The 57,671-nt window shown below is 42.8% G+C and carries 60 protein-coding genes and 1 tRNA gene (2 of these 61 only partly in view); 59 read left to right on the top strand and 2 right to left on the bottom strand.

Features of this window, described 5'->3' with window-relative positions; translation table 11 throughout:
- The 21 genes from E0485_RS03395 to E0485_RS03495 all read left to right on the top strand — a co-directional run.
- Positions 1-131, top strand: the 3' portion of a protein-coding gene (locus E0485_RS03395) for an acyl carrier protein (protein WP_132416570.1). 103 nt of this gene lie to the left of the window's left edge; 131 of the gene's 234 nt are visible here — the last part of the coding sequence; its start codon lies beyond the left edge, outside the window; the stop codon is at positions 129-131.
- 176 nt (positions 132-307) lie between these two features.
- The gene (gene fabF, locus E0485_RS03400) at positions 308-1,546 is read left to right on the top strand and encodes a beta-ketoacyl-ACP synthase II (RefSeq protein WP_132416869.1); all 1,239 of its coding nucleotides are present in this window, start codon (positions 308-310) and stop codon (positions 1,544-1,546) included.
- Between the two features lie 139 nt (positions 1,547-1,685).
- Positions 1,686-2,399: a ribonuclease III gene (rnc, locus tag E0485_RS03405; protein ID WP_132416571.1), complete on the top strand. Its 714-nt coding sequence runs from the start codon at positions 1,686-1,688 to the stop codon at positions 2,397-2,399.
- A gap of 375 nt (positions 2,400-2,774) precedes the next feature.
- Complete coding sequence (gene smc / locus E0485_RS03410) at positions 2,775-6,350, top strand: chromosome segregation protein SMC (RefSeq protein WP_132416572.1); 3,576 nt, start codon at positions 2,775-2,777, stop codon at positions 6,348-6,350.
- A gap of 69 nt (positions 6,351-6,419) precedes the next feature.
- Positions 6,420-7,406: a signal recognition particle-docking protein FtsY gene (gene ftsY, locus E0485_RS03415; RefSeq protein ID WP_132416573.1), complete on the top strand. Its 987-nt coding sequence runs from the start codon at positions 6,420-6,422 to the stop codon at positions 7,404-7,406.
- Between the two features lie 120 nt (positions 7,407-7,526).
- Entirely contained in the window at positions 7,527-7,886 is a 360-nt protein-coding gene (locus tag E0485_RS03420) for a putative DNA-binding protein (protein ID WP_407944827.1), read from the top strand.
- 17 nt (positions 7,887-7,903) lie between these two features.
- On the top strand, positions 7,904-9,271 hold the full coding sequence (gene ffh, locus E0485_RS03425; RefSeq protein WP_132416575.1) for a signal recognition particle protein: 1,368 nt from the start codon (positions 7,904-7,906) through the stop codon (positions 9,269-9,271).
- Positions 9,272-9,346: 75 nt separating this feature from the next.
- Positions 9,347-9,619 carry a 30S ribosomal protein S16 gene (gene rpsP / locus E0485_RS03430; RefSeq protein ID WP_132416576.1) on the top strand — a complete coding sequence of 91 codons (273 nt, stop codon included), beginning with the start codon at positions 9,347-9,349 and terminating at the stop codon, positions 9,617-9,619.
- A gap of 36 nt (positions 9,620-9,655) precedes the next feature.
- Complete coding sequence (locus tag E0485_RS03435; RefSeq protein ID WP_132416577.1) at positions 9,656-9,886, top strand: KH domain-containing protein; 231 nt, start codon at positions 9,656-9,658, stop codon at positions 9,884-9,886.
- Positions 9,887-10,068: 182 nt separating this feature from the next.
- Positions 10,069-10,590, top strand: a complete 522-nt coding sequence (gene rimM, locus E0485_RS03440) for a ribosome maturation factor RimM (RefSeq protein ID WP_132416578.1) — start codon at positions 10,069-10,071, stop codon at positions 10,588-10,590.
- Positions 10,587-11,345 carry a tRNA (guanosine(37)-N1)-methyltransferase TrmD gene (gene trmD / locus E0485_RS03445; protein WP_132416579.1) on the top strand — a complete coding sequence of 253 codons (759 nt, stop codon included), beginning with the start codon at positions 10,587-10,589 and terminating at the stop codon, positions 11,343-11,345. Before rimM ends, trmD begins: the two co-directional genes overlap by 4 nt.
- A gap of 175 nt (positions 11,346-11,520) precedes the next feature.
- The gene (locus E0485_RS03450) at positions 11,521-12,879 is read left to right on the top strand and encodes an ABC transporter substrate-binding protein (protein ID WP_235857390.1); all 1,359 of its coding nucleotides are present in this window, start codon (positions 11,521-11,523) and stop codon (positions 12,877-12,879) included.
- 95 nt (positions 12,880-12,974) lie between these two features.
- Positions 12,975-13,919, top strand: a complete 945-nt coding sequence (locus tag E0485_RS03455) for a carbohydrate ABC transporter permease (RefSeq protein ID WP_132416580.1) — start codon at positions 12,975-12,977, stop codon at positions 13,917-13,919.
- Complete coding sequence (locus E0485_RS03460; protein ID WP_235857391.1) at positions 13,916-14,767, top strand: carbohydrate ABC transporter permease; 852 nt, start codon at positions 13,916-13,918, stop codon at positions 14,765-14,767. The genes E0485_RS03455 and E0485_RS03460 overlap by 4 nt, the downstream gene beginning before the upstream one ends.
- 96 nt (positions 14,768-14,863) lie before the next feature.
- Positions 14,864-16,681, top strand: coding sequence for a cache domain-containing sensor histidine kinase (locus E0485_RS03465; protein WP_132416581.1), 1,818 nt, complete (start codon positions 14,864-14,866; stop codon positions 16,679-16,681).
- Complete coding sequence (locus E0485_RS03470) at positions 16,599-18,014, top strand: ABC transporter substrate-binding protein (RefSeq protein WP_235857392.1); 1,416 nt, start codon at positions 16,599-16,601, stop codon at positions 18,012-18,014. Before E0485_RS03465 ends, E0485_RS03470 begins: the two co-directional genes overlap by 83 nt.
- A gap of 5 nt (positions 18,015-18,019) precedes the next feature.
- Positions 18,020-19,627: a response regulator gene (locus E0485_RS03475; protein ID WP_132416582.1), complete on the top strand. Its 1,608-nt coding sequence runs from the start codon at positions 18,020-18,022 to the stop codon at positions 19,625-19,627.
- Positions 19,628-19,794: 167 nt separating this feature from the next.
- The gene (gene rplS / locus E0485_RS03480) at positions 19,795-20,136 is read left to right on the top strand and encodes a 50S ribosomal protein L19 (RefSeq protein ID WP_132416583.1); all 342 of its coding nucleotides are present in this window, start codon (positions 19,795-19,797) and stop codon (positions 20,134-20,136) included.
- An 88-nt stretch (positions 20,137-20,224) separates the two neighbouring features.
- The gene (lepB, locus tag E0485_RS03485) at positions 20,225-20,842 is read left to right on the top strand and encodes a signal peptidase I (protein ID WP_132416584.1); all 618 of its coding nucleotides are present in this window, start codon (positions 20,225-20,227) and stop codon (positions 20,840-20,842) included.
- Positions 20,843-20,851: 9 nt separating this feature from the next.
- Positions 20,852-21,727 carry a ribosome biogenesis GTPase YlqF gene (gene ylqF / locus E0485_RS03490; protein ID WP_132416585.1) on the top strand — a complete coding sequence of 292 codons (876 nt, stop codon included), beginning with the start codon at positions 20,852-20,854 and terminating at the stop codon, positions 21,725-21,727.
- 110 nt (positions 21,728-21,837) lie between these two features.
- Positions 21,838-21,908 (top strand) — tRNA-Gly (locus tag E0485_RS03495).
- 62 nt (positions 21,909-21,970) lie between these two features.
- Here the strand turns inward: E0485_RS03495 and E0485_RS03500 are convergent.
- Positions 21,971-22,309 (bottom strand): L,D-transpeptidase, encoded by a 339-nt coding sequence (locus E0485_RS03500; protein WP_132416586.1) that lies wholly within the window; start codon positions 22,307-22,309, stop codon positions 21,971-21,973.
- Positions 22,310-22,757: 448 nt separating this feature from the next.
- Between E0485_RS03500 and E0485_RS03505 the strand changes: the two genes are divergently transcribed.
- The 8 genes from E0485_RS03505 to E0485_RS03540 all read left to right on the top strand — a co-directional run bounded on the left by E0485_RS03505 (position 22,758) and on the right by E0485_RS03540 (position 29,155).
- On the top strand, positions 22,758-23,645 hold the full coding sequence (locus E0485_RS03505) for a ComEC/Rec2 family competence protein (RefSeq protein ID WP_132416587.1): 888 nt from the start codon (positions 22,758-22,760) through the stop codon (positions 23,643-23,645).
- Between the two features lie 8 nt (positions 23,646-23,653).
- Positions 23,654-23,866 carry a DUF3006 domain-containing protein gene (locus E0485_RS03510; protein WP_132416588.1) on the top strand — a complete coding sequence of 71 codons (213 nt, stop codon included), beginning with the start codon at positions 23,654-23,656 and terminating at the stop codon, positions 23,864-23,866.
- Between the two features lie 129 nt (positions 23,867-23,995).
- Entirely contained in the window at positions 23,996-24,571 is a 576-nt protein-coding gene (locus E0485_RS03515) for an RNA polymerase sigma factor (protein ID WP_132416589.1), read from the top strand.
- 3 nt (positions 24,572-24,574) lie between these two features.
- Complete coding sequence (locus tag E0485_RS03520; RefSeq protein ID WP_132416590.1) at positions 24,575-25,522, top strand: DUF4871 domain-containing protein; 948 nt, start codon at positions 24,575-24,577, stop codon at positions 25,520-25,522.
- A gap of 142 nt (positions 25,523-25,664) precedes the next feature.
- Positions 25,665-26,273, top strand: coding sequence for a ribonuclease HII (locus E0485_RS03525; protein WP_132416591.1), 609 nt, complete (start codon positions 25,665-25,667; stop codon positions 26,271-26,273).
- 109 nt (positions 26,274-26,382) lie between these two features.
- Complete coding sequence (locus E0485_RS03530) at positions 26,383-28,485, top strand: hypothetical protein (protein ID WP_132416592.1); 2,103 nt, start codon at positions 26,383-26,385, stop codon at positions 28,483-28,485.
- On the top strand, positions 28,482-28,775 hold the full coding sequence (locus E0485_RS03535) for an EscU/YscU/HrcU family type III secretion system export apparatus switch protein (protein WP_132416593.1): 294 nt from the start codon (positions 28,482-28,484) through the stop codon (positions 28,773-28,775). The genes E0485_RS03530 and E0485_RS03535 overlap by 4 nt, the downstream gene beginning before the upstream one ends.
- Positions 28,775-29,155 carry a YraN family protein gene (locus E0485_RS03540; protein WP_132416594.1) on the top strand — a complete coding sequence of 127 codons (381 nt, stop codon included), beginning with the start codon at positions 28,775-28,777 and terminating at the stop codon, positions 29,153-29,155. The genes E0485_RS03535 and E0485_RS03540 overlap by 1 nt, the downstream gene beginning before the upstream one ends.
- Positions 29,156-29,228: 73 nt before the next feature.
- Here E0485_RS03540 and E0485_RS03545 read toward each other — a convergent pair whose 3' ends face one another.
- Positions 29,229-30,761 carry a YifB family Mg chelatase-like AAA ATPase gene (locus E0485_RS03545; protein WP_132416595.1) on the bottom strand — a complete coding sequence of 511 codons (1,533 nt, stop codon included), beginning with the start codon at positions 30,759-30,761 and terminating at the stop codon, positions 29,229-29,231.
- 402 nt (positions 30,762-31,163) lie between these two features.
- Here E0485_RS03545 and sucC point away from each other — a divergent pair, with 402 nt between their 5' ends.
- The 30 genes from sucC to fliR form a co-directional block, all read left to right on the top strand.
- Positions 31,164-32,324: an ADP-forming succinate--CoA ligase subunit beta gene (gene sucC / locus E0485_RS03550; protein ID WP_132416596.1), complete on the top strand. Its 1,161-nt coding sequence runs from the start codon at positions 31,164-31,166 to the stop codon at positions 32,322-32,324.
- A gap of 28 nt (positions 32,325-32,352) precedes the next feature.
- Positions 32,353-33,288, top strand: a complete 936-nt coding sequence (gene sucD / locus E0485_RS03555; protein ID WP_132416597.1) for a succinate--CoA ligase subunit alpha — start codon at positions 32,353-32,355, stop codon at positions 33,286-33,288.
- Positions 33,289-33,466: 178 nt separating this feature from the next.
- Complete coding sequence (gene dprA / locus E0485_RS03560) at positions 33,467-34,576, top strand: DNA-processing protein DprA (RefSeq protein ID WP_328591247.1); 1,110 nt, start codon at positions 33,467-33,469, stop codon at positions 34,574-34,576.
- A 35-nt stretch (positions 34,577-34,611) separates the two neighbouring features.
- Positions 34,612-36,714 (top strand): type I DNA topoisomerase, encoded by a 2,103-nt coding sequence (topA, locus tag E0485_RS03565; RefSeq protein WP_132416598.1) that lies wholly within the window; start codon positions 34,612-34,614, stop codon positions 36,712-36,714.
- Between the two features lie 34 nt (positions 36,715-36,748).
- Complete coding sequence (trmFO, locus tag E0485_RS03570; RefSeq protein ID WP_132416599.1) at positions 36,749-38,062, top strand: FADH(2)-oxidizing methylenetetrahydrofolate--tRNA-(uracil(54)-C(5))-methyltransferase TrmFO; 1,314 nt, start codon at positions 36,749-36,751, stop codon at positions 38,060-38,062.
- 342 nt (positions 38,063-38,404) lie between these two features.
- Positions 38,405-38,947: an ATP-dependent protease subunit HslV gene (gene hslV / locus E0485_RS03575; protein ID WP_132416600.1), complete on the top strand. Its 543-nt coding sequence runs from the start codon at positions 38,405-38,407 to the stop codon at positions 38,945-38,947.
- Between the two features lie 199 nt (positions 38,948-39,146).
- Positions 39,147-40,547 carry an ATP-dependent protease ATPase subunit HslU gene (gene hslU, locus E0485_RS03580; RefSeq protein ID WP_132416601.1) on the top strand — a complete coding sequence of 467 codons (1,401 nt, stop codon included), beginning with the start codon at positions 39,147-39,149 and terminating at the stop codon, positions 40,545-40,547.
- Between the two features lie 49 nt (positions 40,548-40,596).
- Positions 40,597-41,382 carry a GTP-sensing pleiotropic transcriptional regulator CodY gene (codY, locus tag E0485_RS03585; RefSeq protein WP_132416602.1) on the top strand — a complete coding sequence of 262 codons (786 nt, stop codon included), beginning with the start codon at positions 40,597-40,599 and terminating at the stop codon, positions 41,380-41,382.
- Between the two features lie 250 nt (positions 41,383-41,632).
- Positions 41,633-42,046, top strand: coding sequence for a flagellar basal body rod protein FlgB (gene flgB, locus E0485_RS03590; RefSeq protein ID WP_132416603.1), 414 nt, complete (start codon positions 41,633-41,635; stop codon positions 42,044-42,046).
- A gap of 6 nt (positions 42,047-42,052) precedes the next feature.
- Complete coding sequence (flgC, locus tag E0485_RS03595; RefSeq protein ID WP_132416604.1) at positions 42,053-42,505, top strand: flagellar basal body rod protein FlgC; 453 nt, start codon at positions 42,053-42,055, stop codon at positions 42,503-42,505.
- A gap of 56 nt (positions 42,506-42,561) precedes the next feature.
- A complete protein-coding gene (gene fliE, locus E0485_RS03600; protein WP_165921066.1) occupies positions 42,562-42,876 on the top strand; it encodes a flagellar hook-basal body complex protein FliE in 315 nt (104 codons plus the stop codon).
- Positions 42,877-42,910: 34 nt separating this feature from the next.
- The gene (gene fliF, locus E0485_RS03605) at positions 42,911-44,497 is read left to right on the top strand and encodes a flagellar basal-body MS-ring/collar protein FliF (RefSeq protein WP_132416606.1); all 1,587 of its coding nucleotides are present in this window, start codon (positions 42,911-42,913) and stop codon (positions 44,495-44,497) included.
- A gap of 10 nt (positions 44,498-44,507) precedes the next feature.
- On the top strand, positions 44,508-45,524 hold the full coding sequence (gene fliG, locus E0485_RS03610) for a flagellar motor switch protein FliG (protein WP_132416607.1): 1,017 nt from the start codon (positions 44,508-44,510) through the stop codon (positions 45,522-45,524).
- Positions 45,508-46,344, top strand: a complete 837-nt coding sequence (locus E0485_RS03615) for a FliH/SctL family protein (RefSeq protein WP_328591248.1) — start codon at positions 45,508-45,510, stop codon at positions 46,342-46,344. The genes fliG and E0485_RS03615 overlap by 17 nt, the downstream gene beginning before the upstream one ends.
- The gene (gene fliI / locus E0485_RS03620; protein WP_207910925.1) at positions 46,341-47,669 is read left to right on the top strand and encodes a flagellar protein export ATPase FliI; all 1,329 of its coding nucleotides are present in this window, start codon (positions 46,341-46,343) and stop codon (positions 47,667-47,669) included. Before E0485_RS03615 ends, fliI begins: the two co-directional genes overlap by 4 nt.
- 11 nt (positions 47,670-47,680) lie before the next feature.
- A complete protein-coding gene (gene fliJ / locus E0485_RS03625; RefSeq protein WP_132416609.1) occupies positions 47,681-48,121 on the top strand; it encodes a flagellar export protein FliJ in 441 nt (146 codons plus the stop codon).
- 45 nt (positions 48,122-48,166) lie between these two features.
- Positions 48,167-49,090 (top strand): MotE family protein, encoded by a 924-nt coding sequence (locus tag E0485_RS03630; RefSeq protein WP_132416610.1) that lies wholly within the window; start codon positions 48,167-48,169, stop codon positions 49,088-49,090.
- A 56-nt stretch (positions 49,091-49,146) separates the two neighbouring features.
- Positions 49,147-50,598, top strand: coding sequence for a flagellar hook-length control protein FliK (locus E0485_RS03635; RefSeq protein ID WP_132416611.1), 1,452 nt, complete (start codon positions 49,147-49,149; stop codon positions 50,596-50,598).
- Positions 50,599-50,636: 38 nt separating this feature from the next.
- Positions 50,637-51,185 carry a flagellar hook assembly protein FlgD gene (gene flgD / locus E0485_RS03640; RefSeq protein WP_132416612.1) on the top strand — a complete coding sequence of 183 codons (549 nt, stop codon included), beginning with the start codon at positions 50,637-50,639 and terminating at the stop codon, positions 51,183-51,185.
- Positions 51,182-51,571 (top strand): TIGR02530 family flagellar biosynthesis protein, encoded by a 390-nt coding sequence (locus E0485_RS03645; protein WP_132416613.1) that lies wholly within the window; start codon positions 51,182-51,184, stop codon positions 51,569-51,571. Before flgD ends, E0485_RS03645 begins: the two co-directional genes overlap by 4 nt.
- Before the next feature lie 115 nt (positions 51,572-51,686).
- Positions 51,687-52,511: a flagellar basal body rod protein FlgG gene (gene flgG / locus E0485_RS03650; protein ID WP_132416614.1), complete on the top strand. Its 825-nt coding sequence runs from the start codon at positions 51,687-51,689 to the stop codon at positions 52,509-52,511.
- 65 nt (positions 52,512-52,576) lie between these two features.
- The gene (locus E0485_RS03655) at positions 52,577-52,801 is read left to right on the top strand and encodes a flagellar FlbD family protein (RefSeq protein WP_132416615.1); all 225 of its coding nucleotides are present in this window, start codon (positions 52,577-52,579) and stop codon (positions 52,799-52,801) included.
- Entirely contained in the window at positions 52,802-53,260 is a 459-nt protein-coding gene (locus E0485_RS03660) for a flagellar basal body-associated FliL family protein (RefSeq protein WP_235857393.1), read from the top strand. It abuts the gene before it with no gap.
- A gap of 45 nt (positions 53,261-53,305) precedes the next feature.
- Complete coding sequence (gene fliM / locus E0485_RS03665; RefSeq protein ID WP_132416616.1) at positions 53,306-54,304, top strand: flagellar motor switch protein FliM; 999 nt, start codon at positions 53,306-53,308, stop codon at positions 54,302-54,304.
- Positions 54,294-55,601 carry a flagellar motor switch phosphatase FliY gene (gene fliY / locus E0485_RS03670; protein ID WP_132416617.1) on the top strand — a complete coding sequence of 436 codons (1,308 nt, stop codon included), beginning with the start codon at positions 54,294-54,296 and terminating at the stop codon, positions 55,599-55,601. Before fliM ends, fliY begins: the two co-directional genes overlap by 11 nt.
- A 28-nt stretch (positions 55,602-55,629) precedes the next feature.
- Positions 55,630-55,992, top strand: coding sequence for a response regulator (locus E0485_RS03675; protein ID WP_132416618.1), 363 nt, complete (start codon positions 55,630-55,632; stop codon positions 55,990-55,992).
- A 39-nt stretch (positions 55,993-56,031) separates the two neighbouring features.
- Positions 56,032-56,535 (top strand): flagellar biosynthetic protein FliO, encoded by a 504-nt coding sequence (locus tag E0485_RS03680; RefSeq protein ID WP_132416619.1) that lies wholly within the window; start codon positions 56,032-56,034, stop codon positions 56,533-56,535.
- Positions 56,532-57,302, top strand: coding sequence for a flagellar type III secretion system pore protein FliP (gene fliP, locus E0485_RS03685; RefSeq protein ID WP_132416620.1), 771 nt, complete (start codon positions 56,532-56,534; stop codon positions 57,300-57,302). Before E0485_RS03680 ends, fliP begins: the two co-directional genes overlap by 4 nt.
- Positions 57,303-57,336: 34 nt before the next feature.
- A complete protein-coding gene (gene fliQ / locus E0485_RS03690; RefSeq protein ID WP_132416621.1) occupies positions 57,337-57,606 on the top strand; it encodes a flagellar biosynthesis protein FliQ in 270 nt (89 codons plus the stop codon).
- 12 nt (positions 57,607-57,618) lie between these two features.
- Positions 57,619-57,671, top strand: the 5' portion of a protein-coding gene (gene fliR / locus E0485_RS03695; protein ID WP_132416622.1) for a flagellar biosynthetic protein FliR. It continues 736 nt past the right edge of the window; the window shows 53 of its 789 coding nt (coding positions 1-53); it begins with the start codon at positions 57,619-57,621; the stop codon falls past the right edge of the window.

Below are 57,671 nucleotides of genomic sequence, written 5' to 3' on the forward strand. Positions count from 1 at the left end.
CTGATTCTCTAGATGTAGTAGAATTGGTGATGGAACTTGAAGACGAGTTTGATTTGGAAATTTCCGATGAAGATGCAGAGAAGATTAATACTGTAGGAGATGTAGTAACTTACATAAAATCTCATACCTAGTATTGAGAGTCCCGTTTAAGACGGGACTTCTCCTCGTTTTAGTATTACAGAATTTATAACATTTGTATTATAAATTCTGAGTAATACCTTAAGGAACGCATCCGTCTTTAAAGACGGTGAACCGTTTCTTCTTGTATTACACACAGTTTGAGACACCGTTAATTGTAAGAGGTGGTATAGTGAAAAGAGTCGTTATTACGGGTATTGGCGTTGTCACCGCTTTGGGACAAGATATTGAAACATTCTGGAGTCATTTGCTTTCTGGAAAATCTGGCGTCTCGAACATCGAGTCTTTTGACACCAGTGAATATCCAACGAAGATTGCGGCTGCTATTAAGGATTTTAATCCAGAAGAGCTGATTGATCGCCGTGAAGTTCGGCGGATGGACCGCTTTGTACAATTCGGGGTTGTAGCATCGCTAAAGGCACTGCAAGATGCGAAGCTTAACGTCAAAGAACAAACGGATCCAGAGCGTGTTGGTGTAGTCGTTGGCTCAGGGATCGGCGGATTAACTACTTGGGAAGAACAACATAGAATTCTTCTTGAGAAAGGTCCTAAGCGCGTATCTCCATTTTTCATTCCAATGATGATCGCGAATATGGCTTCAGGCCAAATATCGATGATCACTGGAGCGAAAGGTCCGAACACAACAGCAGTAACTGCATGTGCTACAGGAACGCATTCAATTGGTGAATCCTACAGGATGATTCAGCATGATGAGGCTGATGTGATGATTTGCGGTGGTGCAGAAGCAACCATTTCACCTGTGGGTGTTGCAGGGTTTAATGCACTTCGCGCGATGTCAACTCGCAATGATGAGCCTGAGAAAGCAAGTCGTCCATTCGATAAAGACCGTGACGGTTTTGTTATGGGAGAGGGTTCAGGGGTCATGATTCTTGAGTCACTTGAACATGCATTAAATCGCGGCGCACATATTTATGCAGAGGTTATTGGTTATGGCATGAGTGGCGATGCGCATCATATGACAGATCCTGACCCGAACGGAGCAGCTCGTTGTATGATCAAAGCGATCAAAGACGCAGGAATCGATCCTAGCGAAGTTGATTACATCAATGCTCATGGTACTTCAACGCCTGTTGGAGATATTTCAGAAACTACAGCTGTGAAGAAAGCATTGGGTGAACACGCTTATCAAGTAGCGATTAGTTCTACCAAGTCAATGACAGGTCATTTACTTGGTGCAGCTGGTGGCGTAGAAGCTGTTATTTGTGGATTGACAATCGAACATGGTATTATTCCGCCTACGATTAATCTAGATAACCCAGATCCAGAATGTGATTTGGATTATGTGCCAAATACGGCTCGTAAAGCAGATGTACGCGTTGCGATGTCTAACTCATTTGGTTTTGGCGGTCACAATGCAACGATTATCATGAAGAAATACGAAGCGTAATTAAACATTCAATGACCAATAAGGCGTGTTCAAATACTCTTGCAGAAATCTAATCATCCTTAAGTTAGGGCGAGGAAGTGTTTCTGCTGGTTTGAACACGCTTATACACAGACAGTTGCTTAAGGTGGTGAATTGGTACATGAATCGAAGTTTGAAAATATTACTTTCAGAGCTTGGCATTACTTTCAAAAATATGGATCTACTTAGACAGGCATTTACCCATTCATCTTATGTGAACGAGCATCGTATCTCAGGTCATGAAGATAATGAACGGTTGGAGTTCCTCGGCGACGCAGTTTTAGAACTTACTGTGTCTGAATATTTATACGATATGTTCCCTGATCGCTCAGAAGGTGAACTTACGAAGCTTAGAGCATCAATCGTTTGTGAGCCATCGCTTGTCGCATTTGCGGAAGCCCTCGATTTTGGAGCTTATGTTTTTCTTGGCAAAGGGGAGGAACTAACAGGTGGAAGAAGTCGTCCATCTCTGCTTGCCGACGTATTCGAGTCGTTCATCGGGGCCTTATATTTAGATCAAGGTTTATCAGCAGCAAGCGCATTCCTGCGCAAATATGTATTTGGCAAAATTCCTTCGGCTGGCAAACATCTTGTAGTGGACTACAAGACATTTTTGCAAGAGCATATTCAGCAGCATAATATGGGCTCGCTTGAATATCGAATCATCGAAGAACGCGGACCTGCGCATGAGAAAGAATTTATCGCACAAGTTTATCTCAATACGAACATTCTTGGGCAAGGTCATGGTCGTTCTAAGAAAGAAGCCGAGCAAGGAGCAGCAGCAGAAGCTCTTAGCAAAATGAATGTTAATGTAGATGTAAAGCCTAAGTCATAACTAGTATATTTTAAAAGAAATGTGGGGCTGACCTCATGAGTAGATGATTCTACTGACAGGTCAAGCCCCTTTGTATGTTTGGAGTGGGTTATTCCCGTTAATCACTTATAATGAAAGAAAATTCCGAAAATAACGGGCGAAACTCCTGTTAATTCAGAAAGTGTTCATCTTAGAAATGCACAGAATGCTTGTACAGCATTCTGTTATGATGTGATACAATAATGTGAAGTGTAACTTGATCGAGCAAGAAGCTATTTATGCTTCCGAAGTAATTTGTTTTCTAGAAGCTATTAATGCTTTCGAAGCGAGTTTTGTTCGTTAGACTCGTAGTGTCATATACATGACACCACCAAAACTTTGAGGTGAACCCAATACATGTTTTTGAAACGAATTGAATTGTCTGGCTTTAAGTCGTTTGCAAATCGAACGGAGCTGGAATTTGTAAAGGGCATTACTGCTGTTGTCGGACCCAATGGGAGCGGCAAAAGTAATATTTCCGACGGCATCAGGTGGGTGCTCGGAGAGACGAGCGCTAAGAGTCTGCGCGGCGGTAAGATGGAAGATGTTATTTTCTCTGGAAGTGATTCCAGACGTGCTGTGAGCTTTGCTGAGGTGTCACTGACACTGGACAATGGTTCACAGGCATTGCCGATTGACTTTGCAGAGGTAACGGTAACGCGAAGAGTTCATCGTAGCGGAGATAGCGAATATTTTATCAATAAACAACCGTGTCGTCTGAAGGACATCACGGAGCTTTTTATGGATACGGGGATTGGTAAGGAAGCTTACTCGATTATCGGACAAGGCCGTATTGAAGAAATTCTAAGTACGAAGTCAGAGGAACGGCGGGGTATATTTGAGGAGGCGTCCGGTATCGTCAAATATAAGTCCCGCAAGAAAGAAGCAGAGAAGAAGCTCAACGAAACCGAGCAGAATCTGCTCCGCATACATGACCTTGTATCTGAACTGGACAATCAGATTGAGCCGCTTAGAGAGCAGTCAAAGAAAGCTACTCGGTATAAGAGCTTAAAGGATTCTCTTAAGAGTAGTGAAATTACCCTATATGTTCACCAAATCGATGGCATACATGCCTCATGGCAATTGGAGAACAACAAGCTAGCTGAGCTTCGCAACCAGCAGCTATCCTTGTCAACAGAAGTAAGTGTACATGATGCGGGGCTTGAACAGCATCGATTGAAGGCGCGTGCTTTTGAAGAAGAGTTGAATGTGCTGCAGCAGACATTGCTCACACTCAGTGAAGAAGTGGAAAAATGTGAAGGTTACGGCGAGGTTCTAAAGGAACGCAAGAAGAATATTGAGGATAATCGGATAACGGTTACCGCGAATATTAGCTCACAAGAAGAACGTTTGGTTAGTAGGGAAACAGAGTTAAGCGAACAGAGAGTCAAGCTGGCACAAGTAAGTGAGCAGCTCTCACAGCTTGAGGAGCAGCTCGCTGCTGAAGAGATTCGTTTGCTTGGTGTAAGTGCTAGTGCTGCGCTTGAAGCTGAAGAATCATACAAAGCCGAAATGCTGGACTCGATGAACGAAACAGCACGTGTACGTAATGAGATTCGTTATGCGGATTCCCAAGTTGAAAGTCTCGTTAAGCGATTGGCGAAATTAGAAGACGAGAGACTGAAATGGACGGAACAGCGTGAGCAGCTAAAGCGTCGTCGTGAAGAATTAAACCAAAGAATCGTAGAAGCGGGAAAAGCGATTGAAGAAGTGCAAGAACGTTACCTAAGCGTAAGCCATTCCCTCAAGGAGAAAGAGCAGTTGGCACATGAAGCCTCTCTAATGGTCCGGAAGTGGGAAGGCCGTAAAGACGTGCTGATCTCACGTCGCGATACGATGATCGAGCTTCAGAACGACTATGATGGCTTCATGCATGGCGTTAAAGAAGTGCTGAAAGCGAAGGATCGAGGCCAATCGCTGCGAGGGATTCGTGGTGCGGTCGCGGAACTCGTGAAAGTGCCTGCGAATGTGGAGGTCGCGATTGAAACCGCACTTGGCGCTGCACTGCAGAATGTTGTCGTGGAGACGGAAAAAGATGGCCGTGAAGCGATTGCGTTCCTAAAAAGCAAGCAGCTTGGACGAGCTACCTTTTTACCGATGGATGTCATCAAAAGCCGCTCGATTTCAGATGGTGAACGCAGATCGATGGAAGCTGCACAGGGATATGTCGGGATAGCAGTTGATCTGATTCATTTTGATGCTGAGTATAGCTCGATTTTCGGAAGTTTGCTCGGTAATGTCATTATTGCTCAAACATTGGAAGATGCGAACCGCATTGCAGCAAAGGGACAGTATCGCTTTCGGGTAGTCACGTTAGAAGGGGATGTCGTGAATGCAGGCGGTTCGATGACAGGGGGTTCGCAGGGTAAGAAGAATGCGAATTTACTTGGTCGACAGCGCCAACTCGAGGAGTTAGATAAAGAAATTGCGGAAACTGAAATTCAGCTGAAAGAATTGCTAGAGCGTTTAGCGATTGTAAAAGCGGATATCACGGCAGTCAATGCGTCGCTCGTCGATCTGCGAGAACAAGGTGAAGCTAGACGGATCGAGGAACAAGCGCTGCTGGCTGAACGAAATGCACATGATACAGAGCATCGTACTATTGAGGATGGACTGCTTGGCGATACGCAGGATCGCGATTCTCTCGAACAGGAGAAGCTGGAATATGAGCAAACGAAGGAGCATAATATCAACCTTCTCAAAGAGCTCGAACAAGAAGAAGCTAGGTTGCGTGAAGTCTTAAGTGAAGCAGAAACAGCTCGTAAGGCGACGGAGTCTGCGAAAGAGGAGCTTCAGGAACAGCTTACAGGGCTGAAAGTCAAGGTGGCTTCTGTTTCTCAAGAAAAGCAAGGAATACGATCTCATGTCAGTCGTCTGGAGCAAGATATCGAGACGATCACGTATGAGCTTAAGGCTAGCCGAGAAAGACTGGAGCAGTTACAGCTTAGCTATGAGACGAATGAACAAGAGTCTGTGATACAGATTGAGCAACTCAATGATCTTCGTTTACGTAGAAATACATGTACGGAGCAGATTGATTACAAACGCGCTGATCGTTCAAAGCTGTTAGATTTGATTCAGCAGGTCGAGAATGAAACACGTGAGCAAAGAAGCCAGCTCAAGGTGGTCGAGGAAGATCTACGAACGACTGAGGTGCGCGTGAATCGATTGGATGTGGAGCTGGACAACCTTCTTAAGAAGCTTGGCGAAGAATATGAACTCAGCTATGAGCTTGCTAAGGAACGTTATCCTGCGCCTGAACAGATCGGACCGATTCAACAAGAGGTTAGAGATTTAAGGCGTCAGATCAATCAGTTAGGCGATGTGAACGTTGGAGCAATCGAGGAATATGCGCGGGTATCTGAACGTTATGAATTCCTTCATTCGCAGGAAAATGATTTAATCGAGGCTAAGACAACCCTATACGGGGTAATCCGAGAAATGGATGAAGAAATGTCCCGTCGTTTCAAAATGACCTATGATGCGATTAGGTCACATTTTGGCACCGTATTTTCCAAGTTATTTGGTGGTGGACGCGCCGATCTGGTATTATCAGAACCAGACAACCTGCTAGAGACAGGGATCGATATTTTGGCACAGCCGCCAGGTAAAAAGCTGCAAAACCTCAGTCTTCTCTCAGGGGGGGAGCGTGCACTAACAGCGATTGCTTTATTGTTCTCGATTTTGCATGTGAAGCCTGTACCGTTCTGTGTGCTGGATGAGGTAGAAGCCGCGCTCGATGAAGCGAACGTATCTCGATTTGCAGAGTATTTACGTGAGTTCTCACAAGTGACGCAATTTATCGTTGTTACGCACCGCAAAGGAACGATGGAGGAAGCCGATGTGCTGTACGGGGTAACAATGGAAGAAGCGGGGGTATCCAAGCTCGTATCGGTTCGTCTGGAAGAGGAAGAAAGCGTCATGCTGGCTTGATGAAAGATTAGCTTCAAGAGCATTTTACAAGAGAAATCGATTAGACAAGGTCAGATAGGGGATAAGTTCATGAGTTTTTTTCAAAAATTAAAGCAAAGTATTTCATCCAAAGCAGAGCAAGTAACAAGCAAATTTAAAGAGGGCTTAGCGAAAACACGCGACGTGTTCGTTGAGCGAGTGGAAGATTTGTTTTCACGGACGAAAAAAATTGATGAGGATTTCTATGAAGAGCTGGAAGAGATCTTGATCGGTGCGGACGTAGGCGTGACAACAGTGATGAACCTAATCAGCGATCTTCGTACTGAAGTGAAGAAACAGAAGATTGAGGATCCGAGCCAGCTTCAACCGATCTTAACGGAGAAGCTTGTAGAACTGCTATCAGGCACACAGAACGGTACTTTAAACATGGCGTCATCAGGGCTGACGGTTATCCTGTTTGTCGGGGTGAACGGTGTTGGTAAAACGACAACGATTGGTAAAATGGCGCATATGTTCAAGTCCCAGGGTAAGAAGGTTCTACTGGCAGCAGGCGATACGTTCCGTGCGGCAGCGATTGAGCAGCTTGAAACTTGGGGGCAACGCGTTGGCGTTGATGTCATTAAGCAGCAATCGGGCTCTGATCCAGCGGCGGTGATGTTCGATGCGGTACAGGCTGCCAAGAATCGTGGAGCGGATGTTCTGCTATGTGATACCGCAGGTCGTTTGCAGAACAAAATCAACTTGATGGAAGAGCTGGGCAAAATTTATCGCGTCATCCAGCGTGAAGTGCCCGATGCGCCGCATGAGACTTTGCTTGTGCTTGATGCGACAACAGGTCAGAATGCACTGAATCAGGCTAAAATGTTTGGCGACAAAGCTGGTTTAACAGGACTTGTACTAACCAAGCTTGATGGAACTGCCAAAGGTGGAATCGTTGTTGCCATCCGTCAGGAGTTGGAGATTCCAGTTAAATACGTAGGTCTTGGCGAGAAAATGGATGATTTGCAGCCATTTGATTCCGAGCAGTTCGTACATGCCTTATTCGGTAAATGGGCTGCAGAAAGCAAAGAAGAATAATCCATCATAACTGTCAATGTAAAAGCCTTGACAATGGGTTATTGATCAGGTAATATAAAGAACGTTGTTAGTGTAAAGGATATCACCTTGACAGAGGTAAGATGCGGAGGCGGACGATTGATGAAAGACGAAGCACTCGCTAAGACGAATCGAATTAATTTATTGTTTGATTTTTACGAACCTCTGCTCACGGACAAGCAACGCACGTTCCTGAGTCATTATTTTCACGATGATTATTCCTTGGGAGAGATTGCAGAGAACTACGGCGTCTCGCGTCAAGCGGTTTATGAGCATATCAAGCGGGCAGAGCTTTCGTTAGGTGATTACGAAGCGAAGCTGGGTCTACTTACGAAGCATGAGCGTAGACAGCAGCTATTGCGTCAACTTGAAGAACTTCTGAATCAATCGAATTGTGAAGAAAAACAGGGCTTACAGGTACAAGCGGGTATTCTCTTGCATGAAATTGAACGGATCGATTAGAGAGTAGGTGGTGCTACATGGCATTTGAAGGATTGTCGAATCGTTTACAAAGCGTGTTCAGTAAATTGCGCACGAAAGGCAAGTTGACGGAGGAAGATGTCACCGCAGCATTGCGCGAAGTTCGCCTAGCACTACTCGAAGCGGACGTAAACTTTAAAGTTGTTAAAGAGTTTGTTGCCAAAGTTAAAGAACGTGCTATTGGACAAGAAGTCATGAAAAGCTTCACGCCAGGCATGGTTGTTATTGATATAGTAAATAAAGAATTGACGGCTCTGATGGGTGGAACGAACAGCAAGCTTGCGCGTTCCAACAAGCCACCAACTGTGATTATGATGGTAGGTTTGCAGGGTGCTGGTAAAACAACCTCTTCAGGTAAGCTTTCGAAGTTATTGACCAAGGAAGGTCGCAGACCACTCCTTGTTGCGTGTGATATTTATCGCCCTGCAGCGATCAAACAGCTTCAAGTGCTCGGTGAGCAATTGAAGGTGCCTGTATTCGCAATGGGCGATCAAGTAAGTCCAGTCGAGATTGCCAAGGCTGGACTGAAGCATGCGGAAGATCACGGTCACGACTACGTGATCATAGATACCGCAGGGCGTCTCCACATTGATGAGACGCTGATGCAGGAGCTGCGCGATATTCACGCAGCGATTGAACCCGACGAGGTGCTGTTAGTTGTCGACTCGATGACGGGGCAAGATGCCGTCAATGTCGCGGAGAACTTCCACCAGCAGCTCTCGTTAACCGGCGTCGTGCTAACCAAGCTCGACGGAGATACGCGCGGCGGTGCGGCCCTATCGGTCAAAGCCGTTACCGGCTGCCCGATCAAATTCGCCGCGATGGGTGAAAAGCTTGACGCCTTGGAGCCGTTCCATCCGGAACGCATGGCGTCACGTATTCTCGGCATGGGCGATATGCTTACGCTGATTGAGAAAGCTCAATCAGGCATCGATGCCGAGAAAGCCAAAGAAATGGAACGTAAAATGCGCACAGCGGAATTTACGTTCGAGGATTTCCTAGAGCAAATGGAGCAGGTTCGCAAGATGGGACCGCTTGACCAATTGTTCGAAATGCTTCCAGGTGCGAACAAGATGAAGGGTCTTAAGGACATGAAGGTTGACGATAAGCAGCTCACTAGAGTTGAGTCGATCGTCAAATCCATGACGAAGGAAGAGAAGCTGCATCCAGAACTGCTGAACCATAGCAGACGCAAGCGGATTGCAGCAGGCTCAGGTAATTCGCTTACAGATGTTAATCGTTTCATCAAGCAATTCGAAGATATGAAGAAAATGATGAAGCAATTCTCTGGTATGATGGGTCCTAAGGGCAAAGGTATGAAAGGTCTTAAAGGCAAGCTCGGCAAAGGGTTCAAATTCCCTTTCTAGTGATAGTATTCCGCTCTCGTAGCGTGAACCTAATATAAGGTAAGTTCCATAATTTTTGGAGGAGGTGAAATAACAATGGCAGTTCGTATTCGTCTAAAGCGTATGGGTGCTCACAAAGCTCCTTTCTATCGTGTAGTCGTTTCTGATTCTCGTTCCCCGCGTGACGGTCGTTTCATCGAGGAAATCGGTACTTACAATCCGGTTGCTCAACCAGCAGTGGTTAACATCGATGAAGAGAAAGCTCTTAAATGGCTACAAACAGGTGCGCAAGCATCTGATACAGTTCGCAATCTTTTTAGCAAAGCAGGTTTGATGACTAAGTTTCATGAGCTTAAGCAACAGAAATAAGGTTAACCGCTATAATCTGCTCCCTTGGAGGGTATTATGAAAGATGTAATCATCGTTATCGCGAAGGCGCTCGTTGATCATCCGGAGGATGTACGCGTCAATGTGGTTGAGAGTGATAAGAGTGTGACTTACGAGCTTTCCGTTCATCCTAGTGATGTCGGCAAAGTCATCGGTAAGGGCGGTCGTATTGCTAAATCAATTCGCACGGTCGTAACTTCCGCAGCAGTTAAGCAAAACAAACGTGTGACTGTAGAGATTGTCTCTTAATAGAGAAGGGTTAGGAATACTCCTAACCTTTTTCTGTTATAATGAAGGTCTAATCAATGTTCATCACCATAATGAGTGCTTGACTATCGTCCGTGGAATTGTGATGACCATATAGGAGGTCAAGAACTAATTTGAATGATGAACAATACATCAATAACATTTAGGAGGTACAGAGATCACCTATGGATCAAATCTTACATACAGTTGGAGAGATTGTTAATACACACGGGATTCGCGGCGAGCTTAAAATTGTGCCGCATACTGATTTTGCTGAGGAGCGTTTTGCAAAAGGGAGCAAGCTCGTTATTGTTGCTTCTAATGGCGCGAAAACGGAGGTCACCGTACAATCCTCACGTTTAAATAAGAAAGTCTATATCATTTTATTTAAAGACTTTACGAATATTAATGAAGTTGAGAAATTTAAAGGCAGTTTGTTAAAGATTGATGAGAAGTATCAAGATGATCTTGAAGATGACGAATATTATTATCATGAAATCATCGGCTGCATGGTGGAAACTGAAGAAGGCGAACAGCTAGGAGAAATCATAGAGATTCTTTCGCCTGGAGCGAATGATGTATGGGTAATTAATCGTCCGAAGAATAAGCAATTGCTCATTCCTGTAATTGATGATGTCGTTCTAGAAGTAGATGTAGCGAATAAAAAGGTGATCGTTTCCTTAATGGAGGGTTTACTCGACGAATGAGAATTGATGTAATGACGTTATTTCCTGCTATGTTTGAAGGGGTATTCTCCTCCTCTATTCTGGGTAAAGCCAAAGATAAGGGGCTCGTTGAGTTAAATACGATTAATTTTCGTGATTATACGAAAGACAAGCATAATTCGGTTGATGATTACCCCTATGGTGGAGGCGGAGGCATGGTGCTGAAGCCAGAGCCTTTATTTGAAGCTGTCGAATCGTTGACGGACAGTGTTAAGACGGAGGCCATGCCTCGTGTGATCCTCATGTGTCCACAAGGTGAGAAGTTCACGCAGAAGAAGGCTGAAGAGCTGTCGAAGGAAAGTCATTTAATCTTCGTATGCGGGCATTATGAAGGGTATGATGAGCGAATTCGCGAATTCCTTGTCACGGATGAGCTGTCTATCGGGGATTACGTTCTAACAGGTGGCGAGCTACCTGCGATGGTCGTGATTGATTCGGTTGCAAGGCTTTTGCCCGGTGTGCTTGGCAACGAAACATCAGCGGTGACAGATTCTTTCTCAACAGGCTTGCTAGAATATCCGCAATATACGCGTCCTGTAAGCTTTCGCGGGATGGATGTCCCAGACATTCTGCTGTCTGGACATCATTTGAACATCGAAACTTGGCGCCGCAAACAATCGTTCTTGCGCACACTTGAGCGTCGTCCAGATATGCTAGAGGGTCTCGAGCTATCGAAGGAACAAATGAAATGGAAGCAAGAATGGCTGGCACAGCATAACGGACGAGATGAACAATAAATTATAAAATGAAACAAGGTAAGATGACGTAGATACTGACGTCATCTTTTTTTGCGTCATAAGAATTTCAACCTCACATCGAAAGAATAACACCTAACATAAATTTCCACCTTCTTTTATGATCGAGTTGTAAGCATATACGAACTAAATTAAGAAGAGGAAGGGGAACGTGAGTATGTTTCATCGGAAATTCATAAAGACGATTACAACCTTGTTATCTGTAATGCTTGTATTAACGCTCGCAGCTTGTGGGGGATCCTCAGGAAATTCGTCGTCATCAGATACACCAAAGCCATCTGAACCTGCAAGTGCGACTACGACGCCTGCTGCGTCAGAAGCTCCTAAGACAGAAGAACCAATCGAATTAACGTTCTGGACATTAGGGACGAACGGGTATGATGAATTAGCTAAGGAATACAAGAAAGTGAAGCCGAATATTACGATCAAGATACAGAATACTTCGGATCAGACTGCACATCACAACAATATGTTGACAGCACTTTCAGCCGGTAAGGGAGCGCCAGATATTTTCATGCTAGAGATTGCCTTCCTTGAAAGGTTCATGGAGGCGAAGGATAGCTTTGTGAACTTGAATGATCTAGGCGCGAAGGATTTGAAAGGCAATTACTTGGACTGGAAATGGAGCCAAGCTTCTTCTGATAATGGCAATTATCAATTTGGTCTGCCAACCGATGTAGGTCCAACGGTTGCTTACTATCGTACGGATTTGCTTGCGCAAGCAGGTATGCCTACTGATCCAGAAGGCTTCTACAAGACGATCGATACATGGGATAAATTCGATGCAGTCGCAAAAGAATTTAAGGCAAAGACAGGCAAGGTTTTCGTTGATATGCCTGACCTTTTATACAATTCCATTCGTGACCAAGCAAATGAGATCTACTATGACAAAGATGACAACTTCATTGGCGATACGAATCCACAAGTGAAGAAAGCATGGGATTATACTGTTAAAGCGATACAGGAAGGATGGGTAGGGAACAATTCGTTGTGGACGCCTGAATGGGGGCAAGCAACGAACAATGGTGACTTCGCGGTGCTTCTAGGACCTGCATGGATGTCAGGCGTTATTAAAGGCAATGCCAAAGATGCTTCAGGCAAATGGATGATTACGCAAATGCCAGAAGGACCAGGTAACTGGGGAGGATCTTTCATCTCACTTCCAAAAGAAGGGAAGCATCCAAAAGAAGCGTTTGAATTCATTTCCTGGCTTTTAAACAAAGATCAGCAATTGACATCCTTCAAAACAAACGGGTTGATGCCATCCATTCCTGCTCTATATGATGATCCTGCATTCACAGGATACATTGATGATTATTATAACAAGCAAGCAGTTGCGGTGGAATTCGGTAAAGCTGCTAAGAACGTGAAGCAGATTCATTATGGCAAATTGCATGATGGAACCGATAGCATTTTTAAAGATGGACTTCGCAATGTTCTTTCCAAAAAATCGGATCCGAACAAAGAATGGGATGATGTCATTAAGAAAGTCAAAGAATTGAATAAACGCAGTTAATTCCTCGCCGAATTCATCTGCTATTCCGTATAAAGAGTTTGTGTGCCAAAGTCACATGAACTCTTTATATCCTTAATTCTCATAGGTGGTGTCATATGAGTGAGACGAATCCAGTATTAAATGAGCAGAAAACAAGTACTAAACGACCCATGTTAACCGAGAAGGTACGCAGTTCATTAACGGCCTATTTATATATCTCACCTTTCTTTGTGTTATTTCTTGTGTTCGGAATCTATCCCATTTTCTATACATTTTATTTGTCCTTCTTTAAATGGAATGGACTTGGTGCGATGAAGTATGTTGGTTTTACGAATTTTGAGCTTGTCCTAGGTGATCCGTTATTCTGGCAATCATTCTGGAACACGCTGATTATGGGCTTACTTGGGACAGTTCCACAATTAATTATTGCGCTATTGCTAGCGGTTGCCCTACATTCAGGAATAAAACGGTTCCGCAAAACGTTAAGAACGATCTATTTTATGCCGAATATTACATCAATTGTTGCTGTCACGATTGTATTCAGTGCTATTTTCTCAAACAAAGGGATGGCGAACGCAGCATTAGGTGTTTTTGGTATTGACCCTATGGCATGGGATGTCGATTATTGGGGTGTGAAGCTTGCCATTGCAACGATGGTTCTATGGCGATGGACGGGTTATAATGCGATCATTTACTTCACAGGCTTGCAAAGTATCCCGAATGACTTGTATGAAGCAGCTAAAATCGATGGTGCGAACAAGTATCAATTACTTATGCATATCACCATTCCGAATTTGCGGCCGTTTATCATTTTTACCATATTGATTTCAACGATTGGAAGTTTACAGCTGTTCACGGAGCCTTATGTATTCTTAGGGCAGGGTGGATCGGCCTCCACTAGGGAAGAAGGCCTAACAATGGTAATCTATATGTTCAGTGAAGCGTTCCGCAATGGGTTCTTTGGAACGGCTGCTGCGACTTCCGTTATCTTATTCGTATTTACGGTAATTATTTCCTTATTGAATACGCTGCTATCTAGGAAAATCGGAGGTGCTTCATGAGCCAAGCTACCATTATGGACAAATCGAATGTGTTTGTTCGCATGCTAACATACATGATTTTGGTGATAGGTGCTTTCTTCTCACTCTTTCCTTTTTATTGGATATTCGTCATTGCAACGCGAACACGTGATGCAGTCTACCATATCCCTCCGGTTGTAACTTTAGGTGGGGAGTTTATGAACAATTTTCACCATGCGCTTGAGAAAATTACGTTCTTCCGATCTTTATGGAATTCGTTCGTTGTATCCTCTCTATCGACCGTCTCCGTAATTTTTTTATGCGCTATTGCGGGGTTTGCGTTTGCCAAATATGAGTTTCGAGGGAAGAAGTGGCTGTTCGTTCTGATTCTCGGCACGTTGCTCGTTCCAACACAGCTAAATATTCTGCCTAACTATGTACTTATGAGTAAACTTTCTTGGATCGATTCCTATAAAGCTGTGATCGTACCTGGAATGGTGACTGCTTTTGGAATTTTTTGGATGAGGCAGTATATTGAAGCTGCCGTTCATAATGAACTGCTTGATGCAGGAAGAATTGATGGCTGCAGTCATTTTCGTATTTTCTGGAATATCGTCATACCGATTATACCGCCTGCGATGGCGACGCTAGGGATCTTTAATTTTCTCAACATATGGAATGATTTCTTCTGGCCACTTGTTGTTTTGAAAAATAGTGAGCATTTTACGATTCAAATTGCTTTAAGACAGCTTTTTACGATTAATGATGGCATTGACTATGGAACCATTATGTCCGCGATATTTGTAGCGACGCTACCGTTAATTCTGATTTTTATCCTGTTCAGCAAATGGTTTATTTCGGGGCTAACCTCAGGTGCGGTGAAAAGTTAGCTTAAATAAAGGAACAGATGATCCAAGCAGGAATTGAATGCGCTTGCATAGAAGTGTTGAATATTAATGAAGTGATGCAAAGGATGACGCAATTCGATGACGCTACGTCGCAAATTCATGTTAGCCATCATTCTGCTTGTGTTCATACCCATTATTGCACTGGGTGTGTTCTCTTATGTAAATTTCGCAGCAGCGATGGAACGCAAAACAAGTGAATTTTATTATACCTCCCTCCTAGAGACAGATCGCAAGTTGAATTATGCGTTAGCAGAGATCAATGGAATTTCAGATGTGAGTATTGTGCAGCCGCTTGTACAGCAATTCCTGAAGCGTCATTTACAGCAATCCCAGCTTTCTATTAATAGTGGAACGAATGAAGATCGGCAGTTAACTGCTGATTTGAACAATCTTTTGCTTGCCCATCCTAAAATAAATTCACTTAGTCTATATTCCAAACATGAGCTGCTCTATTATTCGAATCCAGAGGCGAGAATAACGCTTGATGTGCTGCTGAAGTCTCCTTGGTACCCCAGAATGACCAAATTGTTAGGAAGACCATTATGGTTAGGGCCATATGAGAATCCGAATCTGACCGATAATCCGATGCAGCTGACGCATTCTCGAACGATTAAGGATTATTATACGTTAGAGGATATCGGTACCCTTGTCTTGACCGTCAAGACGGATATGCTCGATACGATTTTCTGGGAAGCGTCAACTTTAAACCAAGGAGATATTCTTCTGCTCAATGATGAAGGAAGAGTATTATTCAGCAAATCGGGTCAAAATTTAGGCAAACAGATGCAATTCCCTTTCTTAAGCAGTTCAGCGTATCATCCAGCTCAGTCTTATAGAGACAAGTATAACGGTCTGGACACTTTTATTACCTATGTACCTTCAGCATTAGAAGGCTGGCACTTGGTTGCGCTGACTCCTGTTGATGAAGTGATGAAAGACTCGCGCAGTATTCGCAACATCACCTTGGGACTTCTTCTCATTTCTTTGCTAATGGTATTCCTGTTTGATCGGATGTTCGTTGCTCGTCTCGTTAAAATGATTGGAACTGTTGTCCGCGGGATGAAGCGGGTTGAGATCGGTCAATTTAATGCGAATGAATTCGAATCGCCTTATGATCACGTCAAGGATGAAGCTGGAGCTCTTCTTCATGGATTTAAGCGGATGAGCAGTCAGATTGGTGAATTGATTACGAGGGTAGAAGAGGAGCAGAAACGGAAGAAGCAAGCTGAAATGCAGGCGCTCATGTCGCAAATCAATCCGCATTTTATATACAATTCACTGGAGTCTATTAACTCGATGGCCGTTCTGCAGGGAAATCGTGAAATAAGCCGAATGGTGATTTCGCTTGGCAAGCTGCTTAGAATCAGTATTAGCGAGAATCAAGAGCTAATTCCACTTGCGATGGAGATTGAGCATGTCAAAAATTATCTGTTAATTCAGAAATTTAGATTTGAAGACAAAATTGATTTCGAACTGGATGTTCAAGATAGCTTGAAAAATATAGCCTGTATGCGGCTTATCGTTCAGCCGATTGTTGAGAACGCATTGTATCATGGCATCGAACAAATGAATGGCAAAGGCTTGATTCAGATCCGTGCGTTTGAGTATCGACAAGACCTCATAATTGAGATTGCTGATAATGGTCTTGGCATGAGCTCGGAGCGGTTTGAGGAGGTATTCTTAGAAACGTTCTCAGAGGCGGCCAAACATAAACGTAAAGGTGTTGGCATGCGCAACGTCCATGAACGAATCCGAATCCGATTTGGTGAGCCTTACGGACTGATGGTATGCTCTTCGATGAATGAGGGGACCATTGTCCGCATCCGAATTCCTATTTTTATTTCAGATTACACCTATTCGCAGAACGGGGATAAGGGGGCTGACAATCATAGATAAGATGAGACATAGATGGAAACGAACAAGTCTTATTATCCTGATTTTGGGTATGATTCTTGTTGGCTGCAGTGCTGATAATTCCAAACCTACTGTAAGGCAGGAACACAAGATTACGCTCACTTTTCGTCACTTCTGGACCAAGGAGCATGATAAAGCTGTAGCGCAAATATTTGAAGATGTGATTCGCAAATTTGAGGTTGAGCACCCTCATATCAAAATTGAAGCAGAGGGAATTGATCAGACATTCCATCGGGAGCAGAAGCTCAAAAGCGAGATGGTAGCAGGCAATCCGCCTGATATATTTGCTTTGTTTGGGGGCGCAGAAATAGAGCCTTATGCAAGAGCTGACCGACTGCTTGATTTAACGCCTTTTCTGAAGGAGAACAATCTCTACGATCAATTCATTGATTTAAGTCTGTGGACGATTGATGGAGGCACGTATGGACTGCCATTTGAAGGCAATGCAGAGCCGATTTATTATAATCGTACGATTTTTGATAAATTAAAGCTTACTCCGCCACAGACATGGGATGAGCTGCTTGCAATTATTCCCATCCTGAAGGAGAATGGCTACGTTCCGTTTGCGATTGGCAATGATGAGCGGTGGCCGGGGGCAATTTTTTACCATTATCTCATGCAGCGGCGTGCAGGCCCAGCTCTGATTGACGAAATTGTGCAGGGGACGGATACGTTTGAGACAGAAGCCTATATGCAGGCGACAGAGGATTTCATTAGACTTGCTGCCTTACAACCCTTTACAGAACATACGAATGACAAGAGTAAAGAATTTGCAAGACAACAATTTGTAAGCGGTAAAGCTGCCTTATATATGAATGGAAGCTGGGAGATTAATGTGCTGCAAGGTGCTGCGACGCCCTCGAATTTCATGAATGAAGTCGGAGTCATGAACTTTCCGGTCTTTGATGCATCCGATAGCATTGCCAATGGTCTTGCTGGTGGATATACAATTGGATTAGGTGTGTCCGCTAATCTCAAGGGAGAACGTTTGGAAGCGGCACTTGAATTTATGAAGGCCGTATATACGCCTGAAGTTCAAAGACGAATGGTATATGAAGGTCTACGCTTGCCGTCAATGAACATCATGATTGAGAAACAGCGAACGGGACCAATCTTCGCTAGTCTAATGGAACTGATGCTGCAAACGCCACATATGTTCATTCCATATGACAATAAGCTACCTCCTGCTGTACAAGAAACATTCTTTAATGTAACACAAGATCTGCTGGAAGGACGAACCTCAGCAGACAAAGCGCTTAATCAGCTGCAGTCCGCGATCGAACAATATCGTGAAGTGATCCGTAAAGGAGGTTAGCAGCAATGAACAATCCTTATCGAGTTTTACTTGTTGATGATGAGCCGATCATATTACGCAGCCTAAAAGTTGTTATTCCATGGGAAGAGCTAGGGATGTCTATAGTAGGTGAAGCTCGTAACGGTGAAGAAGCACTTGCTCTTGTCAACGAGCTGCATCCTCATCTCATTCTATGTGACATCCGTATGCCGATCATGGACGGGATTACACTTATGAAAGAAGTTATGATCGATAATTCAAGCATTATTTTTATCATATTAAGTGGATACGGTGAGTTCGAATATGCGAGGGAAGCGATTCGCCAAGGAGCATTCGATTATTTACTGAAGCCGATCGACCATGAGGAGCTTGAAAGTGTAATTAAAGAAGCGCTTAAGCGCCTTGATTCTGAGCAGTCCGAACATTCGGAGCATGAATATTTACGTAAGTCTGTTCAAGCCTTATCCTCATTAGTACGAGAGCAGATGCTCGCAGAAATTTTATTTGACGCTAACCCTTCCTATGATCGCTTATATTGGTTAAAGGAATGGGAACTGGAGTATCCTTATCATATGGTAGTCGTATCGCTTGATGATTATGATCACCTGTGTCGAATTTGGAATACGGAAGAAAAGAAGCTATGGCTTTTTGCCATACGGAACATTCTGCTTGAATTTGGCGATGAACAGCAATGCTTGACCCAATTTCCGTTTCACAGTGGGGAATGGATTATGATTTTTCAAAAAGTGGATATTCATAGCTTGATTACAATAGGTCAAACGCTGATTGAACTTATTCGAAGACATACGAAATTATCATGTTCTGTAGGCATTAGCAATCGTTACAACGGACTAGATCAACTAAATGAGAGCTATCAAGACGCGCAGTTTGCACTTGCTAGAAGATTCATTCAAGGACAAGAAAAAGTGCATACGATCATCAAACAGGATAAGCAGCAATTGGCTGCACAGCTATGTATGGCTTATCTGCATGAAATGGAGAAGATATTGCTCAAATCTCTTCAAACCTTGGATATTACGCAGTTTGATCTGCATATGAATCAGCTGGAAGAGCAGCTTGCCATGCAAGAATGTACGAAAGAAGAGACTATTGAGCTATTATATAGATTATCTGTGCTGCTGCATCGACAGATGGAGAATATGGGCGTATGTTCAATCGCTGTGATGGATGATTTGCTTCAATCGCTGATGATGAGTGAAACGCTTGGTGAGATGCTGCAAGTTGTTCGGAGTAAGTTTCTAGAATGGATGAAGCTTGCGAATTCTAAGAATGTGGAGACTGATGGAGGAACGCTAATTACTAAAGCTACAGATTATATCTGCAGTAGGTATCATTATGATCTCGGAATTGATGAAGTGTCTGAATTTATAGGGATTAGCTGCAGCCATTTCTGTGTGCTTTTTAAGCAGGAGACAGGGATTACGTTCCTCGAGTATGTTACCAAGATTCGGATTGAGAAGGCATGTGCCATTCTGCGAAACTCGGATGTGAAAGTCTATCAAGTGGCTCCCTTAGTGGGCTATCAAGATCCAAGATATTTCACCCAAGTATTTAAGAAAATGATGCAGATGACGCCGACGGAATATCGTACCGCGCAAGTTAATGGCGTGTAACGAAATTATGTGCATGATATCGTGATAATTGCTTGTATTCATGATATACCTATGTTATACTATCAAATGTTGTGTTGGTTTTAGTTCGGTGGTCCTCTACGTATCTTTTGAATCGATGATTCAGAGCAATGGCGGTATGAACACCTGAGTGGAAGGAGGAGTCATATATGAATCTAATTCAAGAACTTACAAAAGAACAACTTCGTACGGATCTTCCTAATTTCCGTCCTGGAGACACCCTTAAGGTATACGTAAAAGTTATCGAGGGATCACGTGAGCGTGTACAGCTGTTTGAAGGCGTTGTAATCAAGCGTCGTGGCGGCGGTATTTCCGAAACGTTTACTGTTCGTAAGATTTCTTACGGTGTTGGTGTGGAAAGAACATTCCCATTTAATACTCCGAAGATCGAGAAAATCGAAGTGGCTCGTCGTGGTAAAGTTCGTCGTGCGAAACTTTATTACCTGCGTAACCTTCGTGGTAAAGCAGCAAGAATTAAAGAAATTCGTTAAGACAAATGGGGGCTTGTTTATCAAGCTCCTTTTTAGTTGTATAAAGTGATGAAATAGATTGATGTGTATTTAGAAGAGGGGTCGACTTATGGATACAAGTGGACGTGATCAAACGTTTAGCGAACAAGCTTCAGATCAATCAACATCCGGCCCTGAAGCGGGGAAGAAAAAGAATGAAGCATGGGAGTGGATTAAAGCCCTGCTAATTGCGGTTGCGATTGTATTTGTTGTTCGCACCTTTTTGTTCCAACCTTTTGAAGTAAAAGGCCCTTCGATGGAACCTAATTTTTATGAAGCTGAGCGGTTAATCGTTAATAAAATTGTATATCGCATAGGTGAACCGAAGTATGGCGATGTTGTTGTGTTTCATGCGAATTCGCGAGAAGACTACATTAAACGTGTCATAGGCTTACCTGGAGATACGGTGAAGGTTGAGCTAGATCAAGTATTTGTTAATGGCAAGCAGATCGATGAGGCCTACTTGAAGGAAGCTCTGGATAATGCTGCAGCCGAAGGGAGACCTTATAACTTAACAAGCTTCCCTGAATCTACAGTGCCAGAAGGCAAATTGTTTGTGCTTGGTGATCATCGTCCTGTATCCAAAGATAGCCGTGATCCTAGCTTAGGTTTTGTTGACGAAAGTACGATAGTTGGACGGGCGGATATAATATTCTGGCCTTTGTCTAAAATCCATTTAGTTAAATAGGGTGGTAGTATGACCATACAATGGTTTCCTGGTCATATGACCAGAGCGAGAAGAGAAATACAAGAAAAGCTTAAATTAATCGATGTTGTAATTGAATTGCTAGATGCCCGAATCCCTGTCGGAAGTCGAAACCCGATGATTGACGAGATCCTAAGTGGCAAGCCAAGGCTCGTTGTGTTAAACAAGAACGATCTTGCCGATCCGAAAGTAACAGCGGAATGGATTGAATTCTTTTCGGAGACGAAAGGTCTGGATGCTCTTCCAATAGACGCAGCTACTGGACAAGGGGTCAAAGAGATTATTCCCCGCGTCAAGCTGCTTAATAGCGCTAAGATGGAAGCTCAGATTCGCAAGGGAATTAAGCCGCGTGCTATACGTGCATTAATCGTAGGTATCCCGAATGTAGGTAAATCAACGCTTATCAATCACATGGCAGGACGGAAAATTGCCGCAACTGGTGATAAGCCAGGTGTTACCAAAGGCCAGCAATGGATCAAAGTAGGGACAGAGATGGAGCTGCTTGATACGCCAGGTATTCTATGGCCGAAGTTTGAGGATCAGGCGGTTGGTTATCAATTAGCAGCCATCGGTTCCATTAATGAGCAAATTCTGTATTTAGATGAGGTGGCTTTTCACTTAATCCGATATTTAGCTGCCTACTATCCAAATGCATTGGAGGATAGATTCGGTGTGGAGGAACTGCCTACATTAGAAGAGCTCGAAGATAATACAGTTGTCGTGGACGTAATGGAAGCGATTGGTCGTAAACGCGGAGCACTCGTAAGTGGAGGTCGTGTCGATCTAGATAAGACTTCTTCATTAATTCTAAGAGAGTTCAGAAGTGGCAAGCTGGGTCGCATTTCATTAGAAGCGCCAAAGCTGTAACATAGGCACATAAAAGGGTGTATGACAGGTAGTAATGCTGTTATACACCCTTTTGCTTGATTGTCATGGTAGTTTTGACATGCTATAATAATCCTATTCACTATAAATTTGCGGGTGTAGTTTAATGGCAGAATAGCAGCTTCCCAAGCTTCAGGCGAGGGTTCGATTCCCTTCACCCGCTTTAGCTTTTATATGAATTAAGGATAAGTCGCAGAAATGCGGCTTTTTCGTTGTTGGATGGAATTAAGGGCGGATGGTTACTGGTGTATGAATCGGTACAAGATTTGCAAGCTCAATCACATCTTCATTGTACATTCGAATACAACCATGGGTTACTCGTCTGCCTATGGATGAAGGGTCATTTGTACCGTGAATCCCGTAATGTGGCTTCGATAACCCCATCCACATCACGCCAAATGGTCCGCCAGGATTAGGTTCTTTATTTATGATCTCGAATTTACCTCTAGGCGTTTTCGTCAACATTTTACCAACAGCTATGGGGAACTCTCTAACGACGATATTGCCATCCAGCAAATATAGCTTTAGATCTGAAATATCAACAATGATACGATAATTGGGCATCCGTATTCACTCCTTATCATATCGTATGTGAATATGCGGATGGTGACTTCCGCTGATACCCGATTTAGAATGATTCGCCTATTTTCAGTTTATCTCATGAAGATCAGCCAACTAGACATGCGGATGCATAATATGGTACATTTGCACAATCTTTTGTTGTGAGTTAACTGGATCAACACCACAATAAGTACTTGACAACTGCGTAGTGCCGCTGCGAGGACGGATCATTCTTACGATCGCTGTTGTCACCAAATTTCCTGATCAGATAAGCCATTAGAAGGTAGAAATTCGGTGACAAAGGCGACCGCTAACGCTTCTCCAGAACGATTCCGTTCTCTCCGCTCCTTCGCTATTTGTCAAGCACTGATTATTGCTTTTTGAGCCAGTTAACTATTTGGTTACATAGGGATCTACAGAAGAAAGAAAGGCATAAGGAGCTAGGAGTCAAATGAAAATAAAGTACATAAGCAAGTTATTTATGACATTGGTCATCATTCTAGGAATAGTTGGTTGTTCAAGTCTGCTTGATGTCAAGGATACCAGTAGCACGCAAGGGAAGAAAATTGACACAGCTGGCAAACTGGCTGTTCATTTTTTAGATGTAGGACAAGGAAGCTCGGAGTTTTTAATATCCCCAACAGGCAAAGTTATGCTTATAGATACAGGTGATATTGATAAGGAAGCGATTATGATGAAGCATTTGAAGGATTATCAGATTAATCGTATTGATATTCTTGTGCTAACGCATGCGCATGCAGATCATATTGGTACGGCAAGCGCGATCATTAATAATTTTGACGTAGGTAAAATTTATATGCCCAAAGTAGGGAATACGACGAAGACTTACGAAACTTTACTGAAGACGATTCAGAATAAAAAGCTAAAAGTTACGACAGCTAAAGCAGGAATTAAGCTTGATTGGGACGAACAAGTACAGGTAGAAATGGTTGCACCTGTCAAGGCAAATTATGAAGATTTGAATGATACAAGTGCAGTTCTGAAAGTGACATATGGTGAGAATAGCTTCCTATTTACAGGCGATGCTGAGCGTGAGAGCGAGAAGGATATGCTTAACTTAAAAGCGGATCTATCTGCAAATGTTCTAGCCGTAGGACATCATGGTTCAAACACATCATCGACAAACGCGTTCTTGGATAAAGTGAAGCCTACATATGCCGTCATTCAAGTTGGTGCGGATAACAAATATGGGCATCCGACAGATGCGACTTTGAACCGATTAAGCAAGAAGAACATCAAGGTGTTTCGCAATGATTTGAATGGAACAGTTAGTGCTGTTGCGGATGGTAAACGAATTGAATTTAGTACCGAAAGGTAGGAATGACTATGCTGGGTATAGTCGATCGGAAAGAAAGCAATTATTATGTAATCGAAATGAATGGCATTACGAAAGATGTACCTAAGAATCAGGTGGCATCAGGCGTTCGTGAAGGTGATGTTGTTGAGCTGAAGAACGGAATATGGATGAAAAATGACGCAGCCACAAAACAAAGAGCAAATTCTATTGCTAAGCTGATGAAGGATGTTTGGGAAGATTAAGATGTATTTATGCATAAGACTAGACAATAACTGGATTTAATCCGGTTATTTTTTTTATATTATAGAATCTATAATTTTCATCTCATTGTGGAACTAATTTGGTTCACCGTTGTCTAATTAATTGAGGTGATGCATTTGGAAGCAGATTATTTAAAAAGTTTATCTTATACATTTGATGAAGCTGCAGTATTAAGAGACTTGATGACTACCTTTGGACAGGATGTATGGCAATATGCTTTTTTTATGACGAAGAATAAAGATGCCGCAGATGATCTATCGCAAGAGGTGTTTCTGCAGGCCTATAAACATCTTCAATCCTTTAGAGGACATAGTACTGTGAAAACATGGCTGTTGACCATCACGCGCAATCGGGCCATAAATTATAATCGTTCAGCATATATTCGCAAAGTACTGCTGGTAGATCGAATCATTTCCCCTAAAATGACGTCACCATCTGCAGAGCATGAATTGTTCGATCAATTGGAGACGAAGCAAATCTGGCAATGTGTGATGCAATTATCTAGTAAATATCGTGAGCCGCTCATTCTGGATGCTCATTATCAAATGTCGATGTATGAAATTGCGGATGTACTACAAATTAGAATCGGAACTGTAAAGTCTAGATTATCGAGGGCAAAAGCTAAAGTTACTGCTATGTTGCAGCAGGCTGAGGAATTGACGAGTCAGATCGTAAAGGAGGTATGAGTGATGGCAATAGAAGGGCAAAGGCCGAAATGGATGGAGCAAATGGCAGGCTCACCGTTTACGAAGAACTATTTTACAACGGATATGCAGGAGAAGATTGTAAGACAAATAAATAACGATAAAGCCAATCATCGATTGTTTGCTAGAAGGAAGCTTCTAATCAGCCTCGTATGCTCATTTATGATTCTGTTTGGAGGAATAGGTCTTCTGTGGAAATATACAAATGTCGTTGATGATATCGTCCAGTATGCGAATATGGGGATGTCTATAGGGTCAAAAGCTCGGCAGGCTCAAGTAAATGTATTTCCTGATGGGGGCATGACTGCAGGTTATAAAACTACTTACTTATGGGTATTTGAACGCCCACTAGACCAATTGAAAGGCAGCGAAATGTCAGTAAAGGCCATCTATCAACCAACAGGTGAGGTACTAAATGTAGTGCCATCCAAGATTATTAATGAGTCGATCAGACGAACAGATAATCAAACAGGAGTGGTGACGTCGTTCGGATTGCCTTATGCGGGGAAGTGGCAGCTAGAAGTAAGCTTGGATGGAAATTACTTTGCGGATGTTGAGATCAATGCTCCCGAACCTGACTGGACAACAAGTGGGTCATTCCAATGGAATGATATGGAATTTAATGGAAAAGAAAATCGGATTGGCGTTCGAGGTATGGATTTTGAAGCAAATAACGCAAATAAATATATGTGGTATCTAAAGGGTAGTGAGGATGAACTAAGTGCCAATAGAAGAGTGATTGCGATACAACAGAATACGGGCAGGGTGGAGTTGATTGTTGATTCATTAGCATACTCCATAATGAGCAAGGAGAATGAACAGATTGAAAGCTATATACCGTGCCTGATGAATCTACCAGCTCCGGGGCTATGGCGCTTAACGGTGATGACTGGTGATCAATTATTTGATAGTATCGTTGTTCAAGTGAAGTAGCTAATTCAGATAGTAATCAAATTAGAACGTGCCTAAAAATTACATTTAAAGGGTGCGTTCTTTCTATTTATTACTATATAGTTCTGCATACTCAAATTAGGTATAATAGGACAAGTAGATTGTAGGACAGGAGTTGTCTGTATTGTTAGAGCATGAAGCTCAGTTATGGGCGCAAGGATTAACGTATGTTGCAGGAGTAGATGAAGTCGGTCGAGGCTGCTTGCTTGGGGACGTGGTGGCAGCAGCGGTTATTTTGCCTCAGGGACTTATAATAGATGGTGTGAATGACTCGAAGAAGCTTAGTGAGAAGAAGCGGGAGCAGCTCTATGATCAGATTATGGAGCAGGCTGTAGCTATTGGAATTGGCGTAGTTGACGTTGCCACGATTGAGCGAATCAATATTAAAGCCGCATCCAGATTAGCGATGAAGCTGGCAGTTGAACAGCTAGAAGTAAAGCCGGATTATCTACTCGTGGATGCGGAGCAGATTGATCTTCGATTGCCACAAATGGGAATCATTCATGGCGATGCACTGAGCCAGTCCATTGCAGCAGCTTCGATAATTGCAAAGGTTACGCGTGATCGAATGTGCTTGCAGTGGGATCTTGAGTATCCAGCGTATGGTATTGCGCTTCATAAGGGCTATGGAACCAAATATCACCGAGAGCAAATTGTCCAATTAGGACCAACAAAGCTCCATCGGATGTCATTTTTGTCGCGTATTCTGGTTGAGCAGGGAACGCTATTTTAACGTATGAACAATGATTAGAGTCTTGAAAATTGGCTATTAAATACCGATATAGATACATAGACTGTCTGATGTGAATTTTGACAGACATGAGTGGATTGGGGTGATGAAGATGAATATTAGTTCGTTATTTCGATCCATGATCGGAGAACCGCAAGCTTCAGAAGTGAAAGTAATGGAGCTTAAGCCAGGTCAAGTTGTGCGAGGAGTCGTGCAGCAGGACTTGGGAAATCAGGAAGCACTCATTACGATCAACGGAGTACAGGTACGTGCTAAGCTGGAGGCGCCATTGCAGCAAGGTGAGGCAACGATGCTGCAGGTTCAGAATGAAACAGCTTCTGGTCAAATAGTCCTTAAACCAGTCAGCCTACAAGGAGGAGGGACAACGGAAGCTCCTTTTGCAGATCTACTCAAATCGTTCGGACTTAAGGATTCTTCAGCTAATCGGGAACTGATTCTCCAAATGCAAAGCGCAGGTGTGCCGATAACCAAGGAGAATGTAGCCAAATTCGCCGAAATGCTTGCTGCAAAGCCTGCAAATATTGACGCTAAGCCATGGATTCAGGCGATGGCAGTTGCGAATGCGAGAGGACTTACCTTGAGTACAGGTACGCTTCAAGCTTTGACGGAAGTAATAACCCAGGGAAATACGTTGACCAATCGTTTGGGTGCTCTAGAGAACGAAATTCGGAACGTTCTGATGAATCCATCCAGCACAATGTCAGAGCAAACAAAAGCAGGATTGGGTAAAATTTTACAAATAATGCAGCAGTTGAGTCAACTTGGTCCAGCACAAGGTAATCAAGGAGAAGCAGGTACTGCTGGTACGCAAGCAGGCAATAATGGCCAAGCAGCTGGTAATAGCCCGATGCAAGGAGCACAAGCAAATGGTACTGCAGCAGGTCAAGCTAATGCTCAGGTACCAGCATCAGGAGTGTCTTCTGTAACCGTTCCTGCCTCAACTGCTGGAGCAAGTGGTCAGGCAAGTCCTTCAAGTGAAGCGCAGTCGGGATTAACGGGTTCAAACGCTAATGTTAATACACAGCAATCAACATCGACAAGCACGTTACAAGGAGCCCCTCCATTACAAGGGAATGCGCAGTCGATTGGTCAGACGCAAGCAAATGCACAACTAGCCCCGCAAACGCAAAGTAATGCACAAATGCAACAGCAGACGAGCAATCCATCTGTTCCAGTCACGGGTCAATCAAGTGCGCCTACCTCTGCTGCGCCTGCTACAACAACGCCATTTCTACCAACAAATTCAAGTGAAACGATACCGCCTGCAATGCAGCAAGTATCAAATGGAGCAAACGCAGCTGCGAGTAGTACAACTTCTGAATCAACGATTGTCCAAGGACAGCCACAGACTGTTGCATCTCAGTCAAGCAATACACAAGGGCAAGCTTCTCCCTCACCAGTCACAAGCTTAGCTAATGATGAATCAACTGGCAATTGGATCGGAAATGCACTTAAATTACTTGGTGTTGACCATGAGCAAATGTTGGCTAAGGGCATGGTAAGTCAACCGAGTACGCAAGCTTCTATCCATACGCTGCTTCGGGCAGATCAAGCTGCCTTAGAACTTACGCATGGTAAAGAGTTTCTTCTTAAAGCTCCTGCTCATGATCAGGTACAGCAAGTACCAGGGGATACGCTTAAGAGCCTGCTATTATCTTTGGTCAAATCGGATGATTTGCCTCCTGCGCTTAAGGAAGCCATAAGTAATACAACCCAGCATATTACAGGTCAACAGCTATTGTTAAGCGCAGAACGCAACTCGCCGTTAACGCATCTAACTTTATTTATCCCGTTCTCGAATGGTGAAGGCCAGCAGACCGCATCGGTTCATATTCAGTCTCGCAAGAAAGGACGCGAAATGTTAGATCCTTCTAATTGCAGACTATTATTTGATCTTAATATGCAAGTAATGGGAGATACGCTAGTTGATGTACAAGTTATCAATTCGATCGTATCCTTACAAATTCATAATGATCATCCAGCGATACCGCCACTTCTGGAAGCATCTAGGGATGAAATTGCTTCAAAACTGAATGAAATGGGCTATCAATTCATGTCACTTCAGTGTAAGCCATTCCCAGATTTGTCTAAACAGAAGGAAACAATAACATCGAAGGCAGTTCATGATGTGAACAAAGCACCACAATCTTATTATCAACCCAAGCCATACAAAGGGGTTGATTACCTGGCATGAGTACACCTGATAAACCTGTCATTAAGAAGGCAGTAGCACTGCGCTATTCCCCGGAGAATCAGAATTCAGCCCCTACGCTAATTGCCAAAGGCACAGGGGCGCTGGCAGAAGCAATTCTAGAGAAGGCGAAAGAGCATGGGGTTCCGATTCAAGAGGATAAATCACTTGTAGAAGTGTTATCCAAGCTGGATTTGAATCAAGAAATCCCAGCTGAACTCTATCAATTGGTTGCTGAAATACTGAGTTTTATCTATCGTTCAGATGCTAAATTAAGGGATAGGATCGATTAATGGATGAACAAAAGCGAACGGATCAAAGGAAGGCTACTGGTCGATTAGGCGAAGAGCTAGCTGCTGTTCAGTTAGAGGCTCAGGGTTATCGGATTATTGCACGTAACTGGCGTTGCCGAACGGGTGAGCTTGATATAGTAGCTGAGTATAATAACGTAATCGCAATCATTGAGGTTCGAACTAGAAAAGCATCAGGTAGATTTGGCTTAGCCAAAGAATCGATTGATTATCGCAAGCAAAAACAAGTGCGCGAAACAGCGCAAGTATACATTCATCAGCATAAACAATATCATCACTCTATCAGATTTGATGTGATGTCTGTTGAGCTTACGAAAGCAAATGAATTAATTCAAATTGAACACATAATATCCGCATTCTAATAGGCTACCCGTATCTGTAGATAGATCTACGATGCAGGTAGCCTTAACTTTTGAGTTCGACCATTTTACATATTTATGCGATTTTCTTATCTAAGCTTCGATATTGTAAAGCCTCGGCTAAATGAGCTAAATGGATCTCAGGGCTTCCTTCTAAGTCAGCAATTGTTCGAGAGATTCGCAAGATCCGATCATGTGCTCTAGCGCTTAATCCGAGAACATCAAATGCATTTTCGAGCACCTTATTCGCATCCGAATCTAATTTACAGAAAGAACGCAGGTATTTACCTGTGAGATCCCCATTAAATCGAATATTCAGGCCCATGTATCGCTGCTGCTGTATGGCGATTGCTTGATTTACTCGATCACGCATTTCAGCAGAGGAGAGAGGCTTCTCTTCATTAGATAATGCTGCAAAATCAGGCTTCACAACCTCGATATGAAGATCAATTCGATCCAGCAGTGGACCAGATAGTTTGGAACGATAATGATGGACTTTAAGTGGGGAGCAAATACATGGCTGTGTACTTGGATCAGCTGAAAGAAATCCACAAGGACATGGATTCATCGAGCAGGCCAGAATGAAATTTGCCGGAAAAGAATATACCGCCCTCGCTCTACCGATCGTTACGATTCGATCCTCTAATGGTTGACGCAGTACCTCAAGAACATGGCGAGAAAACTCTGGCAGTTCATCCAGAAATAACACGCCACGATGGGCTAAACTAACTTCGCCAGGTTTAGGTATCGAACCTCCACCTACGAGTCCGCCAGCCGATACGGTATGATGCGGAGAACGGAAGGGGCGCTGTTCAATGAGTCGAGATTGATCATTCAGCATGCCTGCGGCGGAGTAAATTTTGGTCACTTCTAACGCCTCATCCTCAGCCATCTTTGACATAATGGTAGGCAATCTGCGGATTAGCATTGTTTTGCCTGTCCCCGGAGGTCCGATGAGAATAATATTATGCATGCCAGCCGCTGCGATCATGAGCGCTCGCTTCGCTTGGTATTGACCTTTGACATCGGCAAAATCTTCAATAGTCTCGATCTCAGAATCCGTACGATTCTCATTTGATCGTTCCTCTCCAGTTTGGAAATAAATCTGGTCCAACTGTTTAAGCTCTCGTAAATTCTTAATTCCATATACTTGAATTCCTTGAATAAGCAGCGCCTCTTGAACATTCTGAAACGGAACAATAATGTGAGTGACGCCTCTTTGTTTGGCTGTATGCACCATAGACAGAATGCCAGGTAATCTGCGAATTGAGCCATCCAATGCGAGTTCACCAAGGAGCAAAGTATGCTCAATATGAGCAAACGTAATTTGCTTGCTCGTAATTAGTATGCCTGCAGCTATGGCCAGATCGAAGGAAGTACCTTCTTTCCTTAAATCGGCTGGTGCTAGATTGATGGTGATTCGCTCCATTGGAAAAGTAAATCCACAATTTTTCATAGCGGCTCGTACACGCTCGACAGATTCTTTGATTGCCAAATCTCCTAAACCGACTAAATTGACTTGCGGTAGTCCATTCGCTAGATCAATCTCAACTTCGATTTCTTTGCCTTCAATGCCATTTAGGCATGCGCTTCGAACTTTTCCGTACATATACAAAAACACCTTCCTATCTTAGTGCTTGATAGACGAAAGGTGCTTCCTTATCGACATTATTGATTTTAGAGGTATATTCGACATAACCTTCCAAATTCCTCCTAATAAAACAAAATGTTAGATCCAAAAGCTGCTAGTAGTATGAAAATAATAATATTTTTAAAAAAATGAGTAAATAAACTATGAAATATGTTACAATAGTCTAGGTTTGGAGCTAGTCATAAGCTCGTAAATTCCAAGTATTACCTTAAGGGACGTAGCCGTCTTAAGTAGACGGAATAGATGTTTCTTCTTGTAAACTTTAAGATGATAGGAAATTCTTGTCTGGATATTCAGATCTGTGTTTCCTGAAAGATCTTAAATAGTTCAATATGCAAATTGTAGGAGGATTGTAAGCAGATGAATATCCATGAGTACCAAGGCAAAGAAGTTCTGCGTCAGTACGGTGTAAAAGTACCGCAGGGTAAAGTTGCATTCACAGTGGATGAAGCTGTAGAAGCGGCAAAAGAGCTTGGAACGTCAGTTGTTGTCGTTAAAGCGCAAATTCACGCAGGTGGTCGCGGTAAAGCAGGCGGCGTTAAAGTTGCCAAGAATTTGGATGAAGTTCGCACATACGCGAGCGAAATTCTAGGTAAAGTGCTTGTAACACACCAAACAGGTCCTGAAGGCAAAGAAGTTAAGCGTTTACTTATTGAGCAAGGCTGCGATATTAAGAAAGAATATTATGTTGGTGTAGTCGTTGACCGTGCCACTGGTCGCGTCGTTATGATGGCGTCAGAAGAAGGTGGTACTGAAATCGAGGAAGTGGCTGAACACTCCCCTGAGAAAATTTTCAAAGAAGTAATCGATCCAGCAATCGGCTTGCAGGCTTTCCAAGCGCGTAAGCTAGCATTTGCTATTAATATTCCAGCTGAGCTTGTGAACAAAGCAGTCAAATTCATGGTCGCACTTTATTCTGCTTTCGTTGATAAAGATTGCTCCATTGCAGAAATCAACCCGCTGGTTGTAACGGGTGATGGCGATGTAATGGCGCTTGATGCGAAGCTTAATTTTGATTCAAACGCTCTATACCGTCATGCAGATATTCAAGCACTTCGTGACTTGGCTGAAGAAGACGAGAAAGAAATCGAAGCTTCCAAATTTGACCTTAGCTATATCGCGCTAGATGGCAACATCGGTTGTATGGTTAACGGTGCAGGTCTTGCGATGGCAACGATGGATATCATTAAATACTATGGCGGAGACCCTGCTAACTTCCTTGACGTTGGGGGCGGTGCCACTGCTGAGAAAGTTACGGAAGCTTTCAAAATTATCCTTTCTGACAAAAATGTTAAAGGTATCTTCGTTAATATTTTCGGCGGCATTATGCGTTGTGACGTTATTGCTGACGGCGTAGTTGAAGCAGCTAAGCAAGTGAGTCTTGATCGTCCGCTTGTTGTGCGTTTAGAAGGTACTAACGTTGACCTTGGTAAGAAGATTCTGAATGAATCAGGTCTTAACATTGTATCAGCAGATTCCATGGCAGATGGCGCACAAAAAATTGTAGCGCTAGTTCGCTAAACCTAAGACCAAGGAGGGGACTATTCTAATGAGTATTTTGGTGAATAAACATACGAAAGTAATTACACAAAATATGACTGGTAAAACAGGCATGTTTCATACAAAAGGCGGTTTAGACTACGGTACACAAATGGTAGCGGGTGTTACGCCAGGTAAAGGCGGCACATTAGTTGATTTTGCGCTTGAGAATGGAACAACTGTTCAACTTCCAGTGTATAACACGGTTGTAGAAGCGAAAGCAGCAACTGGTGCAACAGCGTCCGTTATTTATGTACCACCAGCATTCGCAGCAGATTCCATTATGGAAGCAGTTGATGCGGATCTTGATCTTGTTATTTGTATTACAGAAGGCATTCCAGTACTTGATATGGTTAAAGTGAAACGCTACATGGAAGGTAAGAGAACCGTTCTAATCGGACCTAACTGTCCAGGCGTTATTACACCAGGCGAGTGCAAAATCGGTATTATGCCAGGTTATATTCATACACCAGGACATGTAGGCGTTATTTCCCGTTCAGGTACATTGACCTATGAAGCGGTTCATCAGCTAACAGCTCGTGGTATCGGACAATCTTCAGCTGTAGGTATTGGCGGAGACCCTGTGAAAGGTTCTGAATTTATCGACATTCTTCGTATGTTCAATGAAGATCCGGACACTTATGCTGTGATCATGATCGGAGAAATCGGCGGTACTGCTGAGGAGGAAGCTGCAGAATGGATCGCTGCTAACATGACAAAGCCTGTCGTTGGCTTTATTGGCGGCCAAACAGCGCCTCCAGGCAAGCGTATGGGACATGCTGGTGCGATTATCTCAGGCGGTAAAGGTACAGCTGCTGAGAAAGTAGCCGTTTTGGAACGTTGCGGAATTCGCGTAGCGCCAACTCCTTCCGAGATGGGCTCAACGCTTGTAGCAATGCTTGAAGAAAAAGGCATGCTTGAGAAGTGCAAGACTGTTAAAGCTTAATTGAGTTAATCAGAAAGTATAAGTTTTCACCATACTTCCTCTGATTAACCTTAGGAAACGCTCCTGTCCCCAAAGGACGGCGTAGCCGTTTCCTCTTGATAGAACTGTTAAGGTAAGCAACCTTTCATTTCCCTTAGGGGAATTGAAAGGTTTTTTATTTTCCATATAAAGGGGGATCATGATGATAAGTGAGAGAATAACGTTGATCGCATTGCATGAAATGGAGAGTGTTGGCTGGACGACAATCAATCGATTACAGCAAGGATTAAGCAGTCTAATGGAAATGTGGAATTTGTCGAAAAAAGAGTTATTATTTCTAGGACTTGGTCCTAAACAAGCGGATGCTATTATTCAGCAACGCAGCATGGAACTAATTGAAAATAAGCTTCGTATATATGAACAAGCAGCTATACAGATTGTAACAATATTGGACGATTCGTATCCAGAATTACTTCGTACCATCGCGCAACCACCTAAGGTCCTGTATGCTGCAGGAGAATTATCCTTGCTACAACTGCCTTTTATTGGTATTGTAGGTACGCGAACGCCAACCGTTTATGGAAAGAAAGTTGCCGATGATTTGGCATATGAATTAGCGTCACTTGGATTCGGTGTTGTTAGTGGTCTAGCTCGAGGAATTGATACCGTTGCACATCGTGGTGCACTTCGAGCTGATCAGGGAATGACCGTGGCTGTTCTGGGCAATGCAATTGGAGATGTGTACCCGCCCGAAAATACGGGCTTCTATCGTGATATTACAGCGAGAGGACTTGTCATATCCGAATATCCGATGGGTACGAAGCAGCATCCTGGCATGTTCCCGCAGCGCAATCGGATCATTGCAGGTTTATCGCTTGGAATCGTTGTAATTGAAGCTGCTGAGCGTAGCGGATCACTTATCACAGCAGATTTGGCACTTGAGGCTTCACGGGATGTGTTTGCGGTGCCAGGTCCTATTACATCTCCGAAGAGCAAGGGCTGTCATGAGTTGATTAAGCAAGGCGCCAAACTAGTCTGTACAACCCAGGATATTGCAGAAGAGTATCAGCATCTGCCGATACTGGCTTCAAACCGTAGAAATCTTGAGCAGAGCTGCTCTGATACAGACCAGAAGTTAACCGATGAAGAACGTAAAATCGTCGAACTTTTGATGGGCGAGCCGAAAACATTTGACAGGTTGTTAGAACTTAGTCATTATAATTTTGGACTTTTGCATTCAGTTCTGTTATCCTTGCTTATGAAAAAACGGATTGCTTCGCTTCCGGGTTCAACATACATTTCTTTCTAAAATATATAAACTAATTCGAAGGGGGAGGGCGGCCTATGGCAGATTCTTTAGTCATTGTGGAATCACCAGCAAAAGCCAAGACCATTGGTAAATATCTCGGCAGCAAATATATTGTCAAAGCATCGATGGGTCATATTAGAGACCTTCCAAAAAGTCAAACCGGCGTCGATATTGAACATAATTTTGAGCCTAAGTACATAACGATCAGGGGAAAAGGCTCAATACTGAAGGAATTAAAAGATGCTGCCAAAAAAGTGAAAAACGTCTATCTCGCAGCCGATCCCGATCGCGAAGGGGAAGCTATTGCTTGGCATCTCGCTCATTACTTGGAGCTTAAGGAAGATGCTCCGTGTCGAGTTGTCTTTAATGAGATTACGAAACAAGCGGTAAAGGATGCTTTCAAAACACCGCGCACCATTAATACCGATCTAGTGAACGCACAGCAAGCAAGACGTATCCTTGATCGACTCGTGGGTTATCAAATTTCACCATTACTATGGAAGAAAGTCAAAAAAGGACTTTCTGCAGGTCGTGTGCAATCCGTTGCGGTCAAGATCGTCATCGATAGGGAGAATGAGATTAAATCGTTCGTTCCAGAAGAGTATTGGACGATCACAGCTGACCTGCTCGCTGGCAAATCACCTGTTGAAGCCAAATTCTATGGTATGCGTGGGGAAAAGGTTGAGCTCACGAATCAAGCAGAAGTAAATGAAATTCTCGCTTCTATTCAGGGTAAGCCATATATTGTTCAAGAGGTAAAAGAGAAGGAGCGTCAACGTCATCCTGCTCCTCCATTTATTACTTCATCTATGCAGCAAGAGGCTGCGCGCAAACTAAATTTTAGAGCTTCGAAAACGATGTCAGTTGCGCAACAATTATATGAAGGAATCGAGCTGGGCAAAGAAGGAACAGTCGGTTTGATCACTTATATGCGTACGGATTCGACTCGTATATCACCTGTTGCTCAAGAAGAAACGAGGGATTTTATTAAGGGTAAATATGGGGATAACTATAATACCGAAACGCCTCGTGTTTACGCCAAGAAGAATTCGAATGCACAAGATGCGCATGAAGGTATCCGTCCATCATCTGTTTTACGTGAACCAGACGCTGTAAAATCGTTCCTAAGCCGAGATCAGTATCGTCTCTATAAGTTGATCTGGGAAAGATTCGTAGCTTCCCAAATGTCGTCTGCAATCCTTGATACGATGACTGTAACGATTGCTGCTGGAGAAGCAAGCTTCCGTGCTAATGGTTCTAAGCTTAAATTTGCTGGCTTCATGAAGGTCTACGTTGAAGGCAACGATGACGGTACGACAGATGAAGAGAAGCTGCTGCCTCCGTTAGCTAAGGGCGATGAGATACAGATGCAGGCTGTAACGCCTAAACAGCATTTTACACAGCCTCCGCCGCGTTACTCGGAAGCTAGGCTCGTCCGTACGATGGAAGAGCTTGGAATAGGCCGTCCGAGTACTTACGCACCTACGCTAGAAACCATTCAAAAGCGTGGTTATGTAGCAATTGATGAAAAGAAATTTGTACCTACTGAATTAGGTGATTTAGTTATTCAGCTAATGGTAGAATTTTTCCCTGAAATCCTAGATGTTGAGTTTACGGCTCATATGGAGGGTGAACTTGACCATGTAGAAGAGGGCAAAGAGGATTGGGTACGCGTACTGGATACTTTCTACAAAACATTCGGTGAAAGATTAGCATTTGCCGAAGAGGAAATGAAGGAAATTGAAATTCAGGATGAAGTTTCCGATGAAATTTGTGAAAAATGTGGGAAGCCACTCGTCTATAAAATGGGACGTTTCGGTAAATTCCTTGCTTGTTCGGGATTCCCGGATTGTCGCAATGCAAAACCAATTGTCAAAGATACTGGCGTTACCTGTCCGAAATGCAAGGAAGGCGCTGTTGTAGAAAGACGCTCGAAGAAGGGCCGTATCTTCTATGGCTGTGACCACTACCCTGAGTGTGATTTTATTTCGTGGGATAAACCTGTTGCTAAGCCTTGTCCAGACTGCGGCGCTTACATGGTTGAAAAACGGACTAAAAATGGTGCTCACCTGCATTGTTCCGAATGTTCGTATAAAGAAGAAGTACAAGAGCAGGATGATCTGTCAGACCTAGATTAAACTTAAGCTTAAAAAATAATTAGAGGTGTTTTTTGTGACAACTATACCAACCGTTACGGTTATTGGTGCGGGCTTAGCTGGCAGTGAAGCGGCTTATCAGATCGCTTCACGCGGCGTTCCCGTCAAACTATATGAAATGCGCCCTGTTCGTAAGACACCTGCACATATAACGGATAAATTCGCAGAATTAGTCTGTTCAAATTCTTTGCGTGCTGGCGGACTCACGAATGCCGTAGGCGTTCTCAAAGAAGAAATGAGAATGCTGGATTCGTTGATCATGCGTGCAGCTGATCAGCATGCTGTTCCTGCTGGTGGTGCGCTAGCTGTCGATCGCGACGACTTCTCAGGAGAAATAACGAATACGTTACGTAATCATCCTCTTGTTGAGGTATGCAATGAAGAGCTTGAAGCGCTGCCTGAGGGAATCGTAGTCGTTGCGACAGGACCACTGACTTCTCCCGCGCTTTCCAATCATCTCAAAAAGCTGATGGGTGAGGAATATTTATATTTCTATGATGCTGCGGCTCCGATTGTAGAGAAAGAATCCATTGATATGGATAAGGTTTATTTAGCTTCACGCTACGACAAAGGTGAGGCTGCTTACTTGAATTGCCCGATGACGGAAGAAGAATTCGATATTTTCTACGATGCGCTAATTAATGCCGAAGTTGCTCCGATTAAGGAATTCGAGAAGGAAATTTATTTTGAAGGCTGCATGCCGATAGAAGTCATGATGAAGCGCGGCAAGCAGACGGCTTTGTTCGGACCGATGAAGCCTGTAGGATTAGTTAATCCACATACAGGTAAATTGCCGCATGCTGTCGTCCAGCTTAGACAAGATAATGCAGCAGGTACCCTGTTTAACCTAGTAGGTTTCCAGACACACTTGAAGTGGGGAGAGCAAAAAAGAGTACTTTCCCTGATCCCAGGACTCGAGAATGCTGAATTTGTACGTTACGGTGTCATGCATCGCAATACATTCATTAATTCGCCGAAGCTGCTTAAACCAACTTATCAATTCAAGGGAAGAGATAATTTATTCTTTGCTGGTCAAATGACGGGTGTAGAAGGATATGTTGAATCCGCAGCTGCTGGGCTGATTGCAGGCATGAATGCAGCTAAGCTGGCGAAAGGTGAACAATTAATTACATTACCAGTTGAAACCGTTATAGGCTCAATGGCGTATTATATTACAGAGGCAGATTCATCCCATTTTCAGCCGATGAATGCAAACTTCGGTTTGCTGCCAGCTTTGGGTAAGAAGATTCGCAATAAAAAGGAAAAAAATGAGGCACTTGCTAATCGAGCACTTGAAACATTGAAGGTTTCTCAACCTGAATACCTGTAAATTTTGGGTGTTTTTCTGAAGTGATACTTAGAATTTATGAGAAAATCATCATAAATTCAGTATCACTCAAAAAAAACATTTAAAAATGCTTCAAAGATTATGACATTTGGCACGAGATATGCTATAATAGCTTGTGCTTTCCTAATGATTACGTCTTGGATTGTGAAGTATTTAACAATCTTCGCGCTAACGTGTAACAGTAAGGGCGATAATCCTTTTTGCTTGTTGCATTTTTGGTCATATTCCATGAATGAATTATATCTAGTCTGAATAGGCTTTATATTTCACAGAGTATTTGGGATTATAAGAAAATTTCTAGAAAAGCTAATGAGGTGATTTTCTATGGAGATGACATTTCATGCGACTACAATCTTTGCGATTCACAGTCAAGGCCGTGGAGCGATTGCCGGAGATGGTCAAGTTACATTCGGTAATTCCATGATTATGAAGCAAACAGCCAAGAAGGTTCGACGTTTATACCGCGGCAAAGTAATTGCAGGCTATGCTGGGTCGGTAGCGGACGCGATCACGCTGTTTGAGAAATTTGAAGGCAAATTAGAAGAACATCATGGCAATTTGCAGCGTGCTGCTGTTGAGCTAGCGAAGGAATGGCGTCAAGATAAGGTTCTACGCAAGCTAGAGGCTATGATGCTTGTCATGGATTCTACAGGTGTCTTACTTCTATCTGGCAATGGCGAAATCATTGAGCCAGACGACGGTATTGTGGCAATCGGTTCAGGTGGAAGTTTTGCACTAGCAGCCGGGAGAGCACTTCATCGCTATGCACCGCATATGTCAGTCAAAGAAATTGCTGAAGCTTCATTGCAAATGGCTGCAGACATTTGCGTTTACACTAATCATCAAATCGTCGTAGAGGAACTGTAAGTTTTCTTAAGTAATACCTTAAGAAACGCACCCTCCTGTAAGGACGGTGAAACCGTTTCTTATTTCAGGTTTTTTACAGTTAATCAGAAAGTATAAGTTTTCACCATACTTCCTCTGATTAACCTAAGGAAACGTACCCGTCCCCAAAGGACGGCGTAGCCGGTTCCTCCTGGATTAAATGTAGAAAGAGGCGATTTGTATGAGTAAACAAGGATTAACTCCTAGAGAGATTGTGGCAGAGCTAGATCGGTATATCGTCGGTCAGAAGAAAGCTAAAAAATCAGTAGCCGTTGCTTTACGCAATCGTTATAGACGCTCGCTCCTTGATGAAGCGATCCGTGATGAAATTGTTCCTAAGAACATTCTGATGATTGGGCCAACTGGTGTTGGCAAAACCGAGATAGCCAGAAGGCTAGCCAAGCTCGTAGGGGCACCGTTTATTAAGGTGGAAGCGACCAAATTCACAGAGGTTGGTTATGTTGGTCGAGATGTAGAATCGATGATCAGAGACTTGGTTGAAACTTCAATTCGAATGGTAAAATCCGAGCGAATGGATAAAGTAAAGGAAAAGGCAGAGGTTCTTGCGAACGAACGTCTTGTTGCTTTGCTTGTACCAAATCCTAAAAGCAATAAATCGAATCGCAATCCTTTTGAGATGATGTTTGGCGGCAATCAAGATGAAGCTGCTGAAGAAGAGAATGTTCAGAAGGATCAAACGCTTGTTGCGCGCAGATCTGAGATGCAGCAGAAGCTGGCAAATGGTGAACTCGAAGATGTAGTCGTTGAAGTTGAAGTCGAGGATACTTCACCGAATATGCTTGATATGTTAGGTGCTCAAGGTAACGAAGGTCTAGGTACGAATATCCAGGAGATGTTCGGATCATTTATGCCTAAACGCACCAAAAAACGTAAACTTCCGGTAAAAGAAGCACGAAAGGTATTAACTCAGGAAGAAGCGTATAAACTGCTAGATATGGATGATGTTACACAAGAAGGAATTACACGTGCCGAGCAATCTGGAATCATCTTTATCGATGAGATTGATAAAATTGCTTCATCAAGCAGGGGCAATGGTCCAGATGTGTCTCGTGAAGGTGTACAACGGGACATTTTGCCAATTGTAGAAGGTTCTACGGTTGTGACCAAATATGGACCTGTCCAAACAGATTATGTGCTGTTTATGGCCGCGGGTGCATTTCATATCGCGAAGCCATCCGACTTGATACCAGAGTTGCAAGGACGGTTCCCGATTCGTGTTGAATTAAGCAATTTGACATTGCAGGAGTTTGTATTGATTTTAACCGAGCCTAAGAACGCATTGACCAAACAGTACACCGAGTTAATTAAGACCGAAGGCATTGAAGTGGAGTTTTCGGAAGAGGCAGTTCAAGAAATAGCAAGAATCGCTGTAGAAGTAAATCAGAATACTGAGAATATCGGCGCGAGAAGATTGCATACAATTCTGGAAAAATTACTTGAAGATTTATCATTTGAAGCTCCAGACATCAATTTAGAGAAAATTGTAATTACTCCTGAATATGTAAAAGATAAGCTTTCCGATATCGCACAAAATCGCGACTTAAGTCAGTACATTCTATAGCGACTAAGTATAACAACATGACATGAACGTATTGAATGGAGGCAGACCAATGACTTTACTAACAAAAACGCGCAAATTGAATCGACTTTTACAACAAGAGGCTGATCGTACCGTATCCTTTATGGATATGGCAGAAATGCTTCGAGACGTGCTGAAGGCTAACATTTATGTGGTGAGCCGTAAGGGAAAGGTGTTAGGGTTCTCAATCATTAACCAATTACCATTTACTGAGCTTAGCAGACTGATTCTCGAAGAGAAAAGAATTCCGGAGGATTTCAATGATGCATTGCTGCGTTATGGTGAAACAGCACCAAATATTACGCCTGATGATGCATCTAGCGGGATTGCTACTCATCTTGCGGCTGAATCAGATTTTAAATATATGTCCATCGTTCCTATTGTTGGCGGTAGAGAAAGACTAGGTACAATTCTCCTAACTCGCGTAGATAATACATTTATCGATGATGATTTTGTACTAGCTGAATATGGTTCAACAATCGTAGGTATGGAAATTTTGCGTGAACGTACAGAAGAGATTGAAGTTGAATCCAGAAATCGTGCTGTCGTTCAAGTAGCAATCGGCTCGTTATCCTTCAGTGAGCTTGAAGCAGTAGAAAATATTTTCCAAGAGCTTGAAGGTAAAGAAGGATTGCTCGTCGCAAGTAAAATTGCGGATCGTGCAGGAATTACCCGTTCCGTTATCGTCAATGCGCTTCGTAAACTCGAAAGTGCAGGGGTTATCGAAACTCGTTCTCTAGGGATGAAAGGAACGTATATTCGTATCCTAAATTCCAATCTTTTGCCCGCGATCGAACAAATGAAAGTTAGGTCGTAAAAATAGGCTAAAAAACGTTCTAAAGCCTTATCTTTGTGAAAAGATAGGGCTTTTTTCTTATTGTGGAATAATGTTGTTTTATGGATTATAGATATATGTAAGAATTATATATTTTAAATGTTTTTTCGATCATTTTTTTGACATAACTATTTATTTCGACAAGAAGGATATGCAGAGCCTTTGTTGAATAACAGTTAATGTGCGAAAGATGGGTAAAACACAAGTATTTTGAAGTAAAGAGGGGAATTGAATGTTTCCATTAGGCGGCTCTAATTTTCAATTGTTTCAACAGGCGTTAGATTCCACTTCACTTCGACATAAAGTGATAACGAACAACATTGCAAATAATGACACGCCAAACTTCAAACGTTCAGATGTCGTATTTGAAGAGTTATTACAGGAGCAAATGAACGGTGGAACACCTGCACTTGAAGGAAGAAGAACTAATTCTAGGCATATCCCAATCGGAGGGAATGGATCTGCGATTCCGAATCCAGAGATAAGAGTCGATGAGAATACGACAATGAACAACAATCAGAATAATGTCGACATTGATTATGAGAGTGCTCTGCTAGCTAAAAACCAACTAAAGTATAACGTTCTAGTTAATCAATTGAATCACGAATTCCGCAGTGTCCGAACAGCAATCGATGGAAGGAGGTAATCTTAAATGCGCATAACCAATTCTTTTGACATAAGTGCATCAGCGCTTACCGCTCAAAGATTAAGAATGGATATCATCTCTTCTAACATAAGCAATGCTGAAGTAACTCGTGCTGAGTTTGTAAATGGAAAATGGCAGCCTTATAAGCGTAAGTTAGTTACTTTCGAACCAAACAATCAAAGTTCTTTTGCCCAAACCTTGCAAGGGGCAATGGCAGGCGGCGGAGCTTCGCAAGGGGTAAAGGTATCCCGCATATATGAAGATAGCTCGCCTCTTAAGCCTGTGTATAATCCTAGTCATCCTGACGCTGATGCAGATGGATATGTGTACATGCCGAATGTAGACGTTCTCAAAGAGATGGTTGATATGATATCAGCCACACGTTCTTATGAAGCGAACGTGACTGCGCTCAATGCATCGAAGTCTATGATTATGAAAGCGTTAGAAATAGGTAAGTAGTACATATACATAATGATTTATACATCCTATTGGAATGAAGCGGAGGAGAACTGACATTGATCGATCAAATATCAATTAACCAGGTTGCTGGATCGCCAATTTCTCTATCTAGTAAAGCAAATAAAATGGGTGCTGCTGACTTAGGTGAGAAGTTCGGTGACTTTTTGAATGAAGCGATGAATTCCTTGAGTAACCAACAGAAGAATGTAGAGGGCTTAGAGGAAGCTTTTGTAAAGGGTGATCTGCCAATCACAGATGCCCACCAGTTAACGATCGCTGCCGAGCAAGCGCTGATTGCAATCGAGACGACTGTTCAAATAAGAAATAAAGCAATCGAAGCGTACCAAGAAATCATGCGAATGCAAATTTAATTCTTGGATTAATTGACTTGGGAGAGGTGGCACAGTGAACGAGACAGTTCTCCGATATTGGAATAACACCAAACAATATTGGAATCAATTTACCGTTAAGCAGAAGTCGACATTTATTGCGACAGTCGTGATCTTGATTTTAGCCATTATTTTATTATCGTATAACATGGCTAAGACAGTATATAAACCTGCATTCACAGATTTACAGCCGGAAGCAGCATCAGAGATTAAGAATTACTTAGAAGGGGCTTCCATTCCATACGAGATCAGCGCTGATGGCAAAATGATCTCAGTTCCCGAGAATAAAGCAGCATCCGTAATCGTAGACGTTGCTTCCAAAGGATTAGTAAATGGTGGTACAGGTGGTTTTGCTGTTTTCCGTGAAGGTGGGACATTAGGCTCCACAGATAAAGAGTTTAACGTTAAATATGTTGATGCATTACAAGGCGAGCTGAGAAAGTTGATTCTCAAGATCAACGCTGTATCAGATGCATCCGTTATGATTAACTACCCAGAACAATCTTTGTTTATGCAAGATAGCCGAAACCTCGCAAGTGCTGGCGTTATATTGACGGTTAAGCCGGGTGCTAAATTTGATCAAGCACAGATTGATACGGTATATAATCTGGTGTCACATAGCGTCAAGGATCTACCTCTAAGCAATATCACGGTATCCGATCAATACGGCAAACCGTTGATTGCAACCAAAGAAGGAGAACCTGGTCAGACTGGATTAAGTGATGTCGAGAGTCATCTTGTCATTAAGCGGGATTATGAGCTGGATATTAAGCAGAATGTCACTTCTATTCTAGGCGTTTTATTCGGTCCTGATAAAGTTATCGTCAATGTGACAGCAAATATGAACTTCGATCAAGTGAAAAAAGTTGAACAATTAGTGACAGCTCCTAACCAAGAAGAACAGAAAGGACTCGAAATCTCCTTGCAAGAGGCAGCGAAGTCCTATACAAGCGATGGTTCAGGCGCTGCTGGCGGAACACCGGGTACTGGACAACAAGATGTTCCTAACTATGTTGGACAAGGTTCTACAGGCAAAACGAATAGTGAAGAGAACTCTAAGACGATTAATTATGAGATTAACCGCATTACGAACAACATCGTTCAATCGCCATATGCAGTTAAGGATTTAAGTATCACGGTAGGGATTGAGCCTGCTGTACCTAATGATCCGACTTCATTATCACAAGAAACCAAAGATTATGTTCAGAATGCGCTTGTTTCGATCGTTAGAATTGCTCTTGCAGATACAGGTCAGGATTTAACGGATGAGCAATTAGCTAAGCGTGTAGTTGTTATTCCGCAACCGTTTGCTCGTACGACAGCTGCAGCAAATGCTAAAGGGATTTTTGACTCGAACTGGGTATATGCAGGATTGGGCGGACTTGCAGCTCTGCTTCTTGGGCTTGGTATTTTCGCGCTTGTTCGTCGCAAGAAGAACGCTCAGGAACAAGAAGAGATTATGGATATGCCGCTTGCGGTTGAACATCCAAGTATTAATTTTGAATCAAATGAAAATCAAGTACGTAAACAGTTGGAATCATTGGCTCGCAAGAAGCCTGAGGACTTCGTGAACTTGCTTCGTACTTGGTTAGTAGAAGAATAGAGGTGCTTCATTGGCCAGAACTACACAACAGGGATTATCAGGACGTCAGAAAGCTGCGATTCTTCTAATTAGCTTAGGACCTGAGGTATCTGCTCAAGTATTTAAGCATTTGCGAGAAGAAGAGATTGAGCAATTGACACTTGAAATTGCGAATGTACGCAAAGTGGACACCATTGATAAAGAAGCGATCATGTCGGAGTTCTATGAGATCTGCTTAGCCCAAGAATATCTTACGCAAGGCGGTATTGCTTACGCGAAGGAAATTCTGGAGAAAGCACTTGGCTCGCAGAAGGCAGTCGACATTATCAATCGCTTAACAGCGACGTTGCAGGTTAGACCGTTTGATTTTGCTCGAAAAGCTGATCCTGGTCAAATCTTGAACTTCATTCAAAATGAGAATTCACAAACAATCGCTCTAGTACTCGCTTATTTACAGCCAGATCAAGCATCGATCATATTATCTTCTCTTCCACAAGAGAAACAAGCTGATGTTGCAAAACGTATTGCCTTGATGGATTCCACGTCTCCAGAGGTTATTACGCAAGTCGAGCGTATTCTCGAGCAGAAGCTCTCTGCTACAGTAACGCAGGACTATACATCTGCAGGTGGTATTGCGGCAATCGTTCAAATTCTAAATGGCGTAGACCGTGGAACAGAACGTACGATTCTGGATTCACTCGAAATTCAGGATCCAGAGCTTGCTGAAGAAATTAAGAAGCGGATGTTTGTATTCGAGGATATTGTCAATGTGGACAATCGTTCTATTCAACGCATTATCCGTGATGTTGAGAATAATGATTTGCAGCTCGCGCTCAAAGTGGCAAGCGAAGAAGTTCGAGAAGCGATTTTCAGCAACATGTCCAAACGTATGGCAGATACTTTCAGGGAAGATATGGAGTTCATGGGTCCTGTTCGTCTGCGTGATGTTGAGGAAGCTCAGACTCGCATTGTAGCCACAATTCGTCGTCTGGAAGAAGCTGGGGAAATCATCATTGCACGCGGTGGAGGAGATGATATTATTGTCTAATCTGATTAAACCATCAGGTTATCAACCTTTAGATAATAAGAAGATTATCGAATTCAAGGTCATGCAACTGCCTCTGGAGCATATTGAAGATGCTGAAAGCGTTGAAGACTTAGCTACCCATAAGTTAGTGCAAGATGCGAAGCGGATGGAAAGCCAAATCCTTCGTGATGCAGAGATGGTTGCAGAAGATGAGATTCGCAAGGCTCTCGAGGAAACAACGGCTATGCGAGAACAGGCAGAGTCGGATATTGAGGCCTGGTGGACAGAACGCCGCAGTATGGATGAAACGACGCATGAAGAAATGAAGCAAGCTGGTTTTAATCAGGGCTATGAAGAAGGATTGGCCAAGGCGGAAGCTGAATTGCTTGCTAAATATGAAAGCCTCCTTGAGGATGCGAGAGCGACCCTGACAGGTGCACATGCGGTTAAAGACCAAATCATCCATGAATCTGAGCCATTCTTAATTGATCTAAGCAGTTCTATTGCAGAACGGATCATTGGTCATCAGTTAACGGTTAAGCCAGAATGGATTCTCGATTTAGTACATAAGGTGCTTGCAAGGCGTAAGGAGAAGGGAATTATTACGCTTTGTGTTTCGCCTAAGCACTTTGATTACATATTTAGCGCACGTGAAGAATTAGCAACATCAATTGACTCACAAGCTGAACTACAAATACTGCCAGACAATACAGTTGGTGATGATGGATGTGTTGTACGCTCAGATTATGGCTCAATTGATGCGAGAATTGATACACAACTAAATGAAATTAAATCCGCTCTGCTGCATATGGCAGTTAGTGACGAGGGTGTGGGAGCATGAGTGCGGTGCCAATGCCAGATGCGACTAAATATCGCGAAGTCCTTCATGATATTGATCCAATGCGAGTGAATGGCAAGGTAACTCAGGTTATCGGTTTAACGGTTGAGTCAGAAGGACCGGATGTTAAGATCGGTGAGCTCTGTTACATCTATCCTCACAAATCAGATAAGCCTCTGAAGGCTGAGGTTGTCGGATTCAAAGGGAATAAAGTTATTCTGATGCCACTAGGCGATTTAGACTCTATCGGACCTGGCTGTGATGTCGTAGCAAGCGGCAAGCCATTAACTGTTCAGGTTGGACATGAGCTATTAGGTAAAGTTCTCGATGGTCTTGGACAGCCGCTAGATGGCTCGTACTTACCATCAAGAATGAGTACATATTCTACGAATAATGTACCAGGAAATCCGCTGCAAAGACCGCGTGTACTTCAGCCGATCAGTGTTGGGATACGTTGTATTGATGGACTTTTGACGATTGGCAGAGGACAAAGGGTCGGCATTTTTGCAGGTTCTGGTGTCGGTAAGAGTACCTTGATGGGGATGATTGCACGTAATACGGAAGCAGATGTTAACGTAATTGCGTTAATCGGAGAGCGTGGTCGAGAGGTGCTGGATTTCATAGAACGCGATCTGGGTCCAGAAGGGCTTGCAAGATCTGTCGTAATCGTTGCTACTTCTGATCAGCCTGCTCTCATCCGAATCAAAGGTGCAATGATCGCCACTTCTATTGCAGAGTATTTTCGGGATCGTGGATTAAATGTCATGATGATGATGGATTCTGTGACTCGATTTGCAATGGCTCAGCGGGAAGTGGGACTAGCAATTGGTGAGCCGCCGGCTACAAGAGGTTATACACCTTCCGTGTTCGCTATGCTGCCAAGATTACTCGAACGATCAGGCACGGGGCCAAAAGGGTCGATTACCGCTTTCTATACGGTACTCGTTGATGGTGACGATATGAATGAACCAATTGCTGACGCAGTGCGAGGTATTCTTGACGGTCATATTGTTCTCAATCGTACATTAGCCAATAAAGGACATTATCCAGCGATTGACGTACTATCTAGCGTATCTCGTGTCATGAATGAAATTGTATCTCCGGAACATCAAGAAGCAGCCGAGCAGCTTAAACGATTGTTATCGATTTACAAAGGTTCTGAGGATCTCATTAACCTCGGTGCTTACCAAGTAGGCTCGAATCCAGATATTGATTTATCGATTCAATATATTCAAGCTATATGGGACTATACGAAGCAGAAGACGAGTGATAAACTCAATTTTGCCGAAGCTGAGCAGCGATTGTTAAATGAATTCACGATGAAGTGAGGATAACTAACGTGGCCTTTAATTATGCTTTTCAACAAATCGTTAATTTAAAGAGCTCGCAAAAAACACAAGCCGAGTGGCATTTAGTTGATTCGATTGGCCGCTTGCGGAGTGAAGAGCACACATTAAACGATCTCTATCATCTGAAAATCGAGTTAAGCGAAATGATCACGAACGTTGTGACGGAAACGGTAAGTATTTCTCACATGGTTTTGCTGCAGGAATATTCTGAGCATCTGGATCAGCAGATTACGAATAAGCGGCAAGATGTGCAAGCAGCACAACAGGTTGTAACAGAGAAACAAGAAATTCTAACTGAACGTATGGTGGATGAGAAAGTATGGAGCAAGGCTCGTGAGAAAGCGTTTCAGAACTATACAGCTCTTCTGCTGCATAAGGAGCAGAATGCGCTCGATGAGATGGCTACGAACCGCTTCAAACGTGTTCAGTAAATACGTAAAGTAAATTGTCAAAATAAGTAGGGGGAATGAAGTGAAATGTCGAATGTTAATACAACAGAAACTCCTTCATATAGTGTGTTTGAACGATTTCTGATTTGGTTTCTCATTCCCATTGTTTTTACAATCGTTTTATTGTTTGTTCTATTTTATATCCTAGACATTGACGTTACCAAAAAGGTGCAGAGTACACTGCATAACATCCCTGTGATTGGGTATATGATTCCTGCTCCCAAAGGTGAGGAAGCTGATCCTGTTACAACAGAAGACGTAGTTACTCCTGAAAAGGTTGCAGAAGAAAAAGATAAGGAAATTGCCTCACTTAAAGCACAGATTACAGAACTTCAAGGTAAAATTGAACAATCGGGTCAATCTACCGCTTCCAAAGAGCAAGAGGTTCAGACGTTAAAGGATAAGCTGGCTGCTGTAGAAGATCAAAATAGGCTTAAAGGAAAGACGGATGAAGAGTACAGTAAGCAAGTTCAGGATCTTGCAAATGTATATGCCAAAATGAATCCTAGTAAAGCAGCGCCGATTATGGAGAATTTGACGCTTAAAGAGTCGGTTCTAGTTATGTCGATGATGAAGACGGATAATCGCGTGAAAGTGCTTGAGAAAATGAACCCGAAGAAAGCAGCTGAAGTCTCGATCGCAATGAAGGACTCTTCCCCCGTGCAAAATCTTGAAATGGAAGCCTTAAGAGAACGTCTCAAGGTTAATGAAGAAGAGAAGCTGTCGGGGAATGGCAAACAGCTTAATAATGCTGACTTAGGACAAACATTTGCGAACATGACGCCAAAGAGTGCTGCTACAGTGCTGCTAGAAATGTATAAGATCGCACCTTCCAAGGTAATTTCGATTTTATCTGAAATGGATTCAAACGCACGTTCACAAGTGATGTCCGCTTTAGGCGAGCTGGATAAAGAACAAACGGCAGGAATTGCGAATAAATTGAGCAAATAGTCAAGTTCGCACTACACACTCTATATGATGATGCGTGAAAGGAGGTGAATAAAAGAATGGATATGCAAGCAATTCTTCCATCACTAAGCTCAGCAGTGAGCAGTACAGGTGCTGCAGTAAGCAAAGGTGGACAAGCTGCATCACAAGCAAGCAATTCAAGTTCAGGTAGTTTTGCCAATTTGCTGCAAGCTGAGGCTAATCCACAAAGCACAGATACCAATTCTGTTATTAACAGTGAGTTATTAGCTGCAATGAGTGGATTGCCGCAAACGATTCAGCAGTTGCTTACTGGACTTGAAGGGAATAATGAAGGAGAACAATCGCTCATCTCAGATATGCTTGAAGCGATGAATCGTGATCCTCAAATGGCACAAACGTTGCTGAATGATACAGATGTTCGCTCGTGGTTACAAGATGCAACCTCACTTCTTAATGCATGGGCTGCACAATCATCTGGTTTCAACAGCACATTGCTTAACCAACAAGCCTTCGGTAATCAAAGTTTGACTGATCAATCGAATGTACTGGAAATGCAGCGTGTACTTATGACAATTGCTACGCTTAATGACCAGCAGCCTGATCATCCAATCTTGCAGCATCTGCTAACTCAGTTGAAGCAAGTTATGGAGCCTTATACTGCCGCATTAACGAATCAAGCAGATGTTAAATCAAGCGGATCTGAGCTTTTGGCTCAAACTTTGACAGCGGCTTCAAGCAATAGTGTACAACAGGATCGCAGCATTCCTAAGTTGGCCGGAGGAATAGTAACAGGGCAAGCAAACGAAGATGATCTTATTGCAACAGAATCTCTTACCAGTAAGATTCAAGTACAACCAGCTTTATCTAAGCTTGAATTATTAGCTGTAAAGAATTCGCATCCATATGCAAATCTATCATCATCTGATCCATTGCAGCCACTTCCAAAGGAAGCTCAAGCAACTGATATGACGTCAAACTTGAATGCGGGTATGCCACTGCAAACCGTACTTCGCAATCCGTTATCGGATATGACCCAAACAGTGCTTCCAACAATGAATGCTGCTAATTTTGCGGATGATATGAGTCAGTTTGTTGTGAAGACAATGAAGGTATCCTTGCTCGGTGACGGGTTATCAGAGGCGAAGTTTGCGCTTCAACCTCAGAATCTAGGTCATATTGATGTGAAGCTAACGATGCATAACGGTACATTAGTTGCACAGATTGCTACTAACTCACTTGGAGCGAAGGAATTGATCGAGAGTCAGTTGCCTCAATTAAGACAGATGCTGCAGAATCAAGGCTTGCAGGTTGAACGCTTAGAGGTTACGCAGAACACAAACGCTAGCTCAATGATGTTCCAGCAACAAGGTCAGCGTCAGCAATCGTTTAATCAAGAGCAATCATCTAAATCCCGTACTAGCTCAGATCAACTAGGAATTGAAGATGTGGAGCTCTTGCACAATATTGCAGAAGCGAAGGAAAAGATAAGAAGCGCGAGCAGCGACTCGTCATTCCAAGCATCTGTGTAAATTAGAAAAGATAAGTGGTAAAAAAGAGGTGAGAACAAATGGCAGACAATATGATGGTTAGACCATCGGACGTCATGGGCAAACCTGCTACAGGAGCGGAGAAGAAAGATCCTAAATCTACTCTTGGCAAAGATGACTTTCTCAAAATTCTCATCACGCAATTGCAGAACCAAGATCCTATGCAGCCAATGCAGGACAAAGAGTTTATTGCCCAAATGGCGCAATTTACATCTGTTGAACAATTGACCAATATGTCTAATGAGTTAAAGCTAATGCGGCAATCATTAGGGATGTCATCTTCCTTGATTGGCAAAATGGTTAGTTGGGTAGGCAAAGGCATGAATGGAGAAGACGTTGTGAAATCTGGAATGGTAGATTCTATCATTATTCGTGCCGGTTCACAGTTTGCAACAGTAAATGGCGAGGAAATATCGCTTGATCTGTTAACCAAGATCGAGAATATGCCGGAGATGGAACAGCAAGAACCAGAATCATCTACACCAGAAGCAGATCAATCAACTCCAGCAACTAACCCTGAACAGCCAGAAACTCAGCAGGATCCACAGCCTGAGGGACTTGGAGCATGAATGACAAAATAACGATTGGACAATTGTATCCTAATGCTGTTTCGCATGTGCAGGTTCGTAAGCCTGCTGCAAATGGTGCAAATCCATCGATTAATGGCAAGACCAGCTTTCAATCGATACTGGAACAGCAGTTTGTTAAATTTAGTCATCATGCTGAGCAGCGTTTGAGAGAGAGAGGTATTCACTTTAAGCCTGAGCAGCTGGCGCAATTGGAGAATGCAATTGAAAGTGCTGCATCAAAAGGTGCCAAAGACACTCTGATGATGTTAAATGGCACAGCGCTCATCGTGAACGTCCCGAATCGAACGGTGATAACGGCGATGGACAGCAGCTCGCTTAAAGACAATGTTTTTACACAAATTGATAGTGCCGTCATTATTTCATAGGTTTAATCTTATGAAACGAACTGGACCCCTACGGGGAAGTTCGAGGCTTGCGGACCGACTGATGCAAGCTGGATTGTAATGTAACTCAATTTGAAAGAGATATGGAGGATTCCCAATGTTGAGATCAATGTATTCCGGTGTATCCGGAATGAGAGGCTTCCAAGCTAAACTAGATGTAATTGGTAACAATATTGCCAACGTGAATACCTTTGGATTCAAAGGCAGCCGAATTGCTTTCAAAGATTTATTAAGTCAGACAACTTCAGGCGTTACAGCTCCTGTTGAAGGAGAATCCGGAGGGGTTAACGGTAAGCAAATCGGTCTTGGTGTTGCGATTGCTGGTATCGATGTTATACATACACCTGGTAGTGCGATGACAACGAATTATCCGCTTGATATGCGTATTGATGGCGATGGTTTTTTTGCAGTCAAGGCTGCTTCTGATCAAGATGAACCATACTTGACTCGAGCAGGTAATTTCTCACTTGACTCTAAGGGACAATTGGTCAATGCAGACGGATTGTTCGTATGCGATAATGATGGCGGGATTATTACGATTCCAACAGATGCTCAAGCATTTTCAGTTGGTGCCAATGGCAAAATCACAATCGTTGAAGCAGATGGCAACACAACGACAACCGATGCAGGAATTGCGGTAACAAGAGTCGTTAATCCAGCTGGTCTTGAGAAAATCGGTGGAAATCTATACCGTAATACGCTAAATGCATCGGATCCAGAAGATCCAGAGCTAAAATTAGACGGTGTTCCAGGAACTGGCGGCTTAGGCTCTATCATTACAGGGGCGCTTGAAATGTCTAACGTTGATTTGACTTCAGAGTTTACCGAAATGATCGTAGCTCAACGTGGATTCCAATCCAACGCAAGAATCATCACAACATCCGATGAAATTCTGCAAGAGGTTGTTAACCTAAAACGTTAATTCATACGAATAGTTAGTTAGCGGGGGAGTCATCTCCCCCCTAATACATACCGATGGAGGAGAACATGATTTCTCTTACTCGCCTAAATGGCAAACCGATCATTATTAATGCTCTTTTAGTTGAAATCGTAGAAGAGACTCCCGATACGATGATTACGCTGACAACTGGCAGGAAGGTTACAGTACTTGAAAAAGCAACTGTCGTCGTCAGTTTGGTGCAGAAATACATGCAGGAAATTGGTGCTGTTAGAGCAGCGATAATGTCAAAGGATACGGAGGAGGACTCTTAGATGAAGAACCGAGTACTAACTATGGTAATCATTATATTGATTGCAATTACACTCATTTTGACAGCAGCAGTACTCGTTTGGAACACAATGGATAAGAATTCAAACTCAGCAATTGGCTCAGAGGATACAGCGAAGCCAATCTCTTCCCAACAGGTGAAGGATAATACGGTAATTGTGAAAGAAATTGTTACAAATCTGAATGCTTCGAGTACAACTGTGATTCGCGTCTCTCTAGCATTCCAGCTTGAGAATGAGAAAACGAAGAAGGATTTTGAGAATTTACTAGAATCCTATGTGAAGGGAACGATCATACAAACATTGAATGATTTGAAAGTTGATCAAATTAAAGGCAAGCAAGGATCTGATGACCTAGCGGCATCTTTAATGAATCAACTGAACCCGTTATTTCAAAATGGAAAAATCAAGCGAATTGATGTCACAGACAAGGTGATTAACTAATCGCTTTTGATCACATATTAGTCTCTTTATAAGGGGGTGACTTCCGTGGTAGACGTGTTATCGCAAAATGAGATCGACGCCCTGCTGGCTGCTCTTTCATCCGGAGAGATGGATGCAGAAGAACTGAAAAAGGAAGAGTCTGAGAAAAGAGTCAGGACATATGACTTTAAACGAGCTGTACGCTTCTCCAAAGATCATATTCGCAGCTTGACTCGTATTCATGAGAATTTTGCTAGGTATTTAACAACGTTCTTTTCAGCTCAATTGCGTACTTTCGTACAAATTAACGTTGTACAAGTTGAACAACTGCCTTATGATGAATTTATTCGTTCCATTCCTAAGATGACGATTCTGAACATCTTTGAAGCAAGTCCATTAGAAGGTAGGATGGTAATGGAGGTTCACCCTAACGTAGCTTATGCTATGTTGGATCGTATGCTTGGCGGCGTAGGCACTTCTCCTTCCAAAATCAACGCTCTAACTGAAATAGAGACGATTGTAATGGAGAAAATATTTGCTAGAGCTTTTGATAGTTTACAAGAAGCTTGGAAGACGGTCATTGATATTCAACCTCGTCTGGAAGCTCTTGAAACCAATCCACAATTTATGCAAATCGTATCACCGAACGAAACGATAGCACTCATTTCGCTTAGCACGAAAATCGGAGACACGACAGGAATGATCAATTTATGTATTCCTCATGTTGTGATTGAACCGATCATGCCTAGATTATCTGTGCACCACTGGTTCGTTTCACAGAAAAAGACACGTGCGCAAGAAGAAATCGATGCACTTCAGTCGCGTCTTACGAAAGCTGAGCTTCCTGTAATTGCCGAGCTCGGCAATTCACAGATTACGATTCATGAGTTTTTAAATCTAGCTGTTGGTGATGTGATTAAGCTTAATCGAGAGTCAGGAGAGCCACTGCATATGATGGTTGGCGATCGTCTGAAATATTTTGGGAGTCCAGGTACCGTCAAAGGGAAACTGGCAGTACAAATTACTGAAATTGTAAACGAAGGAGCTGAGGACTATGACGAGTAAGGACTATCTATCGCAGGAAGAAATTGATGCTTTACTAAAACAGACAAGCGATGAGTTGCCTGATCATTCCGCACTGAACAAGTCGAATGTTGATGACTACTTAACACCTTTGGAACAGGATGCTCTTGGAGAAATTGGTAACATCACGTTTGGGTCTGCAGCAACTGCACTATCTACGCTTCTAGGCATGAAAGTTGAGATCACTACACCTCAGGTTTCGATCATTATGAGAGAGGCTTTGATCAATGAATTCCCTCAGCCTCATGTGGCTGTTCACGTTAATTATGTTGAAGGCTTTAACGGCATGAATTTGCTTGTAATCAAGAGTAAAGATGCTCAAGTTATTGCTGACCTCATGATGGGTGGAGATGGCCGTCCAACTGAGACGGAGCTATCTGAATTACATGTTAGCGCAGTTCAAGAAGCAATGAATCAAATGATGGGATCATCTGCGACGTCGATGTCAACGATCTTCAATCGTTTCATTAATATCTCACCTCCAGGAATCGACATCTTGGATTTGCCAAATGGGGATGGAAATGTTCCTGAAGATGATGTATTAATTAAAGTATCCTTTAGACTTACAATTGGTGATTTAATTGACTCCAATATCATGCAATTATTGCCTTTAGAATTTGCTAAAGAAATGATTTCAACCTTATTAGGAGATAGTTCGAGTGAAACAGCAGCAGTTGCTGAAAGTCCTAGCGCACCTGTTGTTGATCAGCCAGCGCCATATACGGCTGCGGCACAGCACACGCCGGAGGTTCCTATGACACAACAAGCAGCACCTTATGGAATGCACAGTCAGCAGCAGATCCCTCAAGTACCTGACTATTCACAAATGGGAATGCAGCCAAACTATGGACAACAGCCGATGTATCAACAGCCTATGTATCAGCAACCGATGTACCAACAGCCTGCTCAGCTACCACCGCAACAGCCAGTTGCTTATGGAGGCGTACATAATCGTAATGTAAATGTTCAACCTGTTCAATTCTCTAACCTACCGCCAGGCGGATATCCGAATGTGGATGATACAAACTTAAATCTGCTACTTGATATTCCACTTAAGGTTACGGTTGAACTTGGAAGAACAAATAAGGAGATCAAAGAGATTCTAGAGCTGTCTCAAGGATCAATTATTGAATTAGATAAATTAGCAGGTGAGCCTGTAGATATTATGGTCAATAACAAGCTGATTGCTAAAGGGGAAGTTGTTGTTATTGATGAGAACTTTGGTGTACGTGTAACTGATATCGTAAGCCAATGGGATCGTATCCAGAAGATTAAATAATGCACTTTGTTGAGGAGGATTTTGGGTTATGGCGAACAGAATTTTAGTTGTGGATGATGCAGCATTTATGAGAATGATGATTAGAGATATTCTTACAAAAAATGGGTACGAGGTATGTGGAGAAGCGAATGATGGTGCTCAAGCGATCGAGAAATTCAAAGATCTTCGCCCTGACTTAGTAACAATGGATATTACGATGCCAGAAATGGACGGTATTATTGCACTTAAAGAAATTAAAAAGCTTGATCCTAATGCTAAAGTCATTATGTGCTCAGCGATGGGTCAACAAGCGATGGTTATCGATGCGATTCAAGCAGGTGCAAAAGACTTTATCGTTAAACCGTTTCAAGCGGATCGCGTAATTGAAGCTATCAAGAAAACACTTGGATAATCTCACATCATTAGCTAGCTGGAAGGAAAGTGATACTATATGAACGAGTCAGGAGGAGTGTGGGAGTCGTTTGTCTTGATCGTCAAGGTTTGTTTTGTGCTCGCTATCGTTATTATCTTGTTTTACATGATTATAAAGATACTTGCCAAACGAAATCGGATGCTCGGATCAGGCCAGTCCATACGTTCAATTGGTGGTGTACCACTTGGCCCTAACAAATCCATACAAATTGTTGAAATCGGTCATTGTTTGTATCTAGTCGGTGTCGGAGAGAATATTCAGCTATTGGAGAAAATCGACGACCCTGATGAAGTCGCTTTCTTGACAGAGATGCTAACGAATAAATCGTCTAACGCCCAGTTTGTTACATTCGGGGAATGGTTCAAAAAGGTACGTAGCAAACCAAATAAAGTTGATGGAGAAGATGTAACAGCCTCTTATCAACAGGTGTTTTATGACAAAATGCAAAATTCAATGAATCGAAAGAAGCGGTTTGAAGATATTTTGCAGGAAAAACAAACAGAACGGTTGAATGACGAATGAAGAGTAAAAAGTTAATTTATATCCTAGTGTTTGTTTTCGCAATGACATTTGGTTTTCAAATCAGCACTGTAGAGGCTAGTCCAATTCCAGATCTTCCAGGCATCAATTTGAACATTGGATCATCCACAGGTGCTGGAGGAGCTTCAAGCACAATTACACTAATACTCGTTCTAACAATTCTAAGCTTGGCACCTGCCATATTGATCTTGATGACAAGCTTTACACGAATTATTATCGTACTGGGATTTGTTCGAAATTCACTAGGTACACAATCAATGCCGCCGAACCAAGTGCTCATAGGACTTGCTTTATTTCTTACATTCTTTATTATGGCACCTACACTTGGTGAGGTGAATCAAGTTGCCTTGCAGCCTTATTTGAAAGGTGAAATTCAGCAGACAGAGGCTTTGGAGAAAGCGGCAGTTCCCATGAAACAATTCATGTGGAAGCATACATATGAGAAAGATCTTAAGCTGTTCTTAGACTATGCTAAAGCAGAGTATCCGACAAAGGTGGAGGAAGCTCCATTGACAGCTCTAGTACCTGCTTTTGCCATCTCTGAATTGAAAAAAGCTTTTATTATGGGCTTTATCATTTTTATTCCATTCCTTATCATCGATATGATCGTTGCCTCAACGTTAATGTCGATGGGGATGATGATGCTACCGCCTGTTATGATATCGCTGCCTTTCAAAATTTTATTGTTTATTTTAGTAGACGGCTGGCATCTGGTAGTGAAGAATTTACTGATAGCCTTTAATAAATGACATATGAACTAAATTATTGGGGGGAGGACATCAAGTGAGTCAGGAATTTGTTATTCGTCTTGCGGGCGAAGCGCTATATACTGTGCTTAAAGCCTCTGCTCCAATGCTCATCGTAGCACTAGTTGTTGGTTTAACGATAAGTATTTTTCAGGCAACAACACAGATACAAGAGCAGACACTTGCATTCGTTCCTAAAATCGTTGCAGTGCTTCTATCTATCTTACTATTTGGTCCTTGGATCATGACGACGTTAGTAGACTTCACGACGAACTTATTTAATAACTTACCGACGTTTGTCGGTTAGGCAGTGATTGAAATGGATCAATACATACCGTACGTTTCTATTTTTTTGTTGATTTTATGTCGGAT

Origin of the sequence: Paenibacillus albiflavus (assembly GCF_004344915.1) — a bacterium.
In the GTDB taxonomy this organism is placed as follows: domain Bacteria; phylum Bacillota; class Bacilli; order Paenibacillales; family NBRC-103111; genus Paenibacillus_AM; species Paenibacillus_AM albiflavus.

Bases quoted from the DNA above. Each gene is read 5' to 3' on its own strand.
- E0485_RS03510 (WP_132416588.1), top strand. From the start codon at position 23,654: ATGCTGGGTATAGTCGATCGGAAAGAAAGCAATTATTATGTAATCGAA.
- E0485_RS03450 (WP_235857390.1), top strand. From the start codon at position 11,521: ATGTTTCATCGGAAATTCATAAAGACGATTACAACCTTGTTATCTGTA.
- sucC (WP_132416596.1), top strand. From the start codon at position 31,164: ATGAATATCCATGAGTACCAAGGCAAAGAAGTTCTGCGTCAGTACGGT.
- fliP (WP_132416620.1), top strand. From the start codon at position 56,532: ATGAAGAGTAAAAAGTTAATTTATATCCTAGTGTTTGTTTTCGCAATG.
- lepB (WP_132416584.1), top strand. From the start codon at position 20,225: ATGGATACAAGTGGACGTGATCAAACGTTTAGCGAACAAGCTTCAGAT.
- E0485_RS03505 (WP_132416587.1), top strand. From the start codon at position 22,758: ATGAAAATAAAGTACATAAGCAAGTTATTTATGACATTGGTCATCATT.
- codY (WP_132416602.1), top strand. From the start codon at position 40,597: ATGACTTTACTAACAAAAACGCGCAAATTGAATCGACTTTTACAACAA.
- E0485_RS03630 (WP_132416610.1), top strand. From the start codon at position 48,167: ATGTCGAATGTTAATACAACAGAAACTCCTTCATATAGTGTGTTTGAA.
- dprA (WP_328591247.1), top strand. From the start codon at position 33,467: ATGATGATAAGTGAGAGAATAACGTTGATCGCATTGCATGAAATGGAG.
- E0485_RS03515 (WP_132416589.1), top strand. From the start codon at position 23,996: ATGCATTTGGAAGCAGATTATTTAAAAAGTTTATCTTATACATTTGAT.
- hslV (WP_132416600.1), top strand. From the start codon at position 38,405: ATGGAGATGACATTTCATGCGACTACAATCTTTGCGATTCACAGTCAA.
- rimM (WP_132416578.1), top strand. From the start codon at position 10,069: ATGGATCAAATCTTACATACAGTTGGAGAGATTGTTAATACACACGGG.
- flgC (WP_132416604.1), top strand. From the start codon at position 42,053: ATGCGCATAACCAATTCTTTTGACATAAGTGCATCAGCGCTTACCGCT.
- ftsY (WP_132416573.1), top strand. From the start codon at position 6,420: ATGAGTTTTTTTCAAAAATTAAAGCAAAGTATTTCATCCAAAGCAGAG.
- E0485_RS03680 (WP_132416619.1), top strand. From the start codon at position 56,032: ATGAACGAGTCAGGAGGAGTGTGGGAGTCGTTTGTCTTGATCGTCAAG.
- E0485_RS03460 (WP_235857391.1), top strand. From the start codon at position 13,916: ATGAGCCAAGCTACCATTATGGACAAATCGAATGTGTTTGTTCGCATG.
- E0485_RS03675 (WP_132416618.1), top strand. From the start codon at position 55,630: ATGGCGAACAGAATTTTAGTTGTGGATGATGCAGCATTTATGAGAATG.
- ylqF (WP_132416585.1), top strand. From the start codon at position 20,852: ATGACCATACAATGGTTTCCTGGTCATATGACCAGAGCGAGAAGAGAA.
- flgB (WP_132416603.1), top strand. From the start codon at position 41,633: ATGTTTCCATTAGGCGGCTCTAATTTTCAATTGTTTCAACAGGCGTTA.
- E0485_RS03530 (WP_132416592.1), top strand. From the start codon at position 26,383: ATGAATATTAGTTCGTTATTTCGATCCATGATCGGAGAACCGCAAGCT.
- E0485_RS03615 (WP_328591248.1), top strand. From the start codon at position 45,508: ATGATATTATTGTCTAATCTGATTAAACCATCAGGTTATCAACCTTTA.
- E0485_RS03655 (WP_132416615.1), top strand. From the start codon at position 52,577: ATGATTTCTCTTACTCGCCTAAATGGCAAACCGATCATTATTAATGCT.
- E0485_RS03455 (WP_132416580.1), top strand. From the start codon at position 12,975: ATGAGTGAGACGAATCCAGTATTAAATGAGCAGAAAACAAGTACTAAA.
- trmD (WP_132416579.1), top strand. From the start codon at position 10,587: ATGAGAATTGATGTAATGACGTTATTTCCTGCTATGTTTGAAGGGGTA.
- flgG (WP_132416614.1), top strand. From the start codon at position 51,687: ATGTTGAGATCAATGTATTCCGGTGTATCCGGAATGAGAGGCTTCCAA.
- flgD (WP_132416612.1), top strand. From the start codon at position 50,637: ATGGCAGACAATATGATGGTTAGACCATCGGACGTCATGGGCAAACCT.
- E0485_RS03465 (WP_132416581.1), top strand. From the start codon at position 14,864: ATGACGCTACGTCGCAAATTCATGTTAGCCATCATTCTGCTTGTGTTC.
- rplS (WP_132416583.1), top strand. From the start codon at position 19,795: ATGAATCTAATTCAAGAACTTACAAAAGAACAACTTCGTACGGATCTT.
- fliI (WP_207910925.1), top strand. From the start codon at position 46,341: ATGAGTGCGGTGCCAATGCCAGATGCGACTAAATATCGCGAAGTCCTT.
- E0485_RS03520 (WP_132416590.1), top strand. From the start codon at position 24,575: ATGGCAATAGAAGGGCAAAGGCCGAAATGGATGGAGCAAATGGCAGGC.
- smc (WP_132416572.1), top strand. From the start codon at position 2,775: ATGTTTTTGAAACGAATTGAATTGTCTGGCTTTAAGTCGTTTGCAAAT.
- E0485_RS03540 (WP_132416594.1), top strand. From the start codon at position 28,775: ATGGATGAACAAAAGCGAACGGATCAAAGGAAGGCTACTGGTCGATTA.
- sucD (WP_132416597.1), top strand. From the start codon at position 32,353: ATGAGTATTTTGGTGAATAAACATACGAAAGTAATTACACAAAATATG.
- E0485_RS03645 (WP_132416613.1), top strand. From the start codon at position 51,182: ATGAATGACAAAATAACGATTGGACAATTGTATCCTAATGCTGTTTCG.
- E0485_RS03420 (WP_407944827.1), top strand. From the start codon at position 7,527: ATGAAAGACGAAGCACTCGCTAAGACGAATCGAATTAATTTATTGTTT.
- E0485_RS03500 (WP_132416586.1), bottom strand. From the start codon at position 22,309: ATGCCCAATTATCGTATCATTGTTGATATTTCAGATCTAAAGCTATAT.
- E0485_RS03635 (WP_132416611.1), top strand. From the start codon at position 49,147: ATGGATATGCAAGCAATTCTTCCATCACTAAGCTCAGCAGTGAGCAGT.
- rpsP (WP_132416576.1), top strand. From the start codon at position 9,347: ATGGCAGTTCGTATTCGTCTAAAGCGTATGGGTGCTCACAAAGCTCCT.
- E0485_RS03475 (WP_132416582.1), top strand. From the start codon at position 18,020: ATGAACAATCCTTATCGAGTTTTACTTGTTGATGATGAGCCGATCATA.
- rnc (WP_132416571.1), top strand. From the start codon at position 1,686: ATGAATCGAAGTTTGAAAATATTACTTTCAGAGCTTGGCATTACTTTC.
- hslU (WP_132416601.1), top strand. From the start codon at position 39,147: ATGAGTAAACAAGGATTAACTCCTAGAGAGATTGTGGCAGAGCTAGAT.
- E0485_RS03535 (WP_132416593.1), top strand. From the start codon at position 28,482: ATGAGTACACCTGATAAACCTGTCATTAAGAAGGCAGTAGCACTGCGC.
- E0485_RS03660 (WP_235857393.1), top strand. From the start codon at position 52,802: ATGAAGAACCGAGTACTAACTATGGTAATCATTATATTGATTGCAATT.
- fliY (WP_132416617.1), top strand. From the start codon at position 54,294: ATGACGAGTAAGGACTATCTATCGCAGGAAGAAATTGATGCTTTACTA.
- topA (WP_132416598.1), top strand. From the start codon at position 34,612: ATGGCAGATTCTTTAGTCATTGTGGAATCACCAGCAAAAGCCAAGACC.
- E0485_RS03435 (WP_132416577.1), top strand. From the start codon at position 9,656: ATGAAAGATGTAATCATCGTTATCGCGAAGGCGCTCGTTGATCATCCG.
- ffh (WP_132416575.1), top strand. From the start codon at position 7,904: ATGGCATTTGAAGGATTGTCGAATCGTTTACAAAGCGTGTTCAGTAAA.
- E0485_RS03545 (WP_132416595.1), bottom strand. From the start codon at position 30,761: ATGTACGGAAAAGTTCGAAGCGCATGCCTAAATGGCATTGAAGGCAAA.